The following is a 57,671-nucleotide window of genomic DNA, read 5'->3' on the forward strand; positions in this document are numbered from 1 at the left end:
GCCCGCTTGCGCCGAAGGTAGTGCCAGGGTAACTTGGTGTGAGACTAGGAAGATGCACCTTCTATATAAAAAGCCAGGTCAATGATCTGGCTTTTTTTTTGCCTTTTTTTAAGATTAAATTTCATACGACATTACTGATCCTTGCTAAAAGGATTAATCATTTCTTTATATTCTGTATGAGTTATAGGATAGAAGTAATTTTTTCGAATACTTCTTCTACACTTATTAAGTTCATCATATCATCTTCTTTTACTCGAAAACGCCATGGAACTTCATTTGGAGACTTATGGAAGTACTTCTCTAGAGCTCTAGGATAAGCATTAACACAATTATCTATCTGTCCGAATGGTCCAGTGTACTCTGGAGGAACGGCCGTATAGAGACCTATTACTGGCCTACTTAGAGCTGCCGCCATATGGGCGGGACCTGAGTCCGGTGCGATAACTAGCTTTGATTTTAGAAATACATTCTTTAAACCATTTAAAGATGTTTTTCCGCAAAGATTAATTATGTTAGCTTTTGATTCTTTTTCAATGGAGTCACAAATATCCTTATCGCTTGGAATACCTGTCAGTACGACAGGAAGCTTTAATTTCTCTTCAATTTGATTTGTTAGCTCGATATAGCTTTTTGTTGGCCATGTTCTTTGTAGTGAAGATGCCTTCGGATGGATAACGATAAAGTTACTTGAAGGAAGTTGTGCAACCTCTTCTTTGGTATAAGGAAGGTTAAACTCAATTTCCTTTGAATCGATACCTAAGTAATCACTGAAACCAAGAAAAGCGTTAACAGAGTGTTCTTTTTTGAAAGGAATTGTTTCAGAGGTGAAGATCTTTTGGAGATCACGTCCTCTTTTTAAGTCAAAGCCAATCTTTCTTTTTGCTTTTATAAAAGGATAGATAAAGTTAATTCTTAAGTTTGCCTGTGTGCAAAGAAGTACATCAAAATTATAAGGAGCAAATACTCTTTTTAATTTGAAGTAATCCTTTAGCTTCTTTGGCTTATCTATTTTTATAAGCTCAATACCCTCAATACCTTCTATTAGAGGAGCAAAGGTATTGCTTGTAATATAATAGATCTTAGCATTTGGGTAAGCTTTACGAATGCGATTGAGCATTGGCAGAGTCCAAATAATGTCCCCAAGGGCCGAAGTTCGCATGATGGCAATTGAATTAATTTGATCAGATTTCATTTGGCTATTATAGTGATATTTTTTGAAAAAGAAAGGCCCACTTTTTAGTGGGCCTTAAAGTATTTAGCTAGTTTGAAAAATTAGAATTTTAGCTGAACACCAGCTGCTGCCATTGATGCATCATTTTGAGTTGCACCAGCATCAACTTCATATGTTAGGTAAGTAATATTGAAGTCAATATTCTTATTAAACATATATCTGTAGTGAGCTGCAATTTGAGTGTAGTCATTATTAAGATCTTTCTCGTCACGGTTTTGGTATGTCACTGTGAAAACATTTTTGTTTAGCATATAAGTGATACCAGCAAGGATACGATCGATTTCGTTATCAGCTGCAGTTGTATCATTATTTTCGATACTGTAACCAAGGTTGATTTTGAAGCTACCCATTCCAAGGTTTACACCTGCAAGAGTGTAGTTACTGTCTTCAGTTGCAGCACTTGCCCATTGGTCATAACCAGCGTAAAGGTCTAGATCAACCTTATCCATTTTTCTTTGGTATCTAACAAGACCTGAGTAGTGAGTGTCACCGTAGTTAGCTGTAGGGTCGTTGTCGTTACCATTTCCACGATCAGTTGAAAGAGCAATTGTAAGTCCACCCATGCTTGGTGTTTCATATGAGAACATATCTGTTCTTGCACGGTATCTGAAACCGAGTCCACCAGATGCAGCACCGTCAATTCTTGCACTTGTGTCAGAACCTGCCATTGAGGCTACAGTTGAGCTTAGTGGATCAGACTTAAGCATTACATAGTCAAGTGGAGTATATGTTTGACCCATTTTGAATGTACCAAATGATGTCTTTGCTCCAATTGCTGCTTGTCTCATTCTGATTCTGTAGTCATTACCAGCATTTCCTTTAGTTGAGTTAAGACCCATTTCTAGTACGTAAGTACCTTCAATTCCTTCAACTCCCCATTTTCCTTTTGCTCCAAGTCTAGACTCAGAAGAATCAACGTCAACAAAACCTGAAAAAGAAGTTCTGTTTGAGTTTTCGTTGTCAGTGTAAAGTGCAACTCTGTTTAATTTTCCATAAATTGTTGGCGCATCAATTGTTGCAGTCGCCGCGATTGTTGGAATTGCAACTAGAGAAGCTGCAACTGTCATTAGTTTTTTCATAATTCTCTCCATGAATAAATAATCTAATATAAATATTAAAACGATAGCTAATAAAAATGGCAAGTTAAATACCTGAAAAATATAATGATGATTTAATGAAGAGGTCATGGTATAAGGCAACATGAAGAAAAATTTAGAAAATATGGTTTTACTTGGTACAGCAACTAGGCCCCATGGAATTAAGGGAGCGTTTGTATTTAACCTTGAAAATAAGGTTAATAGCGTTCTTGGAAATGGCTCGACGTTTATGGCCATGCCTCTAAGTGGAAGTAAAATTAGTAAAGATGGTGAAGAAAAAGAAATTAAGACAATTTCTTTTGGTAATAAAGTCATCGCATACTTGAGTGGTGTTGATAATCGCAATATTACTGAAGAGATGCTTCCTTTTGAAATCTATGTTAGCCGCGATATTTTTCCAGACATTGAAGATGAAGACGAGTTCTACATGTCCGATATTGTGGGTTTAGATGTCTATGACCTAGAAAAGGAAGATATTGTGGGCAAGGTTGTGAAGTACTTTGATAATGGTGCCCATATTGTTCTTGTTACGAAAGTGAATGGAAAGCATGTGGATATCCCATTTGTTGATCATTTTGTTAAATTAGTTAATTTAGAAGAGAATCGTGTGGAGTGCTACATTCCACATCTAATGTAATGAAAAAAGTTTGGGTTTTAACATTATTTCCACAGTTCTTCGCCGCCTTCAAAGATAGTGGTGTAATTGGTAAGTTTCTGGGAAATGAAGTTGAGTTTAATACGCTTTATCTAGGTGACTTTTCACCAAAAAGTTTTAAAGGCGTTGATGGTGCTCCATATGGTGGAGGCCCAGGTATGGTGATTCGCGCTGATGTATTAGAGCGTGGAATTAATCATATTCTAGAGACTCAGTCCCTTGATAAGTCTCAGTTAGAGATTATTTATACTTCTCCTCGTGGGGATGTTTTTGATAATGAAGAAGCAAAAGAATTGGCCAAAGGCTTTCAACAGAATAATAAGCAATATGTTTTTATCTGTGGCCGCTATGAGGGGATTGATGAGCGCTTCATCTCTCAATATGTAACAAAAGTGATCTCGCTAGGGGACTATGTTCTATCTGGTGGAGAGTTGGCCGTTATGACTATCGTTGACGCCATGATGAGGTTCTTACCAAAAGCGCTTGGTAATGAAGATAGTGCGATTCTTGATTCTTTTGAGGATGGGCTTATTGAAGGACCGGTTTATACGAGACCGGCCGAGTTTAATGACGAAAGAGTCCCTGACGTTTTATTAGAGGGAAATCATAAGTTGATTGATGAGTTTAATCACAGTAAAAAGTTAGAATATACAAAGAAGTATAGGCCTGATTTATACAAGGCCTATATGAGAAATAAAGATTAAGGATATACTAAAGATGAAAGATAATATTTATCTGGGCCTAGTACACCACCCAATTAAAAATAAGAGAGATGATATTGTTACGACTTCTGTAACAAATCTTGATATTCACGATATTGCTAGAAGCTGTCGTACATTTGGAATTAAGAATTACTTTATTGTGACGCCTCTTGAGGCCCAACATAAGTTAGTTAATCGAATCCTTGGTCACTGGGAAGAGGATGATGCTGGTGTTTATAATCCTGATCGTCAGGATGCACTCGCTATTGCACGTCTCGTAAATTCAGTAGAAGAAGGGATTAATAAAATCAAGGAGATAGAAGGCGTTGAGCCTTTAGTTTGTGTTACTGGAGCGAATTTTGATTCAAATAACGGTGTAGAAACTGACCTGATCAATAATGCGCGCCTTGACAAAAAGCCTATCTTCCTGTTATTTGGTACAGGATGGGGTCTTCACGCACAAGTACTCGAACGGGCACATTTCGCGCTTGAGCCAATTTTTGGTGGAAGTGCAGATGGATATAATCACTTGTCTGTTCGCTCGGCAGTTGCCATCTATTTAGATCGACTGAATAGTGCCTCTGAGACTTTGAAATAGAATTTGCTTAAGAACAACACTGTGTTGGTCCTCTGAGAAGTTCAAAACGTTATTGTAGGAGTTCGTAATGAATTTAGTAGACGTTGTAAATGAAAATTACAAGAACGCAAATGTAGAGTCTTTCCCAACTTTTAAAACTGGGGATACTGTTGCTGTTCACGCAAGAATCACTGAAGGTCAAAAATCTCGTATTCAGATTTTCCAAGGTGTAGTTATTGCAATGAAAGAAGAAGGTAAACTATCTGGTCACTTCAGAGTTAGAAAAGTTTCTTCTGGAATTGGTGTTGAAAGGGTATTCCCATTTCACTCACCAAACGTAGAAAAGATTGAGATCGTTCAAAGAGGTAAATCTAGAAGATCTAAGCTTTACTACCTTAGAGATCGTTCAGGTAAATCTGCACGTATCGCAATTGACTACGATAGAAAGTAATTTAAAAAACTATTTAAGTCATAAAGAGGCCCGCTTTATAGTGGGCCTTCTTTTTTAAGCTATGTTTGAAAATCAATTTATTACAGATCACGAATTTATCTTAGCAACTGATGAAGTTGGTAGAGGTCCTCTTGCTGGACCTGTTGTTACTTGTGCAATAAAAGTACAGGTCACAAAATTAGACACTCTAATTGAAGCTCTTAATTCATTAGGAGTAACAGACTCTAAGAAATTAACACTTAAGAAAATGGAAAGTATTCTTGATCAATTAGGTATTCAAAAATTTTTGAAAAATAATGAGCATGATCTATTTGAATACAGTGTTGAGAAAGTTACGCCCAAGAAAATTGATGAGCTTAATATTTTTCAGGCAAGCTTACTAGGGATGAAAAAAAGTTGTCACAATCTTCTTTGCGATTCAAAGTCTGTTGTTCTAGTAGATGGAAAGTTTCCATTCTCTTCTAAGAAAATTAAAGATATTCATCCAATCATTAAAGGTGACTCAAAGTCGTCACTTATAGGCCTGGCCTCAATCATTGCAAAAGTATGTCGTGATCATATTATGATTAAAGAAGCTAAGAAGTATCCTCATTACGGATTTGAAAAAAATGCTGGATATCCTACGGCCGTTCATCGCAATGCCATCGCAGAATATGGTATTACCCCGATTCATCGTAAATCATTTAAAGGGGTAAAAGAATTTGTCACACCAGAAAATTGCTAAGGGGATATCGCTCGAAATTGAGAAGTCTCGTATTGTACACCGCGAATCAGTTCCTCTTTTAATTTGTCCGACGATGTTGCGCCGTCTTGGGTGTGGCCAAGTCGATATTGCTGGAATCTACAAGTATAATGGAGAGTACTTAATTAGAGTTTTTGAAGTGAAATCCAGTGGCTTTATGTCCCATTCTCAGAAGCAAAGATTGTTAAATAGTGCTCACTTTATTTCTTCTTATTTTGAAATATCGTGCACAGTGTCGCTAGTTTGAACAACATTTACCTTGCATCGAACGAGGCCTTCTTTTACAATTTTCATATGGTTAAAAAATTATTCTTAATTACTCTTTTTATTTCAACAACTTTTACAAGCTTTCAAGCTAAAGCAGACATGGATCCTCGTGTGAAAATTGTCGCTTTAAATGCAGGATATGGAACTGTTGGTGGGGCACTACTTGGAACTGCCGCAATGGCATTCGGTTCTTCTGGTCGCTCTGTTGCCATTGGTGCATCTCTTGGACTTTATGCTGGTTTAATCTTTGGCGGCTATATTGTTGGAAGTCATGAGTATAGAAAGAATAATCGTATGCAACCAAGTCAGGAAAATTACTATTATCCTGATACAAACGATAGTCCTTATCAGGATTCGCGCTTTCAAGGCGGTGGGTACAATTATCAAGGATCAATTAATCAGGATGGCTTTTCTTTAGAAGGCCCGGCCGAAATTGGTTTTAAACAAGAACGCCCAGGCCAAGATTTTTATGTGAATCTTTTAAATTATCAGTTCTGAAAAGTACGTTTCTTCTGACCATAGAATTGTGAAAGTTCTGTATCGTCAGTTTCGAATTCGTTAATTAGGATTTCCATTGCATCAAAATTGTAGATCTTAAATACTTTTAAAAACTCTGGCGCAACATTAGAAAGTCTAACCTGATCACGTCTTTTGTTTAGGGCCTTAATTGTATCAACAAATACACCAATTCCAGACGAGCCTACAAAGTTAAGGGCCGTTAGGTCAAGAGTGATTAATGAAGTAGGGTGAGTGTTAGTGATTGACGCTAACTCCTGCTTAAGAGGGATGATATTTTCATAATCCATTCCACCTTCGATATGAACAGTGATATTTCCTGTTGAATCTGTACGTACTCTTGCTTGCATTGTCATTTAAACTCCTTCTTCTACAAAATAACAGCATCTGATATTTATTGTAACGCATGGCGCATTAAGATTTTAGATGGAAGTTATTTCTTATGTAAGTTATAAATAAAGGGAATCATTAAAAATTAGGATTAAGCTTGAAACTAACACTTGTAACAACACCAATAGGAAACCTTGGGGATATAACTGAGAATATGCGTCAGGCATTTTGTAGTTGTGATCTTGTTCTTGCTGAAGATACTCGTGTTTTTCGCTCTCTCTTATCAAAATTAGAAATTGAGCGTTCAGATTTGAAAGTTGTTTCATTCAACGATCACTCTCAAGATAGTCTTCCTTATTTTCTTGGGCTGATTAAGTCAGCACAAATGCCAATTCTTGTTTCAGATGCAGGTAGTCCGATCATCTCTGATCCGGGACATATTTTAGTAAAAGAGCTTATTAAAGAAGGTGGAGAAGTAACATCTGTTGCAGGGCCAAGTGCTGTTACTGTAGCTCTTGAGTTAAGTGGGATGGCGCCAAATCCATTTTGCTTTTATGGCTTCCTACCACGAAAGAAAGGTGAGATTTCATCAAAGTTTCAGCAAGCTTATCAAGCAAATGTAACGTCTCTCTTTTTTGAATCTCCTCATCGTGTTCATGGAACTCTCGAGCAATTATCGCAAGAATTTCCTGAAGCTCAGGTCAGTGTTTGTCGTGAACTAACAAAGAAGTTTGAAGAGTGTGTTCGTTTTTATGCTAAGGACTTTAAACAAGAGATGGTCAATGCAAAAGGAGAGTTTGTTCTTGTTATCTCATGGCCTAAGTTAGAAGGGGCCAATACTGCTTCAAATGAAGAGTTTGAGAAGTTGGCACAGAACTATCTTGGCAAGCAGACCCCAAAAAACCTTGCAAAATTACTGGCAAAAATTACTAATCGAAAGACGCAAGATATTTATCAAGAGCTTACTTCTAAATAATCCTTTTTTTCCAGTGTCTTATTACTAGTAAAAATTTCTAATCCAAGTTAAAATTAAATAAATTGGAGTTAGAATGATCGTTAAAGTCATTGGAGGCCACGGTGGGGTCTCTCCACAGTGTCGAGCAACATCGTACTTAGTGGATGATAAATTATTAATTGATGCAGGATCTGTTGCAACAGGTATAAGTGTAAAAGAACAAACAGAGATAGATAATATTCTTATTTCACATTCTCATCTTGATCATATTTCTGACTTGGCCTTTCTGGCCGATAATTGTTTTGGTTTAAAAGATAATCCTTTCTATATTTGGACTTCGAAAGAGGTACAATCAAATATTCAAAAGCATCTACTTAATGATGAGATTTGGCCGGACTTTACAAAACTTCCAACCGAAAGTGATCCTACTTTAAAGTTTTCAAATATTGAAAGTGGAGAAACAAAGAAGGTTGGAGAATATACTGTTCATGCAGTCAAAGTGAATCACTTTGCTGGCTCACTTGGTTTTATTATTGAAAAGGGTGACAGTGCCATTATCTTTACACAGGATACTGGCCCAACAGATGCGATTTGGGAAAAGGCCAAGACCATTAATAATATTAAAGCGATCTTCTCAGAAGTGAGCTTTCCTAATTCATACCATCAGCTAGCGACAGATAGTCGTCATCATACTGCTGAGACTATGGGCCTTGAAATCAAAAAGATGCCTAAGGATATTCCTATTTACTTAGGGCACCTAAAGCCAAATTACTTAGATCAGCTAACGAAAGAAATTGATGCTATTAATGGAGATGGACGAATTAATATTCTGGCCTCGGAAAATAAGGCCTATAAGTTTTAAGAGATTTTTATAGTCAAAAATTTCTTTTCGTGAGATATCTCTTGCCGTGAAAAATACAGATACTTCCAATTGTCAAAAACTAGAAGGCGCGTTTTTAGCACGTCTAACACAACTATGTGGTAAGGAGAGTTTTAGACCAAAGCTTGATCACATTAGAGACTTTCTTATTCATGATAGACGTGTCATTGAGTCGCGATCTAAGGTTATTATAGTTGGTGGGACAAATGGAAAGGGTGAGACTTGCCATGGCTTAAGCCACCTTTATCAAAGAGCAGGTTATACGAGCTGTTTGTGGACTTCTCCTCATGTTCTTTCAATCACTGAACGATTTAAATTAAATGAAAGTAATATTTCAATAGAAGATTTAACTGAATTACTTAATGAGCACGAAGAAGTTATTAGAGATCTTAAACTCTCTTTTTACGAGGCCTTATTTGTTCTCTTTATAAAATTTGCTCTTAAGCATAAAACTGATTTTGTCATTCTCGAAGTTGGCCTCGGTGGCCGCTTTGATGCAACAAATATTTTTACAAGGCCCATTGCTGCGATAACTTCTATCGGCCTAGACCATACGGAGATCTTAGGTAGTACTTTAAAAGAAATTTTATTTGAGAAATATGGTATTACACGCATGGGTGGAAAGTTGTTTGAAAATGTAGAGCAAACTTTCCTAAAAGATATTCTATCTCAATGGTGTGGACGTGATGATATTACTTTAACTTCTGTCACACAAAATAAGGACTTACCTTATTTTGAGAAGAATAGACAAATGGCCATAGCTCTTTATCAGGAGTCGACAGGGCAAAAGCTTGATGAAGAAATTACCTCTACTATTCAATGGCCACTTACTCCTGGTCGCTGGGATCGTATGAGTGTTGATGGCAGAGACTTTGTTTTTGTTGGAGCTCATAATCAACTAGGACATAAAGAGTTATTAAAAAGTATTTCAGATTGCCAAGGACAAGAGACATATGATGTTCTCATGAGTTTTTCTTCAGGAAGAGAAGCTCAGATAAAATCAACTTTGAAGCTATACGAAACTTATCCTTGTGTTATTAAGTCCGTTAATATTTTGAGCTATGAGCACGAAAGGGCCCTTAGTAAAGAAACACTTCAACAAAACTTAAAGACAGGCACAAAAGTGTATGAATTGCACAATTTTCTCGATACAATATTAAGTACTAATGAGGAAATTGACGCAAAAAAACAATCAAATATCGAATCACTTAGATCTGGTTCCAACAAAATACTTGTTGTGGGCTCTTATTACTTTATCGCTTGTATGCAAAAGTATCTTCGTTCTAAGTATTCAAACTAATACCTATGCAGACACTCCAAAGGTTTTGGCCTTTGGTGAAAATGATGAAGTCCAAATTCTTTCAGATAAAGCTTATCGTAAAAGTAGTGATAACTCATATGAGGCACATGGTAATGTTATTATCAAACTTGGAAATGATACGATCTACGGTGAAAAGGCGAGTATCTCTCTAGCGACAAAAATCGGAAAGATCTGGGGGAATGTTCGTTATGCCGGCCCTAAGTTCAATCTCTATGGAACACAAATTTCATACTCTCTACAAAAGGCAGAGTTCTCTGTTAAAAATGCCAAACTAGTTGATGAAAACTTTGTTTTAAGAGGTAAGGAAATTGTTCGCCATGATAGTGGTGTTTTTAAGGCCATTGAAGCTGAGTTTACAACTTGTAAGGACTGTCCTGAGTCATGGAGTATTCAAGGTCAAGAAGTAACAGTTGTCCCGGATGACTATATTAGCCTGAAGCATGCTTTTGTAAAAATTAATGGTGTAATCATTGTTTATATTCCATATGTTTCTCTACCAATCAGAAAGGTCAGAGAGTCAGGACTTTTATTTCCAACGATCGGCCTTGACTTTGATGAAGGCTTTTATTTCAAGCAACCAATCTTTTGGGCCATCAATGATAATAGTGATGCTACTTTTTCTCCTACTGTCTTTGGAAAACGTGGAAATGGATTAGCTGTTGAGTATCGAAATACTCTTGGAAAATATTCTAATATTGAGTTTGATGGAAAAACTGTAAATGATAAAATATGGCAACCTGGAAAGCTAGACCTTGAGCCTAGTGGAGAGGATGAGATCAGAGGCGCTTATAAGCTTAATTACTTCTACCATCCAAATAATAAGTTATCTTTCTGGGCCAACTCAACATACCTAACAGATCTTGATATTCAAAGTGACTATGAAGAGTATTTTGAAAAAAATATTTATATGGGAAGTGAGAAGGGTTCACGTCTTTCTACTGACTATATGGGTGATTCTGTTATTGCAAACTTATACTCAAGCTTTATGAGCAATAGTATCTTTAGTGATCCTGAAGGCTTTGATACTGATTATGTTCAAAATACTGCAAGGCTTGGTGTTGGTCATAGGCCATTTAATATCTTCAATTCGAAAGGCATTCTTTCTAAAATTAACTTTTATCAAAATTTGAAGTTTGACTATTTCAAACAAGATGTTGTGAATGAAAACTTATATTATAGAAATATTCAGCGCTTTGATTATAATCCATCTTTAGAGTTTGTCCTTAGGCCTATCTCACACATTAATATAAAAATGGAATCAGGCCTTGATGCTCAATACTATGTTCTGCCAACTGAAAATACTGAAAAACAGAATGGATACAAATACGGAAATTACGTTAATACATCAATGTGGGTGGATATTGAGAAAGTTTATGGCCGAGCTTATATCCAAGAAGAGATTGTTAAACCAGTTCTTATTGAAGATACAGAGAGAAACTTAATCGCTAAAATCCCTCGCTCAGAAAGTGAAGAGTTAGATGTTAGAAAATTATATCGTTCTTCTTATAAGCATAGTCTTAAGTTTGGCCTTAATCACTTTTATTATAATGCTCAAAAGTATCGTGGTAATGAAAAGCTAGGTGACCAATTCGCTCTACTTGAGGATAATGGACGTTTTGATGAAAGGGATATTATTAGAGGTCGAAATAATACACTTCAAGATGTATCAACACGTACTGACTTACCAGAGTCTAATACGATTGAATTAGTATTTAATAATAATATATTGAAAAAAACACCTAAGCCTAATTATCAGATGTTTAAGAATTTCAATTATCAACTTGATAATTATGAATATTCAAAAATTGCATACTTTAATATTTCACAAGGTTTAATCCTTGAAGATAATGATGATTCTACGACAGATACAAGTGAGCGATTAACAAGACTTGCAATCTTAAGTGGACTAAACCTTAATAACTTTTCATTAAATCTTTCTGAGTATTACTTCCACACGGAGAGTAAGCATATCACTTCATTAAGTATGAGACACGATCTAAGAAGATTTCAGTATGAACTAGGGTTTAATTACGACTCATTCTCTGAAGATCGTCGCTACTTCACGATTGATGTGGACTTTGAATTGAATGATATCTTTTCATTTAGAACAGGTTACTATTACGACTTTGAACTTGAAAGAGTTTATGAGTCCTACCTTGGTACTCGATATAATCCTTTAAATAATTGTTGGGTATTTGATATTGAGTATAGGCAAAAAGATGAGTTTGTTAATAATAAGCTAAATCTCGATCAGTCGATTTCGTTAAAAATTCTTATTAACTATAATGCTAAGAATTTTGACTCTGTCTTTGGGGTAACTCTGTGAAGCTAGTCTTTATCGACTTTGAAGATAGTTTTACAAATAATATACTCTCTTACTTTAATGATTTTGACTTTGATATCGAAGTTATTAATTTTCGTAAGCTTTCGCTTTCAAACATCACTCATTCTCTAAAAAATAATCTAGTTGTTCTTGGCCCAGGCCCTGGCCACCCTGATGAGTATTTAAAACTGTTTAGTGATGCTGAGATTGATTTTAAAGCTGAGCTTGAAAAAGCAAGACGTCTTGTCGGCATATGCCTTGGGCATCAAATAATTCTTCATTTGTTTGATGAGTTAAAAGTTGTAAGAAGTTCTAAACCGATGCATGGACAAGCTGTCGAGATGGAGTTAGGAGAGAACTCAATTTTATTTGATTGCTTTAGTGAAGTTGATAGGGAAGTTCTCATGAGGGCCAAGCTTCAGCGATACAACTCTTTAACATTGCAGATTAGTAGTGGAGAGTATGAGTCTGGTAAATGGGAAAGTGAAACGCAGCTGGTTTTTGATAAAAATCATGAATTATTAATGGCATATAGGCCTAATCATTTTCTAACAATGCAGTTTCATCCAGAATCTGTAGGGACTTCATGCAATAATATCCTCTTTCAAGCAATGAATAAGTTTTTCATGTAGAATTATTAAGATGAGATTTGTACTTGAAGGTATATACGACAAAAGAGGATTTAAATTTGCCAATGAAATGGCAAAGGGAGCCTATGGTTTTGACTTTAGGCCAAGAAGTTTTAACTTCATCCAAGGTTATGTCGTTGAAGAGCTTTTAAGAGAGTCTCTACTTAAGCTTGAAGATATTGTTGAGCTTCATTTTGAAAACGATTCTCCAATCGTTATAGATTCAGTGATTGAACAAGTCTCAAAAATACATCCTAATATTAGAGTAAACTATGGCCAAAGTGGACTGCACACTAAGGAAGAATTAGAGAGGGCAGGTAGGCCATTTTCTATTATTTTTGATATTACAGATTCCCAAGTTTATGAAAAGATTCAATCTCACTTATGCCAAAGTGTTGTTTTCTCATATGAAGATATTCATCGTATGTCAGATCAGGGCCAGCTTAATGCCTTTATCGTGAATTTCTATACAAAAGTGATGGCCACTAAGAATGAGAAGTTTGAGTTAGGTGTTAAGTTAAATTGGAACTCAAATCTTTCAATTGGAATTATTGAGCAACTTGATCCTGACTATCTTAAGTATGAGATCTCGTCACAAGTTGAACGATGTTACCGTAATATCGATGTCCCTAAGCTATCAGAATACTTTGGTGCTACGATAAAGGCCCTTGCTATTTAATAGCTTTTGATGAATAAATAATCTATGAATATTTTACTCTCAAACGATGATGGATACTCTGCTGAAGGAATTCAGTGTCTTTACGAAAGCCTAAAAGATATTGCCAATGTTGCTATTGTTGCTCCAGATAAAGAGCGCTCAGCGACTTCTCAGGCCCTTACACTTCACGATCCAATTAGAGTCGAAAAAATAAATGACTATACATTTAGTTGTAATGGTTACCCTGCAGATAGCGTTTTAATTGGAATTAATTCTGTTTTAGATTTTAGGCCAGACCTTGTTATTTCAGGAATTAACCATGGTGCTAACCTAGGACAAGATATCTATTATTCTGGAACTGTTGGTGCTGCAAGGCAGGCCGTATTTCAAGGAATTAGGGCCATTGCTGTTTCAACAGTAATGAGATCAAGTGATGAGGTTAGACACTTTCAAACGGCCGCTGAGATCGTTAGAAACCTAGTAAAAGATAAGTCCGATACTCTTTTAGAGATGCCAGAGTGCTCGCTGTTAAATATTAATGTACCAAATGTGTCGGCCAATGAGGTCGGTGAAATCGTTTGGACAACTCCTCAAATGAGAAGATACAGTGAGGAAGTGTATGAAAGGGTAGATCAAATGGGGCGCCAGTATTTTTGGATTGGTGGATCGCCTTTAGAGATTGATCCTGACACGACTTCAGATCACCACGCCATCATGAACGGAAATATTTCGTTTTCTTTCCTAAACCTTTTGAATTTTTCGTCCGATGTATTCCATGAATGGGCGGCAAAAATTTCCAAATAACTTTAATTAGTTGATTGAATTTGTCCTCATTTGCGATTTAAACGAATGAGGACAAATGAAGAAGTCATTGCTATTTCTTGCGACATTACTGACGATACTTAGTTGTACGACCCTTAAAAATGGCCGCTATATTAAGCTAACGGATAATTATAATGCTGAGAAACTGGCAGATATTTTTAATATTCCACAATGGCAAATTGAAGAGTTCAATAAGGGTGCCGCATTTAAGAAGGGTGATACAATCTTTCTACCGTATAAGAATGGAATTCTTTATAATCGAGTTGAAGGTAGAACAATCTCTTCAATAAATTATCAAAAACTTCGCAAGAGCTCTCGTTTTCTTTGGCCGGTACCTTCATCTAATCGTGTCACATCTGGCTATGGACATCGCTGGGGAAGACCTCATGAGGGCATTGATATTGCCGCCCGCAAGGGAACCTATATTGTTTCAGCAGATGCAGGTGTTGTTGTCTTCAGTGGACGAAAGTCTGGTTACGGGAATATTACTGTTGTTTCACATGTTGGTGGTTTTTTTACGATCTATGCCCATAACCATAAAAATTACACAAGAAAAGGTCAAAAAGTTGCTCGTGGCCAGGTGATTGCAGCAGTAGGTAATACTGGGAAATCAACAGGTGACCACTTACATTTCGAAATTAGACACGACTCTAAGGCCTTTGACCCATTAGAGTTTTTTCACAAGCACTAGATCTAATAACTTAAAGTACATAAGTGCTGTGTTAACTGCATCTTCGAGTGCTGTATGGGCAACATCTCCCATATTTAAAAATTTCATAAGCTTAGAACCCGATTCGCATTCAGCAGGAATTAATTCCATATCAATTAGGCCGTAAGCAATACATGAGAGATCGAGTTGACGGTGTTCGAAGTATTTTCTCATAAAATCCCAACCAAGATCTCGAGTCATGAATGGAAGGTCTATTGCACTCATGGACTTACCAAATAATGTAATTTTCTTATTTCCAAAGTACTCTTTAACTTCTTCAGACTCAAAGTAGTTAATAAGTTCTTGTTTGAAGCTTTCAAGGGAAAGGCCTTCTGCATGAGCTTTTTCGATCAATTCTTTATTGTGATCAATGACCCATTGATTTAAGTTAGGCTTGAGCTCTTCAAAGCTAGGGCACTTTATATAGAAGTGTTTTTTGAGTTCTTTATTTATTGTTTTTGTTTTTGCACAAAAGGGAACCATTGCAAACTCGATGATTAAGTCTTTTTCTTCTAATCCAGTTGCTTCAATATCAAATGATAAATAACGCATAGTTTTTCCCTTTTTAAAGTTTATAAATATGAAATAGTAATAATTGAATTATACTTTTGAATGATATCTTTGACTAGTAGGCCACAAGCTAATAAGTCATCATTAATAATACAAAGCCTACAGATTTCCTCTCCGTCACAACTTGAGGCCACCGGTATTTCTTTGCTTCTTAAGAACTCAAGAATTGTTAAGTTCATGTCAGTTTCATCAACTGATAATGTCCAAGACTTTTGTGAGGCCTTACCGATTAGTGTTACTTGCACGTAAGTTGACCATTTCTAGGATCTTTGTAAGTACTTAATCCATTATTAAGCTCAAGTATCGTAAGGTTTCCAAGTGCTGGTGTATAGTATTGAGCAGTGCCTTGCTCATTTTGTGTCACTCCATAGATTTCCGAGATTGTTCTTTTAGGATTTTGAAGGACAAGTGACCTTTTTGTATTCATATAGTCTTGAGCATTTGCAACCTGTGGGAAGTTATTAATAAGCTCAGTTAAGACTTGAGCATTATAAGTAATACCATTCATTAAAAGAAGGTACCTTCTTCCTTGGTAGTACTCACTGATACATAGGGCAGTGTAATTATCATTTTCAAAATTAGATAAAAGAACATCACCAATCGAACTACCAATTTCAGGAAGGGAGCTTGTCACACCAATAACGTAGTTATTCTTATCTTTGTAATGAGAGAATGTATTATAGTATGACTTCTTAGGTCTTTTTAGAATCGCCATTTTTGAGTCGTGTAATTTAGAGTCAAATGAGCAGCTATAATTTCCTCTTCTAAAGAGATAATTGGAATTGTAACTACTGATACTATTATGATCTTTTGCATACTTTGTTAATTTGTTAAGTCTTTTTAAGTAGCTAAGTCTTGCAAATAGCTCGTTTTCTCGAACTCCTTGGGCCCCGCGAAAATATAATCTCTTAAGGTCTTTGTTTTTGAAAAGTTCTGCCTGATTATCCTTAATATATTGCTCTAGTGATTTTGAGGCATAGACATATTCACTCAAGTTTCTCTCAATTAGTCCAAGTCTTGATCTAATCGATAATGGTTTTTTATAAAACTTGGCCATTTGAGAAACAGCATTCATGAAGGCAAAGTCATTTTGCTTCTGTGGAATGCTATTGATAAAAAACTCTTTTCCTGCAACTTTTGCAATGAGTAGGGTATGAGAGTTTAATGTCGTCGCATGTGGTGCGAAGTAAAGTTGCGATAGAGTAAAGTTTAATATTTGATTACGATAACTAGAGTTACTAGATTTTGAACTAATGAGCTTGGTTACTTCTTGTTCATTTTTTTCATTATCTAATAGAATATTATTTTTCTTTTCAACAATTGGGCAAGTGTGGTTGATACTTTGTGAAGTATTCAGTTTCTTTTCAACTTCAGAGCAACTAGCAAGTGCAGTCATTGCTAGTAGTAGCAATATCAAATTTTTAAATTTATTCATTTTAAGCTTTGTAATTATCATCTTTATGAAACTCTTCATTCTCTTCGTAATAAATTTCAAGTTCTGAATCATTACTTCCAATATTATTTGAATTAAATGAATCATTAAGCTCTTGTATTACTTTCGTTACAGCTTTTTGTTTTCCAAGGATCTCGACAATGATCCAAAGACCTTTCTCATTAACTGCTGTGTGGGTGATATTATACGCCATTTCTTTTGAGTTTAAGAATTGAGTTACCTGATCAAATGCTTTTTCTTGATATGGTGTCGTTCTGGCCGGTGGAGAAGGAATAAAATACGTAAAAGTTTGTTTGTTATTTGGCGCTTTATTCCTGTTGAAAATACTCATCTATTCCCCGTAAGTTTTTGTGATTACGTTTAATTATAAACGTCCTTATTGTTAAATGGAAATGTTTACCCATTTATTTTTTTTCTGCTTTTTTCATTATTGTGCGTTATAATTTAATTGATCGACAGGATGTCGTAGCAAGAGATAGGCATGAAGCCGAAAAAATGGAGGGCCAGTTGCAGGGCCCTCTTTTTTTTATTCAAAAATCTCGTTATCAAAATTCTTATTCAAATCTTTAATCGTCATTCCATCTGCTAAATTTAAAACTTTAAACTTTCCGTTTTCAACTTTAAAACTTCCGCATTCAGTTACAACATAATCAACAACACTTTTTCCCGTAAGGGGTAGGCTACACTGTGGTAAAAGTTTTGGTTCACCAGTTTTGCTGAAGTGTCTCATCATAACAATGATATTCTTTGCACCGTTAACTAGATCCATGGCACCACCCATACCTGTTATTTTCTTGCCAGGGATCTTCCAATTGGCAAGAGAGCCTTGTGTATCAACTTCCATTCCCCCAAGGACACAGAAGTCGATATGGCCTCCTCTGATCATTCCAAAGCTCATGGAGCTATCAAAGAAGCTGGCACCTTTTTCAACTGTAATAGTTTCCTTACCTGCATTAATTAATGTTGCCGATACTTCTGATTCTGTTGGATTATCTCCAACCCCAAGAACGCCATTTTCACTATGAATGATATAGCTATGATTCTTTGGAAGTTGTGATGGAATTATTGTCGGTAGACCAATTCCTAAGTTTATTGTTGAATTCTCTTTGAAGAGAGTCGTTACTTCTTTTGCCATTTGTTCTTTTGTCCACATGATTAAGACTCCCTCGTTTTTAAGAACTCAATAGCATTCTCATAATTAGTACCTTGATAAACACGTTGAACAAAGACTCCTGGAATATGGACGTCTTCTGGCCTTATATCACCGAGTTCGACGATCTCTTCAACTTCGACAATTGTTGTCTTTGCGGCCATCGCCATAAGAGGAGAGAAGTTACGTGCAGTTTCTTTAAACCAAAGATTTCCATATGGATCAGCTTTTTGTGCCTTGATAATTGCAAAGTCTGCATGAAGTGCTTCTTCTAGGATACAAGGGCGATCAAACTCTTTTACTTCTTTTCCTTCTGCAACTTCGGTTCCATAACCTGTCGGTGTGTAGAAAGCACGAATTCCCATTCCTGCAGCTCTAATTCTTTCACTCAGAGTTCCTTGTGGTACTAGCTCAATTTCAATCTCGTTAGCAAACATGGCCGCCTCAAGATCGGGATTACCTCCCACATAAGAACAGAATCCTTTTGAAATCATTTTCTTTTTTAAAAGTTTTACAAGCCCTCGACCAGAGTTCCCAATATTATTTGAGATGACCTTTAAGTCATTTAGGTCCATCTGAGCTAATTGGTTAATTGAATTTTCTGGTATTCCACAAAGGCCAAAGCCTCCGCTCATGATTGTTGAGCCGCTTGCTACATCCTTAAGGGCCTCTTGGGCACTTGGAAATATCTTACTGTACATGTGAGTCCTCGATTATTTTTAATAATTTGTTTAAACATTTTTCTAACTCAAGAGGAGAGTAGTTTAAGTATGGACAAAGAATAAGGGATCGCTTCGTCATATTAATAAAGATGCCATTATCCATTAGCTTATTCCATAATTGGTTACTTTCAATAATATTATCATCAAGGTCGATGGCCATAAGAAGGCCAATATGCCTGACTCCAGAGAACGACTTTGAATTATCTATCTTCTGTTTAAATGTATTTAATAACTGAAAGTTCTCTTCCCTTATTTTAATAAATTTTTCATCTTCAATTAAAGTTAGAACTTCATCAAGTATACGTAGTCCAATTGGATGGCCCGCATTTGTTAGTCCACAACTTAGTGTGTTTTCATCAAAGAATGATGCATTGTCCTCACTGACAAAGACTGCTCCAAATGGAAAAAATCCACCTGAGATATTCTTTGCAAGTGTAATAAAGTCAGGCCTTAGATTTTTAAAGTTTTGGAAGCCAAAGTTAGTCATTGTACGTCCAAAACCACAGACAACTTCGTCTAGGATTAGTTTTATCCCTGTTTCCTGACAAAGCTTGGAAAGTTCATCATAATAACTTTGCGGTGGGATAAAAACACCGTTTCCACCTGTTATAACTTCAAGGCAGATTGCTGCAATATTAGCGCTTCCAATTTCCTTTATTACTTCTCTTGTTTCATTTAAGTCCGGGTCATTAAAGAAATTAGGAATGAATGCATGAAAGTTTGAAGGAATACCGGCACCATCGCGGCGCCAATCACCTGTAAGAGCTAAGGCCCCTAGAGTTGCACCATGGTATGATGTTTCACATGAGAGAATGAATTGTCTCCCTGTAATTTGTCTTGCCATTTTTATGGCATTCTCATTTGATTCTGCTCCCGAAGTTGTATAAAAAATTCGCCCGTCAATTCCAATAGAATTTAGAAGTTTTTGAGATACTGAGCTTTTTAAACTGTATTGGCACTTAGGGATGGCCATTGGCATCGCTTGGATTTGATCGATCATAGCACTTTCTATTTGCTTATTTCGAGTACCAAATGATTGGTGGTAACTACCAGAGGAAAGGTCATAAATCTTCTTTCCTTCAGTCGTGAGGTAGCCCCATTCAAAAGTTTTGTGGATGTCGATTTTCTTGGCCTGATTTTGTTTTGTCCATGTGTGAAAAAAAGGTAGGTGGGCCATAAACTCTCACTTTAAAATCTAATTTTTCATAAAATTAGGGGTAGATGAATTTCTACATATTCAAAATTTTTGTCATATTTTTTGCAGCCTCTCCATGCCTTAAATACTTGAGTCTGATAATTAAATAATGCCCCTCCGCATGTCTGAGATGGATCCTTTGCTCCTTCTGGTGCAAAGTGAGAACAAATTGATAGGGGATGGCCGTCGTGGGACATTAGTAGCTTCATAACTGAAGCTTCATCACTTATCTCATTCTTGTATTTACTAACCAGATCAAACCTTGCATGAGTGGTTTTACTAATATTATTTTGGTCTTCGACTGTTTTTACCTTTTCACCAAGACAATGGTTTGTATGAAAGATTAAACCTTTTGGATTAGAATTTAATATTTCTTTTTGGCCTGGAGTAATTTCATAATTATAGGCAGACTTACCATCACTAATTAAATAATTATGTCCTGAAGTGATAGGTGCTTCCATAAGAAGTTTACCAATTTCTTCTAATTTGCTCTGTTGGGCCACTTTTCTAATAAGTGCAGGCCAGATGATTCCATTTACACCATCAACGACATTAATATTATTAACGCCAATGAATTGTCCGTGATTATTTACTGCCATTAACCCTAGGCATCCACAAACAGTATAAATTAGCTGACGTGTGCCTTTGTTCTCATCAACGATATCAATAAGCATGAGATAGTTTTTCGCACTTTGATGCATATCCCATGTCTGAGCAGCAATACTATTTGTCTCATCAATATAAGAGACTGATGTACAACCCTCATCTTGATTCTCATAATCTAACTGAATGTCTCTAAAGTCTGTATAATTATTGAGAATGATAATATCTCTAACTGATGTTTCACTCCCTTTAGCTATACCTTCGATTTCTTGTGCGAGGGCCGCATCAAACTTCATTGTTTCTTCAAATTGAATTTGTGCAAACTCATCGAGCTTATCTTTTAAGTGAGGAGATCTTTTTAATAAAAGGTTTGTGCGAATTTCGACTAATTCTTTAATTGCCTCTTTAAAAGTTTCACCATGCTTCAGCCCATTTTCATATGGGCCACTAGCATCGTACTTAAATATTGGTAGATTTAAATCTGTCATTAACATGTAAAATACCACTTCTTACTTGTTTGGTTACCAAAAATATTTGGCGCTTTTAAAGCGAAACTGTAAGAAGAGTCATTGATAATTTTAAACTCTTTGCTTGTCTGTGCCGGTGACTTTAGGTAGGCCACTGCTTGAGAAAGAGCGTAAGCATCACCATCCCATGTTGAGATCATCATCAATGGCCTTGATTCATAGACTTCTTCTTGAAGCATACAGATACCAATCTGTCCCGCAATATGGATATAGCTAGCATCAGGAATAATTCCATGTTCTTTTGAAAACAGCTTCTTTTTACTGTGGAAGTATACACTTTCATTAAAGACAACTTTAGTTCCATTGTCGTGTGCAATTTTTATAACTTCCTTAAGTTCGTCGTGAGAGAAATTAACGAGAAGATCACCAATGAACACCGCTAAGTACTCTTTTGAGGAAAGTTTTTCTTTTAGTTGTCCAAGAGTATCAACCTTTGAATTTGGGTAGAAGTCTAAGACACCAGAAAGAGTAGCTGACATAAAGCTTTGCTTACCAAAGTAGTCATGATTAAAAGAGATTACCTTTGTTCTTTGTTTTTGATTCTTAATTAAGATTGATTTGAAGATTTTTTCAACGCATTCACTATGTCCACTTGCTGTAAAGAAGTGCTGTAACTCTTTTGGCACAACTCCTTTAAATTCTTTTAGATTTGCCATAAAGCTTTCATCAATAAAGTTTGATAGACATACCTTGTTTACAAGTGTTGGCATGCTCTCGAAAGAGGCCGTATTTAAAATAGGAGAAGTTGAATATTTCAAATCTTCATTTTTCCATTTTAGATTTTGACGGTAAATGATGACGTCACGATGTTCTTCATCATCAAGATAATTTTCTTTAAGTCTCATCTCAATAATTGCACCAAGAGAGCAGTTAATAGCAAGCATTGCTCCTGCATGGATGTCACGATTTCTTCCGTAGATATAGTCATTCCCATACGCACTTGCTAGGAGAGTAAGTGCATACTTTAAGTATTTCCCCATCCCTTGAGATTGCTCCATATTTACGATTGTCGTATCTAACATGTAGAGAGTATTTGAGTTGTCAAAATACTTAACAAGGCGAAGTCCACTTTCGTGAGGGAAGTGCGATATTTTACCTGCAAAAGAGATTCCTACTAATTGCTTTGTTTCACTTAATAGAGCAATTGCAATTGAGTCCTTACAGTGAGCGATCTTTTTAAACTTTTCAATGCTTGTTTGTCTCGTCGGTTCGTAAGTATGACGTTGAATTTCTTCGATTTTATGTTTGTAATAATCGAAGTTTTCACCGTCAATTTTAATGAGTTCTAAATTGAATTCTTTACTAAAGAACTCTTGAGCGAAGTTAAATGCATCTTTGTCTTGTACGTCTCCTTTGAAGGCTTCAACAAGTTTACTATGCCAAAGGTATTCATTTGGAGAATTAACTTTTGTTTTAGGGGTATACTTAAGATCAGTTGATTCACCTTTATAGACTCGATTAGCAATTTCATTGATTGCATCAAAAAGATAGTCAATATCTTCATTTGTCCAGGCAGTGTTAAGTCTGAAACGTAACGTATTATCTCCCGCCTGATAATAGAGTAGACCCAGATCAAAGCGGTTTGAAATAAACGGAGCAATGTCTTTTGAGTCTGATAAGTCAAAAGCAAAGGCCACTCCAAAACATCTAGGAGAAGAAAGTTGATCCCACTTGCTTACAAGTTCTGAGAGCTTCTTTCTAGTGTACTCTTCAATTGTTGCGATTTTATAACGTAATTGATCAATAGCAATCGCTTGATAGTAACCTCTGATAACTGAGGATGTTTGAAATTCATTATTTTCCCAACATGGAGCTTCTGTCAGAACAATTCCACTTTGGGCCTTCTTAGCACAAGTAATATATTCTGGATTTATCTGGTTCCCTTGTGAATCTTTTAGGTCAAATGTTCTGTGCCAAAAGAAATCACGCCCAAGGCCAAAGCCTGTTTGAACTTCGTCATAGATAACTGACACTTTGTATGATTTCACAAGTAAGTTAAGCGCCACGTGAAAGCGATTTGTTGAATAGCGATCACCACCTTCACATTGCATTGGCTCTACTAGAATTGCAAAGTGTGTATTTTCTTTAAGAACTTCATGTAGCTGTCTTAAAGATGCAATTTCTGATCTCAATAGTTCATCCGCATTTTTTTCAAAATCAGCAAGCTTTGCTTCAAAGTTTTGTGCAAAAGGATTTTCCCATAGTTTTGTCCATTCTGAATCGATTTCAATCAAGAATTGATCACTTTTGGTTTCTGGGTATTTTATAAATGTTGTTTCGTGTCCTTCAATTTGATACGGCTCACGCTTACTTGGGTTCCAAGTTGAAAAAAGAGTTGAAAGAAAGCGTCCGTGGAAGCTACCTTCAAATGCAATGATTTGGTTTGCAGCTGTGTGGGCCCTCTTTTTATAGGCCATAATCAGGGCAACTTCATTTGCTTCTGCTCCTGAGTTAACAAAGACAGGTGTTAGCCTATTATTTGACGCCTTTTCTCTAAGGAGTTCTTTAAATGAGTCTGCAATTTCAATAAATGTTGAATCAAGATAATTACCGGTCCACGCACTTTCATGCATCGTCGTGCCAAAGAGTGCCGTCGCATTGAATCCAAGTCCTAGTGTTGCAATTTGTGAGGCAGCATCCAAAAGGAACTCGGGAGAGTTCTCGTCGCTTGTCTCCATCGCAAGGTATGGACCTTGAGAGAATTTGTGATGTGGAATATATTCTTTCTTCTCAGCTGAAGTAAAGTTATCCTTATACATTGTCGCAAGTTTCTCTTTTGCATGTTCGTGGCTATTTTTTGTGATTAAGTTGATTTCCATATCTGTAACCCTTGAATGTTTTTAATTATCTAACTTCTTTAAGTATCTTCTCTTTTAAAAAATCGCTAAATTTTAGTCCAGTGTTTTCTAGCATCTTCGGAAACATCGAAATACTAGTCATACCTGGGAATGTGTTGATTTCATTTAAATAGATATTGCCTTCACTTAAGAAGAAATCGATACGTGAAAGATGTCTTAGTTTGAGACACTTGAATGCAGTCTTTGCAATGATTTGCATTTGAGAGACTTGCTCATTTGTTAAGTTCGGCGCTTCAACAAATGTCTTGGCCTTTGATTGTTCGCTATATTTTTGATCGTAGTCATAGAACTCGTCACCTGCATTGACGATCTCTCCTGGCCTAGAAGCATGGAGGTTTCCATCTTGCTCGAATACGGCAATCTCTAACTCACGTCCTTTAAGTGTCCTTTCAATAAGTATGTCGTCACTATATTCTAAGGCCTTATTGATAGCATCAGTTAAGTCCTCTCTATTTGTAACGTGATAACAACCAACTGAAGAACCTTGACTTGCGGCCTTTATAAAAACGTCGTTATTTGATTTTTCGAAAAAGTCCACAACTTCACTTCGATCATAAGGTAGCTCTTTATGAATTGACATCCACTGCGTGTTTGGAATTCCTAAATGATCAAACCATAGCTTGGTTGTTACTTTGTTAAAGCAAATACTGCTCCCTTCATGACGAGGTCCAAAGTAGGGAAGTTTATGCATTTCTAAAAAGCATTGTATCTCTCCCGTTTCTCCAGGAGGGCCATGAATTACAGGAATGACATAATTGATATATGGCCTTTCGGTTGCTGTTTCTAAGATTTGTCCGTTTAGGCTTACTTTGTGACCGTTTAGAGTGAGGTCACCTGACTTTGTCATTTCAACGACAATAGGATTGAGTTCTTGGATGAGGGCCACTTGCTCTTTTACGAAAGCGGCCGAGCGAAGAGAAACCTCATGCTCAGTAGAGCCACCACCACATATGATTAAGATATTTTTCCTTTCCATGGAAACCTTCTTTTAAAAGTGAATATAAAAAACCCTAAAGCTTATGCTTTAGGGTATTTTAAACTATCTAGTGCTGCTAGTTTCTCAAGCATTTCTGCATTCGTCCAATTGAACGAACCTTTCGAACCATGCTTACGAACAGCTACTGCATTGTTTTCAATTTCGCGGTCACCGATAACGAACATGAATGGAATTTTAGACTTTTGAATTTGGCGTGTCTTATATCCCATTGTTTCATTACGATCATCGACTTTTACACGGTAACCTTGTGCAAATAACTGATCTTTAATCTTGTGGGCCGCTTCACCATGAGCATCATTATTAACTGGAACAATAACGATTTGTTCTGGAGCTAGCCAGAATGGGAAAACACCTGCAACGTGCTCAGTATAAACACCAAAGAATCGCTCTAGTGATCCTAGTAGGGCACGGTGTACAACAACTGGTCTTTCTTCTCCACCATCCGCTGTTGTAAACTTAAGATCAAAACGATCTGGTAGTTGGAAGTCTAGTTGAATTGTTCCTAGCTGCCACTTACGTCCAATAGCATCTGCAACTTCGATATCAATTTTTGGCCCATAGAATGCACCGTCACCTTCTTTTATTACATAGTCGTGACCTGAAGCCTTTAGTGCTTCTTCAAGTGCGTTTTCTGCAATATCCCAAGTCTTATCGTCACCAGCTTTCTTTTCCGGGCGAGTTGATAGATTAACTGTAATATTATCAAATCCAAATAGCTCGTAAGCAGTGAAGATCATCTTCATTGTTCTTTGAATTTCTTCTTGAACTTGATCAAGCGCTAAGAAGATATGGGCATCATCTTGGCAGAATGAGCGGACACGAGTTAGACCCGCAAGGGCCCCGGCCTTTTCATTTCTATGAAGACGTCCAAAATCTGCATAACGAAGAGGAAGATCACGGTAACTATACTTATAGTGCTTGAACATAAGCATGTGACATGGGCAGTTCATTGGCTTTACTGCATATTCACGATCATCAATCTTTGAAAAGAACATATCGTCTTTATAGTGCTCGTAGTGACCAGATGTGTGCCAAAGAGAGCTATCTAAGATCTGTGGAGTGATTACTTCGTCGTATTCGTAGATACGGTATAGTCTTCTAATATAGTTAACAAGTTCGTTAATAACGATTGTTCCTTTAGGCATAAAGAAAGGTGCACCAGGAGCAACAGGTTCAAAGTGGAATAGCTCCAGCTCTTTACCTAGCTTTCTGTGGTCACGCTTTTTTGCTTCTTCAAGCATCATCAGGTGTTGTTTAAGAAGTTTCTTATCTTGGAATGAAGCCGCGTAAATTCTTTGCATTACTTCACGCTTCTCATCTCCACGCCAGTAAGCGCCGGCGATGCTTAGTAATTTAAACCCTTGTGGAAGGTCATTTGTATTCTCAACGTGTGGCCCACGACAAAGGTCGATAAACTCACCTTGAGAGTAGCAGCTAACTTCTTCATCTTCAGGAATCGCTTCAATAAGCTCTACCTTAAGTTCCTGACCTTGTGACTTGAAGAATTCAACTGCTTCAGGTCTTGTCATAACTTTTCTTTCAATAGGTAGCTTTTCTTTGATGATTGTTTTCATCATGTCTTCTATTTTTGGAAGATCTTCCTCGCCCAGGGTTCGATCCATCAGAATATCGTAGTAGAAGCCATTCTCAATAACCGGTCCAACGCCAAATTGAACGTTCTCATTCGGGTAAAGTCTTGAAATTGCTTGCGCCATTAAGTGGGCGCTCGAGTGTCTGATTGTGTCTAAATCGTACTTGGGCATGTAATCTCCATAAAATTTTGGAATAAATCCTACTTTAAAGGCCCATAATATCAAATGATTAAAGGGTTCATCAATATTTTGAATGTAATTATTTTAGTTATTGTAAAGAGTTTTGACGGGCAGCGTGATGACATGTTATGAACATGTTGTGGTAAGATTCCACAAAATTCTCACAGCGGAATAGGAAATAGGGAGTTGATATGCAGATTGTCGGGGGACAAGAATCTGGAAATAAAGTAAATGACGGCTTTAAGACTGAAGTTTTAGGCTTTCTTGGTCATGGTGAAGGGCTTATTCCTTCGCAAGATATTTTGACTAAGTTAGAAGTTGGTAAGGCATATTATCAACTAGGGAAGCTTCATTATGATAAGGCCGATCTTAATAAGGCCGAAGTAAATTTCTTAAAGGCCATCGACTGTGCTGAGTGTCCTCAGGATAATTATCGCGTTTTAAAAATTCTAAGTTTTCTTATTAGGATTGCAGCTGAGAAGTTAGAAGATGAAAAAGCTGCTAAGTATGTAAATCAAAGTGAGAATATCATTAATGATCTACAGATGAACTTAGGAAGTCTTTCAGCTGAATACTTCTATTACGCTGGTTTAATTAAATCATATAGAAATGACTTTGCAGGTGCATTTAGCGACTTAGAGCTTTCTTATAATAAGTCCAAAGAAGAAAACGATCCAGATCTTCACTCGAAGTGTTTATTGGCCCTTGCTAATAACGCTTATAATAGAGGAGAGTTTGATCTATCTCTTGATTATATGGCCCAACTAGATAACTTATTAAAAATCATTAATAAGGAATATCTTGGTGGATCAATGCATATGACTTACGGAAAAATCCTGATTGCTAAGGGTGACGTCGAGGCTTCATTAAAGCACTTTAATCTTGCAAATATCACTCTTCAGAATAAGAAGTGTTGGAACCTTTATGGTTATATCCTTTTAGGGATTGGACAAGTTGAAAAGGTTAAAGGTGATTATGATAGAGCGACGCTTTATTACAACCTTGCAAAGCAAGCTGTTGATTCAACAACTTTTAAGCGTCTAACTAATGTACTTGATGCTGAAATTCATGAAGTAAATGATTCTAGTGTTGATATCTATCTTGATCGTAATAATAGAAAAGTAAAAGAGAAGAATATTGGTGTGATTGACTTTAAACACCGCTTTGTTCTTCTTGAGATCCTTTTCTTGCTTGCTAAAAATCGTGGTTCATTTTACGACAAAGAAGATTTAGCACGTGAGATTTGGAAAGATGAATACAATCCTCTTATTCACGATAAGCTTATCTACACGTCCATCTCTCGTCTAAGAAAGCTTATTGAGCCTAAGGATAATAGTAATACGAAAAGAAAGTACATTATTCGTGGAAAAGACGGATATACTTTCAATCCTGATGTTAAGATTCGTTATCAAATGGAAACAAAGCTTACAGCTGGTAAAGCTGTTGCAAACGTTGACATTAGTTCTCCAGTTTAATTAGCATTATACTTAATGCGATTTATTCTTATTTCAATATTTATGATGAATATATGGGCCCTTAAAGATAGGGCCCTTTTCTCTGTTAATGGGCAGATTTATTTTGGCCATAATATCAATGAACTTTTAAAAGCATATCATCAGAGTCTTTGTTTAATAGGCAAGGATAATTATATCCAAAGGCTGTCTGGATTGAGTTCAAGGCTTGAACAAGTAGAGATCGGGCCACGCAATCTAGTTGCTAGTGAAAAAGACTTGGTTTTAAGAGCATTGGTTTTATCAAAGTCACTAAACCTTGAAAACGAGTACATGGATAATCCTAAGCTTGGAAAATGTAAGGTTTCAAAAGATCTAGTTGGTAAAATCTATGAAATCTATAACACCAATAAAGAGCTTAAGAAGAGGTATGATAGCTTTGTGGAATCTAATAAGTTAGATGCATCTTCTTCACAACTTACTGAATACAAAGATTTTGTTTTTAAGAATATTAATTCGAGACTATTTCTGTAACCATGGGTGATTTTAAGCAAAGTCTACTTTCTCATATTAAAGGGCCGAAGCTCGAGGAACTGGCGAAGTTTGAGTCAAGTTTCTTTAATTGGCCTTGGACAAAAGAAAGTTGGTTGGGCCTGGCTTCAAGTGGACGAGAGATCTCATGCATTTGGGCCGAAGAAGGTGAGATTCAAGGAATTTGTGTTTTTGAAGTCAACGCTCCGGATTTTTGCCATTTATATAAAATAATTGTTCATCCAGACTTCAGAAGACGTTCTATAGCTAAGAAGCTATTTGAAGACATGCTGAGTCATTGTCAGAGGACTTTTGATGGCCAAACATTTCAAGTTTACCTTGAGGTGGAAGCTTCAAACGAAGGTGCTATCAGGTTTTATGAAACTTTGGGTCTTGAGAAAATTCATTTAAAGAAGAATTTCTATGCAGATGGAAGTAGTGCTGTTATAATGCAGAAAGTCGTAAATTGAAGTTGTTTTCATAAGTTATCAATGACAAACCTTGACAAGATTTCAAAATCTTTGATAATTAATAAGTACTTAGAAATTAGAAAAGTTTTTTCAATTTTTGAGTAAATAACGATTAGTTAAATATTTAACAAGATATAATCGGGTAGACTTTTGGGGCTACCCTTTTTTTTTATTTTTATAGGCTTTTTTGTAAAAGCATATGGGATGCGTTTAATGGATTTAGATATCTCTTATTCAGGTATGGAACAAAAGTTTTATGAACTTACTCAAGAAGTAGTAAGTGGAGAAGGATATCTTCTATACGATATGGAATATATCAAAGGCTCTAAAACTTTACGTGTCTATATAATGAATAAAGAAACTAAGACGGCCGTTATCGAGGATTGTGTAAATGTTGACCGCGCTTTTAGTGAGCCAATGGAAGCACTTGAATGGATTCCTGATGACATTGTTTTAGAAGTATCTTCTCCAGGGATGTTTAGAAAAATAAAAACGAGAGAGCATCTAGAATTAAGCATCGGTGAGCGTATTTTAGTTCAACTGAATAAGAAATTTGGTGAACTTTTTCCAGGTGAAAAGTTTGATAAGAAGACAGCTAGTGCCAAAAAGATTATTTGTGTTCTGAATAGCTTTGGCGATGACTTCATCGATGTGACTCTCGATAGTGATTTTGATTTAAAATTAAACTTAAATGATATTAATAAGATCGCACTTGAACCAGAAGTGTAATTGTTTGAGGTGAAAAATGAGTTTCTCAGAATTAAGTAAGATTATTGATGTTTTAGGAAAAGACCGTGGGATCGATAAGTCAATTATCGTAAACGCTATTGAACAAGCTTTCTTAGTAACAGCAAGAAAGAAGTTTGGTATCCAGGGTGAGTACGAAACTCGTTATAATGAAGATGATGACGATGTCGAGATCTTCCAATATAAGAACGTTGTTGATGAAGTAAGAGATTCAATTATCGAAATCAATCTAGGTGATGCTAGAGAACTTGATGAAGATGTTGAAATTGGTGATCAATTAGGTATTAAAATTGAAAACCCTAACTTTACTCGTGTTGACGTACAAACTGCTCGTCAGATTATCATGCAAAAAGTACGTGATGCTGAAAGAGAAATCCTATTCTCTGAGTTTAAGCACAGACAAGGTGACCTTGTAACAGGTATTGTAAGAAGATATGAGCGTGGAAATGTTATCGTTGACCTTGGAAAGGCAGATGCTGTTCTTTCAAGAAGAGAGCTGATTCCTGGTGAGCAATTCAATCCAGGTGATAGAGTTCAGGCATTCTTAACAGAAGTAGTAATGACTAACCGTGGGCCAGAAATTAGACTATCAAGAACTTCTCCTATGTTCCTTGTGAAGCTATTTGAAATTGAAGTACCTGAAATTCAAGACGGTACTATTGAAATCAAGTCTGCTGCTAGAGAGCCAGGTCAAAGAGCTAAAATTGCTGTTCAATCAGTAGATAAAGATATCGATCCTGTAGGTGCTTGTGTTGGTATGAAAGGATCACGTGTTCAAAATATTGTAAATGAACTTCAAGGTGAAAAAATTGATATCGTAAGATGGAATGATGATTTAGCAACATTTGCAGTTGCAGCTCTTGCACCATCTGAAATTGAAAATATCTCGATCGATCACGATTCAAAATCAATGGACGTAATCGTAGAAGAAGATCAGTTATCACTTGCTATTGGACGTCGTGGACAAAACGTACGTTTGGCAGCAATGCTATCTGGTTATAATATTAACATCATCTCGAAGTCTAAACTTCAAGAGAAAGTTAATAAAGCAGTTGAAAACCTACTTCAAATCCCATCTGTTACAGATGCAATGGCACAAGTTCTTGTTCAAAATAGCATCATGGCAATTGGTGACTTCATGGCAACTCCTGCTGAAGAAATTGCTTCAATGGCCGGTATTGATGCTGCTGCAGCTCAAACTGCAATTGATGAAGCAGCAAAGCTAGTTGAAGAAGGAACAATTGAACTTCAACCTGAAGGTGAAGAAGAATTAGTATCTGCTTCTGCTGTTCCTAAGTACCTAGGTATTATTAATAAAGAAGGTGCTGATCAGGACGAAGAAGGTGTTGATAAATTTAATGAAGCAGAAAGAAGATTAAGAGAAGAATTAGCTGCATTTAAAATTAAGTAATTTTAAAATAGAAAAGTGTAGTCATACTACGGAGAAAAAATGCCTAAGAAAATATTTGAATTGGCCAATGAACTCGGAAAGAAGCCATTAGACCTCGTAGAAGAGCTGAAGTCTCACGGATTCTCAGTAAGAAACCACATGTCTGTACTATCTGATGAAGATATTACTAAGTGGCAAGAACTTGCTGGATCAAGTGCTGAAGGTGCTTCTGCTGAGAAGGCAACTAAGAAGAAGACGGTCAAAAAGAAAGCTGCGAAAAAGGCGACAGTTAGAAAGAAGTCTGCAGCAAAAGCTGACGATGAGAGCGAGGAAGATAAGCCTGCTAAGAAAACGGTTACTCGTAAAAAGAAAACTGTTGTACGTCGTAAAGCTTCATCAAAATCTTCGGAGGCTACTTCTGATGATGAAAACACTGAAGCTGTAATCGAATCTTCTGAAGCTGTTGAAGTAAAAACTGAAGAGTCTGTAAGCACTCCTGTGATGGAAGAGGCGGAGACTGCTGAAGCAAAAGAAGAAACGACTGAAGTTGAAGCTAAGGAAGTAAAAGAAGAAACTGCTCCTGAAGCTAAGACTGAAGAAGCTCCTAAGGAAAAAGAAGAAAAGAAAGAGTCGACGACTTTAGATGGTAAGCCATTTGGTCTTAGAATTGTTTCTGCTCCGACTAAGGAAGATAAAGAGAAGGCCGCTGCTCGCAAAGCGAAGAAAGCTGCTGGAAAAGATGAGAAGGCCGAAGATGATATTAACTCTAAAGCTGGCCCTGTTGGAACTGACGAAGATCGTACAGCGAAGAAGGATAAGAATCGTCTAAGTGGTCTTGCTTCTATGCTAAGTGCTAAGAAAACAGTTAATCGTTCACAAGCCTTAAATGAAGAACGTGCAACGACTGAGCTTAAATCATACTCTTCTCTACAGGGAACTGGTCGCCCAATGTATACTCAAGTTAAGAGAAAGCGTCAGTATTCAGGTCCTTCGAAATCAACAGAGATTACAGAAGTAAAAGAAGCAAAAAGAGTTGTTAAGTTACACGGTGGTGCTTACGCTGAGCAATTAGCTAAGAAACTTTCTGTGAAGCTTAAAGACATGATCGATAAGTGTCTTGATCTAAATCTACTTGTTAGAAATGGTGACTATATTGGCCTTAAACTAGCTAGTCAGATTGCTGCCCTTTACGATTATAGAGTAGAAGATCAGTCATTTGATGAGGATGCAGCACTTGGGAAGGAAGAGCTTTCTGAAGAGCAAATTAATAAGCTTCCTCTACGTGCACCTGTAATTACAATCATGGGACACGTTGATCACGGTAAGACAACTTTACTTGATTATATTAGAAATGAATCGATTGCTGCTGGCGAAGCTGGTGGGATCACTCAGCACATTGGAGCTTACTCGGTAGATGTTAAAGACTCTAAGCTGACTTTCCTAGATACTCCAGGTCACGCGGCCTTTGGTGCTATGAGACAGCGTGGTGCTGATATTACAGATATCGTAATTCTTATTGTTGCAGCAGATGATGGTGTAATGCCTCAAACTGTTGAATCAATTAAGTATATTCAATCTGCAGGTAAGCCATTAATTGTAGCGGTTAACAAAATGGACCGTGAAGGTGCTAACCCAGATCGTATTAAACAAGCTCTAACTGAGTTTAGCATCACTCCTGAAGAATGGGGTGGGGAAACTCAATTCTGTCACATTTCAGCTCTTAAGGGAGACGGTGTTGACGAGCTTCTAGAAGCAATTGCTCTACAAGCTGAAATTATGGAGCTTAGAGCAGAGCCGAAAGGTCCTGCTGAAGGTGTTGTTATTGAATCAAGAGTTGAGCATGGACGTGGTCCAGTTGCAACTGTTCTTGTTCAAACTGGAACACTTAAGAAAGGTGACTCTATCGTTGTAGGTGAAACTTACGGACGTGCAAGAAGCCTAACTGATCACAAAGGTAAGCAACATTCGAAAGTTGGTCCTTCAATGCCAGTTCAGATTATTGGTCTAGGTGAAGCTCCTTCTCCTGGTGATGCTCTTAACGTTGTTAAGAACGAAAGAGAAGCTAAGAAAATTGCTCAAAACCGTATTGATGAAAGAATTAGAATCGAAACAGCTGCACAAACTCAAGGGCCAAAAGTTTCTCTTGAAGACTTCTTTGCTACAGCTGCTACTGAAGAAGGTCAAAAGAAAGATCTTAACCTTATCATTCGTTCAGATGTACAAGGTTCTTTTGAAGCAATTAAATCTGCTATTGAAACAATCTCAAATCCAGAAGTTGAGGTAAAAGTTATCCGTGGTGGTGTAGGTCAAATTAGTGACTCAGACATTGAACTTGCGAATACTTCAGGTGCCTTTGTTCTTGGATTTAATATGAGACCATCTACATCTGCTCGTAAGTTATCTGAGCAGTATGGAATTGATGTAAAGACTTACTCAATTATCTATGAACTAATCAATGATGTGAAACTTGCAGTTGAAGGTCTTCTTGATCCTGAGTTTACTGAAGAGTATATCGGGCGCGCAGAAGTACGTGATACATTCTCTGTTCCTAAAGTTGGAACAATTGCAGGTTCTATTGTTGTTGATGGATCTATTCAAGTTGGTTGTAACGTACGTCTTCTTAGAGAAGGTAAGATCATGTTTGATGGTAAGATGTCTTCTCTTAAGAGATTTAAAGACGACGTTAAAGAAGTTAAAAATGGTTACGAATGTGGTGTTGGCCTAGAGAACTACAACGATGTTAAAGTTGGCGACCTATTCGAAGCATATAAACTGAAAGAAAAGAAACGTAAGCTTGAGGATGTTTTAACAGCAGACTCACCAATTCTTTAATTCGGTTGGAGATGTCATGAGTGGCAATAAGAAAAAGCTTCAGTATGAAGAACAAATTAAAAACGAAGTAAACCAATTGCTTCGTCGTGGATTAGACAATTCAGCGTTTACTTTTTGTTCGATTACAAAAGTTGAAATAAGCCCAGACTTTTCTACGGCAAAGTTATTTTGGGATACATTTGATCCGTCCAAAAGAGGTGATATTGCTAAGGCAATGGACGCTTCTTTAGGTAAGATCAGAAGTCACCTTGCTAAGACTTTACAAGTAAGGCATACGCCTTCTTTAACTGCAGAATATGATTCTCAGTTTGAAGATGAGCAGGAAATTGAAAAACTTCTGCAATCTGAAAAAGATAAAGGAAAGTCTTTCTAATGGCTTCAAGAAATAAGAAATTTAAAGGCCCAATCTTTGGGCCTTTCTTTTTTAAAGTTGATAAACCAAAAGGGATGACATCATTTGATGTAATTAGACGCTTTAAAAGAAACCTTCCAAAAAATATTGGAAAGATCGGGCACTTCGGAACTCTTGATCCATTTGCAACAGGTCTTTTAGTTATTGGTATTGGGCCTGCGACAAGACTCAACCAATACACTCAAATTGATTCTAAAGAATATATCGCTACAGGAATCCTTGGTATTAATTCTCCAACTGGGGACTTTGATACGCAAGAAGGAACGTTAGAAGAATTAGACTTCTCTGAAGTAAGCTTTGATGAAGTAAATAAAGAACTTCAATCATTTGTCGGTTCATATATGCAAAGCCCTCCGGCCTTCTCTGCAACTAAGCATGAAGGTAAGGCATTACATGAGTGGGCCCGTGAAGGTGTCTTCATTGAAAAGCCACCGGTAGAAAGAAGAATTCATGAAGTTGAGTTACTAGAAGTTCAAGGGCGTAAAGTTACTTTCCGAGTTTGTGTTTCTTCTGGAACTTATATACGTGTTCTTTTTGATGATCTTGCTAAGAAGCTTGGAACAAGAGGAGCATTAGAAGATTTACGTCGAACGAATTCAGCAGGGATTGACCTCAGTAACAGTATTGACCTCTGCGTTTTTGACGATGATAACTTCGACGCTAATGAGTTTTTATTGAATTATACAAATCCTATTACTGAGCTAATTGGGTTTGAAAAATTAGAACTAGACGAGGCCACAGCGCTTCGATTTATAAATGGCCAAACATTAAAAATGGAAGTGGCCGATGGTCACTATTGGATAAGATCGCAAAATCAAACACTTGGACTTGCTGCTGCCAGTAGTGGACTTGTTAAAAGCTGTGTGGGATTTAGTCCTGCCGCGTTAGATAAAATCGATTTAACTATGTGTAATTCCTTAGACGAATAATTTTAATTCGTGCTATACTCTAGGAAATTACAAGTGAAATTTAAGGAGATAAAGTGAATACTACTTTAATTGCATTAGCTATTGCATTATTAGTTGTAACAGGGATGGTTGTCCAACTAGGTGTTTTAAGCCTTCTTTCAGGTTCATTCTTCTTCCTATTTGGGAAGTCGAAGTTTGAAGTTCTAAAATCTTCAGACGATGAAAGTTTTGCTTTTGGTTACCGTTGGAATAATTCGAGAGAGCCTGCAAAATTCAATCATGTTATTGTTAGGCTATTCAACCCATTTGGTAAGAAAACACAAGTTACTGTTTCAAGTGACTTTGCTGTTCAAGATTCAGACTTTGGTATCGAAGTTAAGATGGGTCCTGCTTTTAAAGAAATTCTAGAGCTTGAGAATCTTGATTCTTCAACTGTAGAAATTGAACTTAAGTCAAAAGATGGCCTTACACAATCTCGCACAATGAAGGGACGCAAGTTTATTGAAGCTTTCCGTGGTGCTGAGAATACTGTTGAAACATTCAATGAGAAATATGGTTATGTAAAACCAAAAATGTTTTACCACCAAACAACTCGTTCATTTATTGCAGACTCAATTCCTCAAGGAGATATTCCTGTAGGTCTTAGAATTTCTGCTAACCCACAATTTGCTGGTGAATTCGCTGGTGCTGCTGGTGCAGGAGCTCCTGCTCAAGAGAACTTCGCAGTTTCTAAGGTGTGGATTGAAGAAGGTTGTATTGTTTGTAACGCTTGTGAAGGTATCTACCCAGAGGTTTTCGAAGTTACAGATACTAACTGTGTAATCCGTCCAGATGCACCTCTTGATAACGGACTTCTTATTCTTGAAGCTGCTGAAGCTTGTCCAACTGAAGTTATCAAATTCGATAAAGCATAATTCAAACTTACATTTTGTTTTATATAAGGCCCTCGAAAGAGGGCCTTTTTGTTTCTATTTCTCTGGTATAATCACCTTATGGAAATAGATAAATATTCAACTCTTTTGTCTCCAGTTGATAATGAGCATTTTAAACGCCGTTTTTTCTTAACTGAAGAATCAATTAATGAATCTCTTATAACCAATATCTTCTTTGTTCCGAGGGCCGGTGACAAGTGGCTATACCTTGTTAAAGACAGTGGTAAGCTCGATTATCCTGGAGGAGAATTAAAAGAGGGAGAGAGCGTTATTTTTGGTTTAGAGCGAATGTTAGGTCTTGAACTCGGCATTAGTATGAAAAGTATTAATAAGCTTGGGCATTGGATCTTAGAAGATAAGTACGAGACGCCTTTACGAGAACATTTTCCACATCCTGCCTCAGCTGCCGTCATTTTCACTGGGGATGTTAATTTCGTTAACTCTAACACTTTGAGAACTGCTACTATTGAAGAGGTTTGTCGAATTTTAAAGTCAGAAGGCCGCCACTTACAAGCAGATATTTACTTAGCGTGTGCTGAGCTTCTAAAGATGAAGGAGATACATGAATAAAATTACTCTTAGATATTTAACTCATGAGGATAAGGATGAATTCTTTGCTGCTTTTGACGAGCATTGGGAAAACAATTTTGACTTTGTCCATTACTGGGAAACTCTAGCTAATGGAGAGTTTGAAAAATATGTTTCGATAGCTCCGGAGTTTGCAAAGGGGACTCATATTCCAAAAGAGCATGTGCCGGCGGCCTTACTCTTCGCCTTTAATGATGAGGGTAAAATTGTAGGTCGTACTTCAATTCGCTTTGAATTAAATGATCATCTTTTAAAGGTTGGTGGCCATATTGGTTACGGAGTATGCCCTAGTTTCCGCCGTAAAGGTTATGCGACTCAAATCCTTGCTGAGTCCTTAAACTACGTTAGGGACAATATTAAGGGCCTTAAAAAGGTTCTTGTAACTTGTGATGAGGGGAATATTGGATCTGAGAAGACAATTCGTAAAAATGGTGGCCAGCTTGAGAATATTATTGAAGTTGATGATGTGAAGAAGATGAGGTTTTGGATCGAGTTGTAGTGAGTTTTGCGAAGTTGGTTACCCGAAGGCTCCCATTATGTTCAGGAAGAACTGTATGCCTGCGAGAGGCAGGAGCCGAAGCAGGCCGTGGTCGCCTCTGGGTTGTTCGGCGTTATTTCCATCGTGGTTTCAAATTATAACAATCTTTAATTCAATGAGTAGTAGTGAGATTTGTGAAGTTGGTTACCCGAAGGCTCCCATCGTGGTCGCCTCTGGGTTGTTCGGCATCATTTTGCCATCGTGGCAAATGACGCCTCCAAAAAAAGAAACCCGCCTGGACAGGGCGGGTTTCAAATTTAAGAACAATTTATCGGTAGATGGTTTGGATTATTTTCCTTCCATCGGGTTAATCATTCTGAAGTATAGTCCAAGAAGTTTTACGTTTCTTTTCATATCTCCATAGAAGCTATCAACGTCTTTAGTAACTTTCATTTTCGTCATAGCTTCACCAACAAGCTGATCCATTTGTTGAATCTGTGCGAAGCTGTTTTCTTGGATATCTCTTAAGAAAACATCTCCTAGCTTGATTTGTTCGTTATTATTAAGACCTTGGATGACCTTAGTAATAACTGGTGCGAATAACTCAACTTGACCTTGCTCATTAACTGAAGGCATTGAGAAGTTATTCAGAAGGTTAGTGATCTTATTATCTAAGTATCTATCCTTATTTCCAGTCTTCGCCATTTGAATCATATCAACTGTTGAACAGTACTGCTCTGAAAGGCGACATGCTTCTGCTTCAAAAGCGATTGGTACGATGGCCTGACTTAGTACTTGATTGATATAGTCTAGTGTTACACCTTCAAGACCAATGTCATTCATCATCGCTGTAAATTGTGCTGATACAAAGTATGAACCAGCTTGTTTAACAAGTGCTCTTTGAGCAAGGAACCCAGCAATCATCTCTTTTTGATCTTGTGAAGCAAGAAGAGCATTGATTTGAGCGAAGTATTTCTGCATCTCAGATTTAATTGCTGCTGCATCTCCAAGAGCTGCTGCCATTTCAAGCTCTGTCTTTTGAGCTTTCATTGTATCTTCAGTTGCATCTTGTGCCGCTGGAGTTTGTGCAAGTTGAAGTCCTTCAATTTGCGCCTTTTCCCATTCACCAAAGAATGTTGACCAACGCTCATCGTGAGAAATTAACTGCATCATACTTGCTTTTTGGATTACATTACCAGCTACATATGAATCTTGTGCGTAAGGTACATATGCTTTTCTGATATCTGTTTTCTCAGCTACATAATCCTCAGGGATTTGGTAAGTTTGCCCTTCGTGCTCAAAAGTTTCAGTAAGTAGATCTCTTTGAGAGATGTGGTTTACCCAAAATGCACGTGCAGGGTTAGCTGTTTGTTCAAATGTATCAATATTACCGTAAACTAGACCACCAATCGCAGCATAGTTTGTTTCAACTTCACCAACTTCAACACTGAAAGCTCCGTTAGTTAGTGGGATATTACGTCCTGTTGCTGGGTCATATACTAGTGGAGTAACTTGACCAGAAAGAACTTCTCCAATTGTTGATTGTACAATTGAATCTTTAATATCAATTCCAAATAGATACTGCTCTAGTAACTGGTATGGAATTCTTAGAGAGTTTGAACGGTACTTGTATGAGTATGACTCAGACTCTGTAAGCGCTACAAGAGCTGCTGCTTTGTCATATTCAATACCACGGTTCTTCGCTCTATATGAATCACTATCAAGTGAGATTGCTTCGTTCCACTTTGTTTCTACAACCATTGGCTTTTGAGTCGCTACTTGTAGAACTGTTCCATCTTCAGCTGTAACTTCAGTCTGTGTTGGTACAAGTGTTGACACAAATCTCTTATTTCTTTGTGCTTCAGTATCAAGTCCAGCACCTGGAGTGATATCTGGAGTCGCCACTACTGACTGTAGGAAGAATAGTGACTTGATTACACCATTTACTAGGTCATTAGTTGTAGCATCATGAGTTGCTTGATCTGCTTGAGAGTACAACTCAGGAGTGTAAATTAGGTGATAGAATACTTCTTCGTTCATCATTCTTAGCTTATAGAATTTATCCATTAGCCAACTAAATGCTGCTCCACCGTAGAATTCCTTACGCTTACCTGGGAAGTAGATATATTCGTACATCTGACGGTAGTCTGAAATTTGGTAGTCTACGATTTCTTCAAAAGATGAACCAAAGTCGTGTCTGTTACACTGAGGAGAGTTTCCTGCGTCCTCATCTGAACAGAATCTGATTCTCTTAAGGCCTGCTTCTGCCATAAGTCTATGCTTAGAGATATTTGCAGGGTTACCATTTTCACCAACAAGTGCATCAACTACATCTTGAATTCTTACTAGGTGGTAGTATAGACCTGGTTCAAATTCAGATTCAACAGAAGATACCTTAACGTCAACACCATTGATCTCAATCGATTTCTTTCTTGAGTTAGTGTATCCTTCAAGCTCAACCATTCCTGTATAAGCTGCACGTAGTGCGTATACATCGTATGGAGCTAGGCCATCGTAAGTTGCGTGGTCATCAATTGTATAGTCCATAACTGAAGATGAAGTTCTCTTCGTTTCTTTTTCACCAGCAAATAGCCAGTTCTTCTTATCAAATGAACCAACGAAGTTGTGACGTAGGCCAAGGTTGTGTCCAATTTCGTGAGCAAGAGTAGGCATCCAAATATCAATTAGGATATCATTCTTACCTTCATCTGTTTCTGCCATTTTTAGAACATCATAGTTCTTAGCAAGGTTGCTTAGAGCAAACTCAGCTGTTTCATGGTTACAGATTGGGTTCTTCTTACCATTTCTATCGTACTCCATAGCATGCTTGATCTTCGCTTGAAGAGTCTCTAGTGAGTTCTCTCCGTGGATTGCAGCCTGTAGTGCAACATCATCTTTATTAGCAATTGCTTGCCAAGCAGCACTTACTGCTTTTGCTTGCTTATTGTTAGCACTTGAGAAGTTAAGTAGAACTTCTTCTTTATCAATTGAGCTAGCTCTAAAGTCATTCTTCATTAGACGGTGAGCATCTTTGATTTTCCCCATCTGTGAAGCGATATTTGGACGCTTAATTGTCTTAAGTAGGTTGCTCTTTAAGTTAGTGTGAGCAACACCGTGACGGTGAGATTTCATCTCAGCTTTCTTCGTGCTTTGAGTTACTGTTTCACCTTCGATTTCAACTTCTACTTCACCTGAGTCTGCAACTTGAGTATCTTGACCAGCTGCTTGAGTCTTTGCCTTGTGCTCAGCTAAAGCATCTTCGATTGCTTTCTTGTTAAGCTCATCTGCAAGGTTTTGAAGCTCTTTAGTAGGAGTAATATTCTTAATAAAATTCTTTTCAGAAATTGCCTTGTCAACCATCCAATCGATTGATGACTTCATGTTACCACCGTATAGGTAAACAGAAGCAGATTCAACAACACCATTTCTTGGGTTAAATGATGGACCACCAAGACCAATAATTGAACTTGAAGTCGCTTTTTCTACCCAGTAGATGTGGTTACGTTGTAGGTCACCTAAGTGAGTTTTTTCCACAACTTCAATATCTACTGTCTGTGCTACACCATCTAGGTTGTAAGTAAGGTTAAGATTCTTCGTTCCTGCTGGAATAGAGTCATCTTTTTCAATCTTAAGAGTGATAACATCACCACGTCCTTCGTATTGAGTTCCTTTGAATGCGCGCTTGAAACCTAGGTTGATATCATCAACAACTTTTTGAGAAGAAACGATGATTTTATTTCTTAGGTCAAGTTCTGTCTTAGTAAGCTTTCTAACAATGTTTCCAGCTTTATCATATTTATTCGATGGAATTCCTGTCAGTACGTACTCGATATTCTTACCATTTCTGATATCAAATACCATCGGTAGGCCAACTGTTGTATCGAAGTTACGAGTCTGCTCAGAGTGTCCCTTTGGAACTAGCTTAGAACCAGTGAATAGTCCAAAGTTAAACTTCTTTTGAACTTCGTAAGTAAGGTTTTGCTCTGGCTCTTCATATTCGTGGTTGTACTTCATGAAAGTCGTTCTTTCTGTGAACGTCATTGTTTCATTCTGTGGTCCCCAGTAATCTCCACCAAAGTCTGAACAGTTAAATAGGTTACCTTTCTTATAAGTTGATTGAGTTGAAAAGTTTAAGTAGTCATCCTTTCCATCAACAACTTGTACAATATTATTAGTTTCAGTTAGACCGTGGGCCTTTCCACCACCACAAACACTCATTAGGTATGGATCAAGTGAAGTAAGAACATCACCAATTAGATCATTACCTAGGTTTACAACTGCAAATGCTCTTTCGTCATTGTGGCTTGCTGGAACGTAAACGATTCCACCTTTGTCATTCTTACTTTCACGGAAATATTCCGCTTCGAAAGATAGTAATGGCTCAGTATCGTTTTTAGATGAACCAGTTCTTTGAAGAAGCGGTCTTGATCTCTTTACATGTACACGATCTGATTCGAAGTGAAACTTAACAATCTCAACATGGAAGCTTGCTTTAGAACCTGCAAAGCTATAGTTGAAAATATTTGGAGAGTCTTCTAAAACTCTTCTAAAAGTAAATTCTTGGTTCTTAAATTTTTCAAGTTTTAGCCAAGCAGTTGATAGTTCACTTCTGATCTCTGCTGGGTAGATCTCTTCTGGTTTAGAGTCTTTTTCTAGTTGAATAAATTTTGCATCTTCAGAGTTTGTGCTCGTTGAAATGATTGTTTCAGCTAGAATTTCTTCTTTGTCATCAAGGTTATACTTGAATTTAACGTACTTAATTTTTTCAGAAATTTCTGAACGTAGAAAACAGTTCTCAAGAGCGATTTTTGCTCTCTTTGCTGTATCAGCATCACATCTTGAAAATAGTAGGTTGAATCTTTCTGCACGAACTAGTTGTTCTTCATTATCAGTAAGCTCTTCTTTCTTAATAACACGAGCAAAATATGCTGTATTATCATTGTCATCTAAAATAATCTTAATAAGATCTTTGTTTTCAAAAACGTGGCCATCATGCTTTGAAGTAGTGAAGGCATTGTCATTATTAAAAATACGTTCTTCAAGTTGACCAACTGTGAATAGGTTACTTTCAACTTTGTCACGACGATAGATTGTCGCGATCTCTTTCTGGTTCATCCCGAAGACACCAGTGTATGTTCTGTTTTCGATTAGGTAGTCAACTTTGTAGTGAGTTGATTCAGAACGATCTTTTTCAACATATCTGATTCGTCTTGTCTTCTCATCAAGATCGTTTTTAACATTTTCTCTTTGGAAGAAGTCAACACCGTATTGAAATAATGGAATACGATCAAGCTTTGAAGCTTTGACAGGAAGAATATCGCGGATAATCTTATTCGACTGGCTTAGTGCTTTAATACTCGAGTTTACAGGAGCAATATAAGCTACTAGGAAGTTTGTTGTAAGATCAAATGTAATCTCGAACTGTTGTCCTGCTTGTTCAGCTGGAATAAGAAGGTCTTTTACAAGTACATTGTAAGTCTTATCGTTAGAGCTAACAATATTAATAGAGTAGAGAGTCTTTGCTTCACTACCAACACTTGTATCGATAAGATCTGTCGAAATATCATTTATCGAAAGTTCTTCTTGAGTCGCTACTGCTTTTGATTCAATAACTAACTTTGCTGAAGTAACAGAGTTCTTTGTTCGGTAAGTTTCTTGGGCAAAATCAGGCTCTTTGTCAGGAAGAGTTTTTGCACAACTTGAAAGAATAGCTGCCAATGCGAAAGCATGTGTAAGGCCTCTAAGCATTCCAAATTTGTTTTCATTTTTGATTTTCATTTTCTCATCTACCTTTGTTCTTTTTGTCATTTGTTCTTCTTTCTCTTTGTCTTCGTTATGTGTGTTCTAAATTTTTATTGTTAGTGATGCATAAACTGATGAATCTCTTTCATCAAATAGGTCGATCTCAACCTTTTTTCCATCTGGTGATAGGGGAGTTCCTCCAAACTCATGTCCTATTTCTAGGTTGTACTTAGGGCCAAAGCTGTAACCAACAGCTTGTGAGAACGAATAAGCATCTTTTGTGTTATTCTGATATGTCCAACCCTTCATATATGTTCCTCCAAGTGATAGGTATAGCTGATCCGACATGCTGTATGTCAGATATGCAACTGAAGAAAGACTATATGAAGTATTTGAGCTTCCAGTCATTGATGTTTCATACTCATGGAAGTTCTTGGATGCACCAAGAATAACTAATGCAGATAGGTCCTTAATCCCAATAACACTATCGGCTATTGATAGGCCTTCACTTAAGCTAATTCCTGCTTGAAGGTTAGAATATTTTCTCGATACCTTACTTGTTGGTAGTTTTATTGATGCTGTACCAAAAGAAACAACCCCATCAAATGGCTGAGAAGCCTTTCTAGTAAAGGATACAGACGTATCACTGATTCTACTTTTTCGCTCATCAACAAAGTCTTTTGATATTGTTGTTTTAGCTGCGAAGCTACCTTTATCTGTAATAATATTGAAACGAAATGAGTTATACATTCCACTATAATGGTCTGCTTCAGAAGTCTTTAATAAGTCTCTTGAAACTGTCGTATCGATTCTAGCTGACCAATTTCTAGTCGCACCCGGTGCTTTTTTGACACCTTGGATATTACTAGTGCTACTTTGGGCAACAACAGATGTTGTTGTAAGTGCTAGTAAAATTAATGAGATACACTTAAATGGTGTCACTCTGTCTCCTTTTTTCGTTCCTGAAAATGATATTCGTTCAATACTTGATGCAAATAGTATGCCATTTGTTCAGTTTCGGACGAGTTCGCATTTGAAGTAAATATATAACAATAGGAGGTGTAAGACGCCGACTTTGGAAAATCTACAGGGTTGTTTAGGGAGTTGACGAAATTATGGAGAATATAAAGGGAGGCCGTGGGACGGCCTCCGATTACACCTAGGCCCAAAAAGAGAGAGGGATTATGAGGGATATTGGGGCCTAAATGATATTTATACCAAATTTTAAACATGGGCGCCGCAATGCAGCACTCTCATTTTGAATATGCCTTATTAACGGATTGGACGCTAGCTAAGATAAGTTAATTTTGTTTAAGAAGAGTAAATTAACTTTTAGAGGAATCGTTTCAAAATTCCAGACGTGATCATTTCTTTGAAGCCGACTTCATTTTCTTGCCAAACTTTTTCGACAGTAATCCCTGTGTCGACAGTTGGACATTCAAAAGTGAGCACTGGCGCACCAAGATCGACACTTCCATATGTTCCAAGTGAGCCTGGAGTTGGGTAGCCGATATCATCTGCAATAGGATACTTATTGTGCTTGGCCAAAAGCTCTGCCACATCCTTACAGTCACCATTGTAATTCACAATAGGCTTCCATGAGTGGATCGATAAAATAAAGGCCGGTGGATACTCTTTAAAGAGTTTATCTAAATATTGGTTTTCAGGTTCACTTAAAGGTGCTGTTCCCGGGTTGTACTTGGCCTCTTCAAATTCACCCTCCCAACTCTGAGTAGGAAGGTTACGATTTAAGTCAACACCATTGGCATTAATACGTGTGCCAGCATGAACCCCGTCCTTATTAACAATTGGAATGATAACTAAAGGTAGATCAGTCTCTACTTCATTTTTGAGCCACGAAAAGATTTCTTTTAGGCAGTGAACTCCCTCGATTTCATCTCCGTGAACTCCTGCCATGAGGTAGATATAGCGAGATGATTCAACTTTATTTTTAAAAGCTTCGATTTCAAGATTGTTAACTGTTTTACCTGACTCTAATTTTATAAATTCCATAAAGAAATTGTGGTGGAAGTTTCCTTTTTTGTAAATGAAGATTTATACTTATGACTTTAAAAAGGAATCCTTAAGTAATGAAAAAGAAAAGCATACTAAAAACTTTAGAATATTTAGAAAGCGTTCTCGATACGCAAGACGATCATGATGCAATTGCACAACTTCGAGAAAGTGTTGAGCTTCTTGAAGATGTCGACAATGGTGTTGCAAGTGGTAATGGTCATTTTAGTATCCCGATGGAAGCAATGGGTGCATACACCGTTTATAGCGATGGCGGTTGTCGTGGAAACCCTGGGCCTGGTGCATGGGGTGCAATGGGACAAAACCCAGAGGGTGTGGTCTTCTTTGAGAGCTCTGGCTTTGAGTTTCAAACCACTAATAACCGTATGGAGCTTACTGGAGCAATTGAATCACTGAAATCATTAGAAAATGAATTAGAGGAGATGGGCCTTGATAATAGTCATGCGGCCTTTCTTTATAGTGACTCTAAGTATGTTGTTGACGGTATCACAAAGTGGGTTCCAGGGTGGAAGTCACGTGGCTGGAAAAAAGCCGACAAGAAAACTCCAGAAAATATTGAGTTATGGCAGAGCTTTGATGAAGTCGCAGGAAGATTTTCAAACCTACAGTTTCGTTGGGTAAAGGGACACAGTGGCCACCCGCAAAATGAGCATTGCGATATGTTGGCCAACAAGGCAATGGACGAAAATATTTAAGGCTTGAAAAGCGGACTAAAGCACTTTAATCTATTAAGATAAATATTAATTAGTAACTAGACTTCAATAAATTTAGACAAAGGATGTTAAATGAAGAAACTACTAGCAACAGTGGCAATTGCGCCATTACTATTTGTTTCATGTGGTAAGAAAGCTGAAGTAAAGCCAGAGACTGAAAATGATAAGATCTTTTATTCAGTTGGGCATGTTTACGGAAAGAGATTTAAAGATTTTAAACTTACTGAAAGAGAAATGAATAACCTTGTTCAAGGTGTTCGTGATGGTATGACTAAGGATGCAACTGATATTGATACAAGACAATTTGCATTCAAATTTAGAGATATCGTAAATCAGAGAATGAGTGAAGTATCTAAGACTGAAAAAGATGCTGGTGCAAAATTTCTTGCTGAATTCGTAGCGAAAGAAGGAGCTAAGAAGACTGAATCTGGTCTAGCTTATAAAATCATTGAAGCTGGTTCTGCAAAGAAGCCTGTTGCAACAGATACTGTAAAAGTTCACTACAAAGGTACTCTAAGAGATGGTACTGAATTTGACTCATCTTACAAGAGAAATAAGCCAATCGAATTCCCACTTAACAGAGTTATCAAAGGTTGGACTGAAGGGATGCAACTTATTGGTGAAGGTGGAAAGATTAAGTTAGTAATTCCATCTGAGCTTGCTTATGGTGACCAAGGTGCTCCTCCATCAATTCCAGGTGGTGCAACACTTACTTTTGAAGTTGAACTAATCGAAGTTCTTCCAGCTGCAAAGAAATAATTCCTAAACGAATTTATCAAATAATTGATAGGCCTTCTTAAGATTACTTAATGAAGGCCTATTTTTTTATCACATCAAGTGACATTCAATTTTCAGTATGTTTTCCTTTTACTATTGTTTCTAATTAGGGAGGAAAGATGAAAGTAATTCTAATGATTGCCTTATTGTTACAACCTGTTTCTGAAGCTTCTTTCTTTAAGCATAAAAGAGAGAAAGAATCGTTCTTTGCCTATATCATTAGGATTTTGATTAAGCCTTCAATCCCTCACGATGGTGAAGGTGATACTTAGAAAGCGTAACCAACAGATAGCCCAAACATTGTTTGATCTGTAGATTGCTGAAAGCCATCTGCAAATTCTTCATCTGCTTGGATAGCATCAAAATTTGCTTTAAAAATAAGTGACTGGGAAGTTGAAACTTTGTACTCAAGTCCTAAACTCACGGATGGAAGAAGCATTGCACTTCCAACTCTTACAGTGTCTTGGATACTTGTTTCAGAACGCCCAAAACCAACTCCAAGTGAAACAAAGTAGCTGAAACGATAGCTCCAGTTATTATCGAATGATATTTTTAGCGCCGCTGTTCCCATCATTCTCTTCGTTTCTTGTTCAACGTTTGGGTTGAGGAGAGTGAGTAGGTCAAGGTCGTAGCGAAAGCCAACAATTGTTTGGAATGTCTGGTTTATAGGGATGGCATAATTGAATTGGAATGTATCCCCAGTTCTTGTGCCATCATTATTTGTACTAGAGCTTGTTGATTCACTTAGGCCCTGATTCTTCCCATAGAAGAATTCAAATCGATTATCATAGCGCTGAAATTGTTTTTCTCTAAGAGACATCTCTTCTTCAGCAAGCATCTTTCTATAATTTTCATCTCCAAGTATCTTTGGGATCTCTAACCAAACTCTTTCAGGAGAATAGTTAACTGTGACAATTTGTCCTTTCTCAAACGGGACTCTGATATTATTGTCTGTTACAATCCACTGTGAGTATTCTTTCGTTATAGAGATGGCACGAGCAGTAAAAGAGATTTCTTTCGAAGAGAATAGGGATACTTGGCCTTTAACGATATTATCTGCTCTTCCTTTACGAATAACAAAAGACATTCCGTCATTGGCAATATTTTGAATGACAATCAAGTTTGTATTGAGGTCGTATTTTTCAGCAAGGGCGTGATTGGCCAATGTTAGAAATGTCATAGTGACTAGTAGAGTTTGCAAAAATCTTTGAAAGCTATTCATACAAGTATTTTATAACCAATGACAAGTTAAAGAAATCATTGGCAAATACTCCTTATTTGCTCTTGTTAACCAAGTGCTTTGGTATAGTAATATTAATAGTTTAACTTTATTTATTAATCTCCGATATGAAATTAGGGATTTATGGATATGAAACTTAATAATACTTTTTACATTCTCTTAGTTGTACTTTTTATTGCGTGTAAACCTGTTAGCAATACAGGCCGTGATAATACTAACTCATCGGATACATCTGATCTTACGAAAAGACATCAGATTACACTTATTGAAGTTTCTTCAAATCAGCTAATTCTCAATGGAACAAATCTTTCAACGATTAGTGCGGTTAAAACAAAGAATGGCCCACAGGTTATCAACTTAAATATTTTATCAAAGTCTTCAAATATGGTGAGGTTAGGGGTTCCTAACGGTTTAAAAATTGTTGGTGGCTTTATCTATGATCTAATTGTAACAGATGCCTTTGGACAAACTGTAACTTCTGTTAGCTTTGATGTTCAAAATAGTTCGATTTCTACAAGTAAAATTCAAGACGGTGCAATCACAAACTCTAAGTTAAGCTCTCTTGGTGCTTCAAGCGCTGGCCAAGTTTTACAGTATAATGGTGCTTCATGGGTTGCGGTTGATTATCTAGGTGGTTCTAATTATTTAGGGCGTCTCATTCTTGATACAGGTGGGGGAGTCACTGCTCCTTCTGTTGCTGGAGTTAATAATGGTGACTTCTATGTTGTTAACGATGCCGCACCTGTTGCTGGTGATTTAAATGGTGATGGTAATGTCGAAACCTTTACAGCAGGTGATATTATTCGTTTTAATGAATCAACAAATAAATGGGATCTACAACTAAGTAATGGTAGTTATGCAGGTCCATGGGATATTAATGGCTCACATATCAGACGCACAGGTTCTGGTGGAAAAGTTACAATCTCAGATGACCCATATGAAGGGCCATCAAAGTTAACAGTAAGTGGAAATATTGCAGGTCCTACAACTGCAGAGGAAAGTATTCTTCTTCATGTTGGAGGTAACGTTAGTTCCGGACTTGGTTCAAGTTGGGCAAGAGCTCTCTCTTTTGGATTACGACAAGAACATAACGCTACGATGGGTGTTTACGGTAATAACACAAATGTTGGTGGAATGAACTTCTTCTTTATCGATGTTGATGGAGATGGAGATAGCTTAGCATCAAACTTCTGGAACTCTGCAGAGTTCTTCATCGATTCAGCAGGACGTACATCTATTGGTGGTGTTCCTGATCCTCTCTACCTTTTCTACGTTTACGGAAACTCTGGTATCAACGGTAATTTAAATGTTTCTTCAACGATAACTGCGGCCAACTTTGTTGGAGATGGCTCAGGGATAACAAATATTAATGCTGTTAACATGACAAATAGTGGAACAACGACAATTACAGCTGGTAGCTCTGGCCCAGGTGATATCGCTTTCCAATCAGAGTCTTCTGACTTTGCTCTTTACGATGCAAATGGAAATTTATCTTTTGGACACACATCAAATCTAGGAACATTTAATGCTTCTGCACAAATTGATGTACGTAGTGATTCTGGAGATGCGAGTGGACAGTTTTATTCTTATGGTGGCAATCAGTCATCAATCAATCTTGCAAGCTCTCAAGGACTAATAACTGCGCCGTCAATGACGACAGCAAGTGATGTTCTTGGCCTATTAAACTTTGGTGGAGACACGGGAAGTGGAATTGTAAATACGGCAAGTATTCGTTCAACTGCGACTGAAAACTTTAGTACAACAAATCTTGGTACTGAGTTAAATTTTTATACGACAGCAAATACAACAAATACTCAACAAGAGAATATGAGGCTTACTCATAATGGAAGACTACTTGTTGGAAGTACTGTTGTTTCTGATACTTCTGGTTATCAAATGGTTGTTGGTGGTAGTACTCAATTGGCCGGTAACCTAAATGTTACTGGGATTTCACAACTTAGTAATACAATTGTTTCAGGGACACTTTCACACTCTGGAAACCTTTCAACGACAAATCTAACGGCAAGTGGAACCATTCAAGGAAATGGGATTACTTCGACAGGTGGACTTACAAATACTGGCGCATTTAATACAACAGGTGCGGCCGTAGTTAATGGGACTCTTCAGGTAACAGGTAATGCAACTTTTGATAGTGACATTACTGTAACTGGTGACGTTGATTTTGGTAATATCTCTGTTAACACTATTGCTGGGGATGCAACCACAAGTTCTGCATTTTTTGGCCAGGTAACTTCTGCACAGAAAATTATTTCACAGGGTGGAATTGATAATGTCGTGTTTAAAGGTGGTACGTTAAATAATTTTGAAGTTTTAGTTGATAATGGCTCAGGTATTAAGCTTGGAAACTTAAATACGGCAGGAGCTGTAGGCTCAAATTTACCTGTGACAATTTCTACTGCAAACACTGATCGTATGACTGTTACGGCCGCTGGACGTGTTGGGGTAGGAACGACAACACCTTCGGAACAATTTCATGTGGTAGGGAATCTAAGAGTTCAAGGCTCGACAGATTGTACACTTGGAGCTGGGGCCGGAGCAACAAATTGTACTTCAGATAAGAGACTCAAAGATAATGTGACGGAGATTGATCATGCCCTTGATAAGATCAAGGCCCTTAAAGGTGTTGAATTTGATTGGAATGATAAATCACTCTCTCCTGGAATGCACTCAATAGGTGTCATCGCTCAAGATGTTCAGGCGCAATTTCCAACGGCCGTAATTGAAAATGCAGATGGTTGGCTATCTGTTGATTATGCTGTTCTTGTTTCGCCACTTATTGAAGCGGTTAAAGAGCTAGATGAGAATATGGCCATGTATAAGGTTATGAGTGAAGGTGTTGAGGCCCAAGTTTCAACAAATACTCGTGAGATTGCTTCTTTGAAAGAAGAGAATAATAAGCTTAAAGAAGAGAATGAAGAAATGAGAGAAGCACTTTGCTCACTTAATCAAAACTTTAAGTTCTGTCAGTAGGTGATCGCGCTTGTCAGTTATTTTAGGCGCTTTGTCTACTTGTTCCATTTCTAAGTATTCAATATCACATCATTCTAGAGGCAAGATTAGCTATCTTCTATAATATTGAAATAACGTAAGTGTTTATTTGTCTTTGTTTAAAGTTAAGAAATATTTTGGCGATAAGTTATTGGGATACTTGGGAAAGATAATGAATCGTATACTTTTAATTTCAATATTTTTAAGTGCTTTCATCGGCTGTACACCGCAGATGAATTCTTTAAAACAGGCAAGCTGTGATGATGGGCACTACTTTGATGAAATCACAAGAAGTTGTATTCTTGATGTTTCTCCAAAGGCACCGGTTATTACAACAACTTCAGTTTCAATGATTGAAGATGCGGCCAAGACAAGTTTTCCAATTTCTTTCACAGATCAAAATGGGGGAATACCTACTTCATGTACTATTGTTAATAGCGCAACAGGTTTAAATCAAACCATAACAATTGGTTCAATGACATTTGAAAGAGTAAATACTTGGCAGAATGCAATGAATCACTCAGAGCTTTATCTTGAACTTGTTGATAACCCATCTGTTTCGGCCGGTTCTGAAGTCGTTTCAATTGCAACAAATACAATTACGGTTCAAATTGACGCTGGCTTTTCAACTTCGCTGCAAATTATTAATGCAATTAACTCAAGTGTAACAATTAATCCAATCATTGTTGCAACGATAACTGGTCCAAATACAACGGAGAGTCCAACTCCTGGAATTAAAATGTTAGGTGCAACTTGTGAGTGTATTAGTGGTACTTGTTCGATGAATATTGAGCCTTCTCGCCATACAAATGGATCTTCATATATTGACTTCTACATCAGTGATGATGATGGAGATAGTGCTGTTTCAAGATTATATGTCGATGTGACAAATGTTGATCAAGCACCAAGTGTTGCTGCAACAAGAAGTGCAACTGTTGCTGAAGATTCACTCATTACTTTTGAATTTGATAGTGAAGTTAATGAAATACCTGTCTCAGGTTACTTTGATTATGATGGTGACTTTGCAACTTATTGTATTGCAAGCTCGGTTCATGCAAGTGTACAAAACTCAAATATTTCATGTAATTGTTCACTCGGTAAGTGTACATTAGCGTTTACTACTAGTGCCGATTATTTCAATGCGGCCGCAGAAGATATGGTCGAGTACCAAATCTATGCAAATGGCCAGTATTCAAATACTGGAGTTGCTTCAGTTCGAATCACTGAAGTTGATGATGAGCCAGTTGCTGCAAATATTATTACAGTTACTGTTGATGAGGATAATACTGGAACTCCTGGTGCTCAAACGGCAGTCGGTCTCTATTTCCCAACTGCATCTGATGATTCTTACATGGGATTTCCAAGCTCTGATCTACGATATAAATTTAAAAATTTAACAAGTTACCCTGATATTCAAGGTTCTTGTACAGGAGCTCCAGGAGATACTTTCCATGCTAATAGTGTGGACGACGCTACTTTTTGTAATCTCTTCTTTGATGGAGATGCAAATGGTGTCTTTACTGTCGAGTATCAAATTTCGGATTCTCCATTACCTTTAACAAGTATGGCAGACTTCCATACAACAGGTTATATCAATGTTGTCATCAATGCTAAAAACGATCCACCGGTTGTGGCAGGAGGTCCTTTTACGCACACGATGAATGAGTCTTCAGATTGGAATAAAGTAAGTGAAACAATTTCTCTAGGAAGTGTTTCTGATGTCGATAATACAACATCAACTCTTACAGTTTACTTCATTGATGGAAGCGGAAATCGTATCAACACGATGGCAGGGCAAGGATCTCTTGCTGGTACTGAAGGAACAATTAAAGATTGTGCCATTTCTTCAGGTGGTGCTATCACATGTTTATATGAAACATTAAATGGTAATAGTGCTAACACAATGGGAACTCCTGATGACTTCCAATTTGTTGTTAGGGATTCAAGCAATGCAGAATCAGTTGTACAAAGTCTTGATGTTATTGTTCAAGAAACTTCTGATGCCCCTGTCATTTGTAATTATTCAGTTTATGATCGCCGCGCAGGACGTACTGAATGTGGTGTGAATAATTGTATTGGTCATGGAGCGCCTAGCTTCAATCCTACTTCTCACGTAAGTGATAATCCTGTTGTCTATTTCGATCGTACTAATGGACTATGCTATGAATCAGTTGATACTGATGACTGGGCCGTTGCCTCAAATAATGGTGTTCAGAATGCAAGCTTTATGAGTGATGTTATCGTAGGTGAAAAAGAAGATATCATTATTGATAATGTTATTATCAGTGAAGGTGGAAGCATTAATGAAGCTTCTCAAACGGTAACGATTGAAAATGTTGTTTCAACTAATAATGTTCTTATTCAGCCAATGAATATTCAATTCTTAAAAGATACTGACCTTGATGGTGAATATAGTGAAGCAGGGGATCTTGCTGCTATAAATGGGGCCATGGCCAGCGGAGTAATCGATAATGGAATTTCAATCAATGAAATTCTTAGAATCAAAATGATCCCAACGGCATCGCAATTTGGTGAAACGACAATTTCATTTGACCTTGTTGATAATGGTACTGGTGCACCAAGAACATCTGTTTCTTTCAAAGTTAGAGTTGAGCCTCAAACAGTTGCTCACCACGGTTGGGCCGATGTAAAAGCACTTGGTACAAAAGTTAACCACTTTGGTATTCGAGTGGAGTCTAGTTTTACTTGTTCTCACTCTCTTACAAAATGTGATGGTGGAAATGAGTGTTACGGAACAGTTTCACCAGCTACTAATAATATTGTACCGGATGCGCCTGGAGCAATTTATCGTACGGCATCTAATCAGTGTTATTACTCAACAGGGACAACTTCAAATGATTGGGTACTAATTAATAAATCTGTTGCTTGTAATATTTCAGAAGTTAATCGTGATTATACAACTAATGGACTTCTAGAAGATACAACGACAACTTGTGATGATCTTGGTAGTGCAAGTTGTATTGGTGATGTTACATATGACTCAGGTGATGCATCATCTGTTAGTGTTGTTTTCAACTCTCAAACTGAAACATTATTAGCAAGTGATAATGATGGAAAATTTCTATTTAATACAGGTTACCGTGCAACAACGGGTGAAGATTGTTTCTACTCAGATGGGACAAATTGGATTCCATATCATGGAACTTCAAGTGTGAATCTTGAATGGGAAAACTTCACTGTAGGTACATCTGGAGCAATTCAAGGTTATAATGTCTATCGTAAGAAGGCTGGGCCTCTTCATACTTTTAATTACAGTAACCCTTTAAACCGAAGCCTTATTACTTCATCAAATACATATGTTGATAATGGGGAGAACTCACGTTTAGCTCCTGTTCCAAATCACACTTATGTCTATGAAGTAAGACCTGTTCTAAGTTTTACGAATCAACTAGGTGATAATGAATCTTTAGAGATTACAACAAATAATAATGTAGCGAAGCTAACAGTCGTTGCCCCTCAAGAAAACTTTGCCTTTGTTCACCGCTGGATGGTTAACAAGAAGGCATGTGAGATGATGCATTCAGACTCTTTCATTGATAGCAATTATGTATGCGAGTACAAAGGCTTTGGTGATACTGCTTCTGCTCTTGGGACTATTGGCTCAATTTATGACTTTGGCAAAGACTTACTTGTTCCTCGTTTTGAAATGGGATGTCCATATTCTAAAACAAGTTGTGATACAACAGATGGACAATGTGTCGCTCAAAATCTAGGTGCTTATGATGGGCCAGATGGATCTGTTTTCTATGAGAGATCAACAGGTTCTTGTTATGTGAAAAATGGGGTATGGCAGAGTTTCTCTAATCAGACTCTTGATTCAGCAGTGGCATTTCAATCTTTCTTGCCACCGCTAACAAATATTACAAATGCTAATGCTGTAAATGCATGTACGACTCTTACAGGATCTCCGACTATTGTTGGATATGGAGCGGCGACATCTTATAAGCTTCCAACACGTGACGAGCAGATCGCTTATAGTGCTTGGGATGTAAGAGCAACTTCTGATGCAAATATCGAAGTTGTGGAAAGGGGACTAGCACTAAACTCTTCTAGTAAATGTAATGCATCAGGGGCAAGTGGCCTTGAGTCTTCGTACATGGATATCGATAATTTAAGTTCATCTGATATTCACACTATCCCTGGAACAAACTCTTCAGGTATTCGCTCACTTCATACAGGGTCTGTATTTACTCAGGACTGTACTTCGGCCTTTGGTGTACAAGATGCTGTCGGAAATGTTGCAGAGATTTCAGATACTGCATATGGCTTCAACGCTAATATCTACTCTTTTGCTTCAATCGTTTCGACTAAGGCCGATATTTATGGTGGAACAGGTGATTACCTAATGGATTCATTTATTGGGCCATGTAATGACTCGGATGGGGACAATGATTGTGATCTTGAGCTTGATAGCCACTTATTCGAAAATGTTTCAGATTATAGTGCAAGATACTTTAACTATGTTTTTGGTATTCCTATTTCTAATGCCGCTAAGGCCACTGAAGATGCCATGCCTGGAAGTGTCATTAATGATTATACTCTAAGAATTGGTTCAACTGCTGGAATCACGAACTCTCAACTTCATGATGATGAGATTTTTAGAATCTTTAACAACACTAATGGAGTTAACGGAAGTATGGTTAGTGGTGGTGATTATGCAAGTCTTTCTGGTGCAGGTGTCTACGCATTTGAATTTCTTCCTGATGCTGAGGCGAGTAGTAGAATTGGTCTGCGTTGTGTTATCGAACTTGACCCAAATCAGTATGACTAATTGGTGCCAACACTTAAAATTATGATATAATCTCTGAGTATCATGACAATGAATGATTCTTGGGAGAAGGTTATGTTCTTTGGTCGCAATCGTGCTGAAAAATCACAAGACTTAGGAAAAGGAAAAATCATTTCTTTTCTTAACCAAAAAGGTGGAGTTGGTAAAACAACGATGTGTTTTAATACGGCACATGCCTTGGCCCAGAAAGGACATAAGGTTCTTGTTATTGATATGGATCCTCAGGCCAATATGAGCTATCTCTTTGGCCACGAAGAAAGCCGCGATAGCATTAGTATTTTCAACCTGCTACTTAACTCTGTAAAAGAGCTTAAGCATATGCACACTTCAACTATTTTTGAAAAAGTCGTATTTAAAACAGATGTAGGTGTGGATCTTCTTCCATCTGCCCAAGAACTATCTGGATTTGAATTATGTGTGGCGGGAATAAGTTCTCCACGACAAATGATTTTAAAAAAATATGTTGAGCAAGCTGGAATTAGAAAACGCTACGACTATATTCTTATTGATTGCCCTCCAACACTTGGACTTCTCGTTGTTAATAGTATTTGTGTGAGTGATGGAGTCATTGTTCCTTTTAGGCCTGATGACTTTTCAATGAAGGGACTAGAGCATTTCTATGGAATGCTCTCTGATATTGAGGATATGGAAATTGTTAAGCTTCCTGAGATAATCACGCATATTCCAAATCTAATGGACACTAGACGTAAGCAAGAGGAAAGTGATCTTGACGAGATTAAGGAACTTATTCGAAAGGTAACTGGAGATGACCGCTTTATTGCTCCATTCTTTAATAAGGCCCAGATTGTGAAATCTCAGGCCGCTAAAAAGTCAATCTATGCCTATAATTCCAAGGAATATCGCCCGCTACATGAACAATTTAATAAAATCGCAAATTTAATTGATTCGTGGAATGATTCGACTTTATAACTATAATTAAGAGACAAAAAAGGAGCTTTCGTGGCCACAATTAAGAACCCATTATATGTTGTAACTAACGAAGGACGTGACGTGGAAGGTGTCGCTACTTATCTTGAATTATTGGTAAAGAAATTTGGTTTGCAACCATACCTTGATATTTTAGACTCAATGATTGCGATGCTAACGAATCAAGTTGGAAATTACGGATTTTTCATTGCCCTTCAAAACTTTATTGACCACATTGCCGCTCAAATAGAAAAAGTAGTGGAGTTTGCTTCACGCATTATCTAAAAAATGCTAGACTCCGATACATATTGACTTAAGGAGTTCATTTTGCAAATACAAGAAAGAGTTGACGCACTTATTTCAGAATTCAACGGCTTTGGCGATTGGGAAGATCGCTATATGCACATCATCTCTCGTGGAAAAGAGATGGAATCCCTACCTGAAGATTTACAAAAAGAAGAATATAAAGTGAAAGGATGCCAGTCCCAAGTATGGCTAATTCCAGAGCTTAAAGATGGCAAGGTTTACTTTCGTGCCGACAGTGATGCGGCCATCGTAAAGGGAATTGTTTCAATTCTTGTTGGTGTTTATTCGAATGCCACACCAGATGAAATTCTTGCAACGAAGCCTGATTTCTTAGATACAATTGGCCTTCGCCAACACTTATCAATGTCTCGTGCCAACGGACTTTCGAGCATGATTAAGCAAATCTCAATGTATGCTCTTGCATTTAAAACTAAAATTCAAATGGGATTATAAAAGGGACTATAGAGATGTATTTAAATAATATTCGACCAAGAAGAAATAGAAAGAATCATGCGATGAGATCTCTTATGCGTGAGACGACTCTGACTGTAGATGATCTAATTATGCCTCTGTTCGTTATCGACGGACAAAATCAAACAGTACCAGTGACATCTATGCCTGGGATTAATCGTTACTCTCGTGATCTTATCGTTAGGGAAGTAA

53 protein-coding genes (1 of these 53 running past the window's edge) are annotated in these 57,671 nt (G+C 37.3%); 35 read left to right on the forward strand and 18 right to left on the reverse strand.

Translation table 11 applies throughout. The features are described from left to right. Positions 1-181: 181 nt before the first annotated feature. Both ABMA72_RS00005 and ABMA72_RS00010 read right to left on the reverse strand, forming a co-directional pair. Positions 182-1,192, reverse strand: a complete 1,011-nt coding sequence (locus ABMA72_RS00005; protein ID WP_392860234.1) for a glycosyltransferase family 9 protein — start codon at positions 1,190-1,192, stop codon at positions 182-184. An 80-nt stretch (positions 1,193-1,272) separates the two neighbouring features. After that, positions 1,273-2,310 carry a porin gene (locus tag ABMA72_RS00010; protein ID WP_392860235.1) on the reverse strand — a complete coding sequence of 346 codons (1,038 nt, stop codon included), beginning with the start codon at positions 2,308-2,310 and terminating at the stop codon, positions 1,273-1,275. 121 nt (positions 2,311-2,431) lie between these two features. On the opposite strand from ABMA72_RS00010, the gene rimM reads away from it, so the two are divergent. The 7 genes from rimM (at position 2,432) to ABMA72_RS00045 (ending at position 6,219) form a co-directional block, all read left to right on the forward strand. After that, positions 2,432-2,965 carry a ribosome maturation factor RimM gene (gene rimM / locus ABMA72_RS00015; RefSeq protein ID WP_392860237.1) on the forward strand — a complete coding sequence of 178 codons (534 nt, stop codon included), beginning with the start codon at positions 2,432-2,434 and terminating at the stop codon, positions 2,963-2,965. Beyond that, positions 2,965-3,687, forward strand: a complete 723-nt coding sequence (trmD, locus tag ABMA72_RS00020) for a tRNA (guanosine(37)-N1)-methyltransferase TrmD (protein ID WP_392860239.1) — start codon at positions 2,965-2,967, stop codon at positions 3,685-3,687. Before rimM ends, trmD begins: the two co-directional genes overlap by 1 nt. A 13-nt stretch (positions 3,688-3,700) precedes the next feature. Beyond that, a complete protein-coding gene (locus ABMA72_RS00025; protein WP_392912032.1) occupies positions 3,701-4,282 on the forward strand; it encodes an RNA methyltransferase in 582 nt (193 codons plus the stop codon). Between the two features lie 67 nt (positions 4,283-4,349). Further along, on the forward strand, positions 4,350-4,712 hold the full coding sequence (gene rplS, locus ABMA72_RS00030) for a 50S ribosomal protein L19 (RefSeq protein ID WP_392860242.1): 363 nt from the start codon (positions 4,350-4,352) through the stop codon (positions 4,710-4,712). A 61-nt stretch (positions 4,713-4,773) separates the two neighbouring features. Continuing rightward, positions 4,774-5,436: a ribonuclease HII gene (locus tag ABMA72_RS00035; RefSeq protein ID WP_392860244.1), complete on the forward strand. Its 663-nt coding sequence runs from the start codon at positions 4,774-4,776 to the stop codon at positions 5,434-5,436. Continuing rightward, positions 5,414-5,701 (forward strand): hypothetical protein, encoded by a 288-nt coding sequence (locus ABMA72_RS00040; RefSeq protein ID WP_392860245.1) that lies wholly within the window; start codon positions 5,414-5,416, stop codon positions 5,699-5,701. The genes ABMA72_RS00035 and ABMA72_RS00040 overlap by 23 nt, the downstream gene beginning before the upstream one ends. Before the next feature lie 47 nt (positions 5,702-5,748). Then, positions 5,749-6,219 carry a hypothetical protein gene (locus ABMA72_RS00045; protein ID WP_392860247.1) on the forward strand — a complete coding sequence of 157 codons (471 nt, stop codon included), beginning with the start codon at positions 5,749-5,751 and terminating at the stop codon, positions 6,217-6,219. Here ABMA72_RS00045 and ABMA72_RS00050 read toward each other — a convergent pair. After that, positions 6,210-6,593 (reverse strand): STAS domain-containing protein, encoded by a 384-nt coding sequence (locus ABMA72_RS00050; RefSeq protein WP_392860249.1) that lies wholly within the window; start codon positions 6,591-6,593, stop codon positions 6,210-6,212. The genes ABMA72_RS00045 and ABMA72_RS00050 overlap by 10 nt on opposite strands. A 131-nt stretch (positions 6,594-6,724) precedes the next feature. Here ABMA72_RS00050 and rsmI point away from each other — a divergent pair, with 131 nt between their 5' ends. The 8 genes from rsmI (at position 6,725) to ABMA72_RS00090 (ending at position 14,846) form a co-directional block, all read left to right on the forward strand. After that, complete coding sequence (gene rsmI / locus ABMA72_RS00055; RefSeq protein ID WP_393055334.1) at positions 6,725-7,543, forward strand: 16S rRNA (cytidine(1402)-2'-O)-methyltransferase; 819 nt, start codon at positions 6,725-6,727, stop codon at positions 7,541-7,543. Between the two features lie 73 nt (positions 7,544-7,616). Further along, positions 7,617-8,384: an MBL fold metallo-hydrolase gene (locus ABMA72_RS00060; RefSeq protein WP_393055337.1), complete on the forward strand. Its 768-nt coding sequence runs from the start codon at positions 7,617-7,619 to the stop codon at positions 8,382-8,384. Positions 8,385-8,430: 46 nt separating this feature from the next. After that, positions 8,431-9,702: a hypothetical protein gene (locus ABMA72_RS00065; RefSeq protein ID WP_393055340.1), complete on the forward strand. Its 1,272-nt coding sequence runs from the start codon at positions 8,431-8,433 to the stop codon at positions 9,700-9,702. Beyond that, positions 9,638-12,049, forward strand: coding sequence for an LPS-assembly protein LptD (locus tag ABMA72_RS00070; RefSeq protein WP_392860256.1), 2,412 nt, complete (start codon positions 9,638-9,640; stop codon positions 12,047-12,049). Before ABMA72_RS00065 ends, ABMA72_RS00070 begins: the two co-directional genes overlap by 65 nt. Next, positions 12,046-12,678: an aminodeoxychorismate/anthranilate synthase component II gene (locus tag ABMA72_RS00075; protein ID WP_393055343.1), complete on the forward strand. Its 633-nt coding sequence runs from the start codon at positions 12,046-12,048 to the stop codon at positions 12,676-12,678. The genes ABMA72_RS00070 and ABMA72_RS00075 overlap by 4 nt, the downstream gene beginning before the upstream one ends. A 10-nt stretch (positions 12,679-12,688) precedes the next feature. Then, positions 12,689-13,354, forward strand: a complete 666-nt coding sequence (locus ABMA72_RS00080) for a hypothetical protein (RefSeq protein WP_393055346.1) — start codon at positions 12,689-12,691, stop codon at positions 13,352-13,354. A gap of 24 nt (positions 13,355-13,378) precedes the next feature. Then, the gene (gene surE, locus ABMA72_RS00085) at positions 13,379-14,137 is read left to right on the forward strand and encodes a 5'/3'-nucleotidase SurE (protein ID WP_392860260.1); all 759 of its coding nucleotides are present in this window, start codon (positions 13,379-13,381) and stop codon (positions 14,135-14,137) included. A gap of 55 nt (positions 14,138-14,192) precedes the next feature. Next, positions 14,193-14,846 (forward strand): M23 family metallopeptidase, encoded by a 654-nt coding sequence (locus ABMA72_RS00090; RefSeq protein ID WP_392860261.1) that lies wholly within the window; start codon positions 14,193-14,195, stop codon positions 14,844-14,846. Here ABMA72_RS00090 and ABMA72_RS00095 read toward each other — a convergent pair. The 11 genes from ABMA72_RS00095 to thrS form a co-directional block, all read right to left on the reverse strand. Beyond that, complete coding sequence (locus ABMA72_RS00095) at positions 14,823-15,416, reverse strand: exonuclease domain-containing protein (RefSeq protein WP_392860262.1); 594 nt, start codon at positions 15,414-15,416, stop codon at positions 14,823-14,825. The genes ABMA72_RS00090 and ABMA72_RS00095 overlap by 24 nt on opposite strands. Before the next feature lie 20 nt (positions 15,417-15,436). Further along, positions 15,437-15,679 carry a hypothetical protein gene (locus ABMA72_RS00100; protein WP_392860263.1) on the reverse strand — a complete coding sequence of 81 codons (243 nt, stop codon included), beginning with the start codon at positions 15,677-15,679 and terminating at the stop codon, positions 15,437-15,439. Continuing rightward, on the reverse strand, positions 15,670-16,869 hold the full coding sequence (locus ABMA72_RS00105) for a hypothetical protein (protein ID WP_392860265.1): 1,200 nt from the start codon (positions 16,867-16,869) through the stop codon (positions 15,670-15,672). Before ABMA72_RS00105 ends, ABMA72_RS00100 begins: the two co-directional genes overlap by 10 nt. Position 16,870: 1 nt before the next feature. After that, complete coding sequence (locus ABMA72_RS00110; RefSeq protein ID WP_392860267.1) at positions 16,871-17,218, reverse strand: hypothetical protein; 348 nt, start codon at positions 17,216-17,218, stop codon at positions 16,871-16,873. Positions 17,219-17,413: 195 nt separating this feature from the next. Further along, complete coding sequence (locus ABMA72_RS00115; protein ID WP_393055349.1) at positions 17,414-18,040, reverse strand: 3-oxoacid CoA-transferase subunit B; 627 nt, start codon at positions 18,038-18,040, stop codon at positions 17,414-17,416. A gap of 2 nt (positions 18,041-18,042) precedes the next feature. Continuing rightward, positions 18,043-18,738 carry a CoA transferase subunit A gene (locus tag ABMA72_RS00120; RefSeq protein WP_392860270.1) on the reverse strand — a complete coding sequence of 232 codons (696 nt, stop codon included), beginning with the start codon at positions 18,736-18,738 and terminating at the stop codon, positions 18,043-18,045. Next, positions 18,728-19,936, reverse strand: coding sequence for an aminotransferase class III-fold pyridoxal phosphate-dependent enzyme (locus ABMA72_RS00125; RefSeq protein ID WP_393055351.1), 1,209 nt, complete (start codon positions 19,934-19,936; stop codon positions 18,728-18,730). The genes ABMA72_RS00120 and ABMA72_RS00125 overlap by 11 nt, the downstream gene beginning before the upstream one ends. 26 nt (positions 19,937-19,962) lie before the next feature. Next, positions 19,963-21,045 (reverse strand): C45 family autoproteolytic acyltransferase/hydolase, encoded by a 1,083-nt coding sequence (locus ABMA72_RS00130; protein WP_392860273.1) that lies wholly within the window; start codon positions 21,043-21,045, stop codon positions 19,963-19,965. Next, positions 21,045-23,903, reverse strand: coding sequence for an aminotransferase class III-fold pyridoxal phosphate-dependent enzyme (locus ABMA72_RS00135; RefSeq protein ID WP_393055354.1), 2,859 nt, complete (start codon positions 23,901-23,903; stop codon positions 21,045-21,047). Before ABMA72_RS00135 ends, ABMA72_RS00130 begins: the two co-directional genes overlap by 1 nt. Positions 23,904-23,928: 25 nt before the next feature. Then, complete coding sequence (locus ABMA72_RS00140) at positions 23,929-24,918, reverse strand: D-alanine--D-alanine ligase (protein WP_393055357.1); 990 nt, start codon at positions 24,916-24,918, stop codon at positions 23,929-23,931. 41 nt (positions 24,919-24,959) lie between these two features. After that, the gene (gene thrS, locus ABMA72_RS00145; RefSeq protein WP_392860278.1) at positions 24,960-26,702 is read right to left on the reverse strand and encodes a threonine--tRNA ligase; all 1,743 of its coding nucleotides are present in this window, start codon (positions 26,700-26,702) and stop codon (positions 24,960-24,962) included. Between the two features lie 200 nt (positions 26,703-26,902). Between thrS and ABMA72_RS00150 the strand changes: the two genes are divergently transcribed. The 11 genes from ABMA72_RS00150 to ABMA72_RS00200 all read left to right on the forward strand — a co-directional run bounded on the left by ABMA72_RS00150 (position 26,903) and on the right by ABMA72_RS00200 (position 37,471). After that, complete coding sequence (locus ABMA72_RS00150; RefSeq protein WP_392860280.1) at positions 26,903-28,186, forward strand: winged helix-turn-helix domain-containing protein; 1,284 nt, start codon at positions 26,903-26,905, stop codon at positions 28,184-28,186. A 42-nt stretch (positions 28,187-28,228) separates the two neighbouring features. Continuing rightward, positions 28,229-28,696 (forward strand): hypothetical protein, encoded by a 468-nt coding sequence (locus ABMA72_RS00155; protein WP_392860282.1) that lies wholly within the window; start codon positions 28,229-28,231, stop codon positions 28,694-28,696. Positions 28,697-28,698: 2 nt separating this feature from the next. Beyond that, on the forward strand, positions 28,699-29,163 hold the full coding sequence (locus ABMA72_RS00160) for a GNAT family N-acetyltransferase (RefSeq protein WP_393055360.1): 465 nt from the start codon (positions 28,699-28,701) through the stop codon (positions 29,161-29,163). Between the two features lie 213 nt (positions 29,164-29,376). Then, positions 29,377-29,892: a ribosome maturation factor RimP gene (gene rimP / locus ABMA72_RS00165; protein WP_392860286.1), complete on the forward strand. Its 516-nt coding sequence runs from the start codon at positions 29,377-29,379 to the stop codon at positions 29,890-29,892. 16 nt (positions 29,893-29,908) lie between these two features. Then, positions 29,909-31,321, forward strand: coding sequence for a transcription termination factor NusA (gene nusA, locus ABMA72_RS00170; RefSeq protein WP_392860288.1), 1,413 nt, complete (start codon positions 29,909-29,911; stop codon positions 31,319-31,321). Positions 31,322-31,360: 39 nt separating this feature from the next. Beyond that, positions 31,361-34,132 (forward strand): translation initiation factor IF-2, encoded by a 2,772-nt coding sequence (gene infB, locus ABMA72_RS00175; RefSeq protein ID WP_392860290.1) that lies wholly within the window; start codon positions 31,361-31,363, stop codon positions 34,130-34,132. A gap of 16 nt (positions 34,133-34,148) precedes the next feature. Then, positions 34,149-34,505, forward strand: a complete 357-nt coding sequence (gene rbfA / locus ABMA72_RS00180) for a 30S ribosome-binding factor RbfA (protein WP_392860292.1) — start codon at positions 34,149-34,151, stop codon at positions 34,503-34,505. After that, entirely contained in the window at positions 34,505-35,473 is a 969-nt protein-coding gene (truB, locus tag ABMA72_RS00185) for a tRNA pseudouridine(55) synthase TruB (protein ID WP_392860294.1), read from the forward strand. The genes rbfA and truB overlap by 1 nt, the downstream gene beginning before the upstream one ends. Positions 35,474-35,526: 53 nt before the next feature. Then, positions 35,527-36,366, forward strand: coding sequence for a ferredoxin (locus tag ABMA72_RS00190; protein WP_392860295.1), 840 nt, complete (start codon positions 35,527-35,529; stop codon positions 36,364-36,366). A gap of 78 nt (positions 36,367-36,444) precedes the next feature. Continuing rightward, positions 36,445-36,954, forward strand: a complete 510-nt coding sequence (locus ABMA72_RS00195) for a hypothetical protein (protein WP_392860297.1) — start codon at positions 36,445-36,447, stop codon at positions 36,952-36,954. Further along, on the forward strand, positions 36,947-37,471 hold the full coding sequence (locus ABMA72_RS00200; protein ID WP_392860299.1) for a GNAT family N-acetyltransferase: 525 nt from the start codon (positions 36,947-36,949) through the stop codon (positions 37,469-37,471). Before ABMA72_RS00195 ends, ABMA72_RS00200 begins: the two co-directional genes overlap by 8 nt. A gap of 327 nt (positions 37,472-37,798) precedes the next feature. Here the strand turns inward: ABMA72_RS00200 and ABMA72_RS00205 are convergent, their stop codons facing one another. The 3 genes from ABMA72_RS00205 to ABMA72_RS00215 form a co-directional block, all read right to left on the reverse strand. After that, positions 37,799-43,258 carry a zinc-dependent metalloprotease gene (locus tag ABMA72_RS00205; RefSeq protein ID WP_393055364.1) on the reverse strand — a complete coding sequence of 1,820 codons (5,460 nt, stop codon included), beginning with the start codon at positions 43,256-43,258 and terminating at the stop codon, positions 37,799-37,801. 36 nt (positions 43,259-43,294) lie between these two features. Then, positions 43,295-44,134, reverse strand: a complete 840-nt coding sequence (locus tag ABMA72_RS00210) for a hypothetical protein (protein WP_392860301.1) — start codon at positions 44,132-44,134, stop codon at positions 43,295-43,297. Between the two features lie 390 nt (positions 44,135-44,524). Next, positions 44,525-45,205, reverse strand: a complete 681-nt coding sequence (locus tag ABMA72_RS00215; protein ID WP_393055367.1) for a M14 family murein peptide amidase A — start codon at positions 45,203-45,205, stop codon at positions 44,525-44,527. Positions 45,206-45,450: 245 nt separating this feature from the next. Here ABMA72_RS00215 and ABMA72_RS00220 point away from each other — a divergent pair, with 245 nt between their 5' ends. The 3 genes from ABMA72_RS00220 (at position 45,451) to ABMA72_RS00230 (ending at position 46,988) form a co-directional block, all read left to right on the forward strand. Then, positions 45,451-45,921 carry a ribonuclease H gene (locus ABMA72_RS00220; RefSeq protein WP_392861016.1) on the forward strand — a complete coding sequence of 157 codons (471 nt, stop codon included), beginning with the start codon at positions 45,451-45,453 and terminating at the stop codon, positions 45,919-45,921. Positions 45,922-46,011: 90 nt separating this feature from the next. Continuing rightward, the gene (locus ABMA72_RS00225; protein ID WP_392860303.1) at positions 46,012-46,698 is read left to right on the forward strand and encodes an FKBP-type peptidyl-prolyl cis-trans isomerase; all 687 of its coding nucleotides are present in this window, start codon (positions 46,012-46,014) and stop codon (positions 46,696-46,698) included. A 137-nt stretch (positions 46,699-46,835) separates the two neighbouring features. Then, positions 46,836-46,988, forward strand: a complete 153-nt coding sequence (locus ABMA72_RS00230; RefSeq protein ID WP_393055370.1) for a hypothetical protein — start codon at positions 46,836-46,838, stop codon at positions 46,986-46,988. On the opposite strand, the gene ABMA72_RS00235 is transcribed toward ABMA72_RS00230, so the two are convergent. Then, a complete protein-coding gene (locus ABMA72_RS00235) occupies positions 46,985-47,896 on the reverse strand; it encodes a hypothetical protein (protein WP_392860305.1) in 912 nt (303 codons plus the stop codon). The two genes, ABMA72_RS00230 and ABMA72_RS00235, sit on opposite strands and share 4 nt — an antisense overlap. Before the next feature lie 189 nt (positions 47,897-48,085). On the opposite strand from ABMA72_RS00235, the gene ABMA72_RS00240 reads away from it, so the two are divergent. The 6 genes from ABMA72_RS00240 to hemB form a co-directional block, all read left to right on the forward strand. After that, a complete protein-coding gene (locus ABMA72_RS00240) occupies positions 48,086-50,947 on the forward strand; it encodes a tail fiber domain-containing protein (protein ID WP_393055373.1) in 2,862 nt (953 codons plus the stop codon). A 190-nt stretch (positions 50,948-51,137) separates the two neighbouring features. Beyond that, the gene (locus tag ABMA72_RS00245; RefSeq protein ID WP_393055376.1) at positions 51,138-55,757 is read left to right on the forward strand and encodes a hypothetical protein; all 4,620 of its coding nucleotides are present in this window, start codon (positions 51,138-51,140) and stop codon (positions 55,755-55,757) included. 42 nt (positions 55,758-55,799) lie between these two features. Then, entirely contained in the window at positions 55,800-56,705 is a 906-nt protein-coding gene (locus ABMA72_RS00250; protein ID WP_393055379.1) for a ParA family protein, read from the forward strand. Between the two features lie 30 nt (positions 56,706-56,735). Next, positions 56,736-56,987, forward strand: a complete 252-nt coding sequence (locus ABMA72_RS00255; RefSeq protein WP_392860310.1) for a hypothetical protein — start codon at positions 56,736-56,738, stop codon at positions 56,985-56,987. 42 nt (positions 56,988-57,029) lie between these two features. After that, the gene (locus ABMA72_RS00260; protein WP_393055382.1) at positions 57,030-57,461 is read left to right on the forward strand and encodes a SufE family protein; all 432 of its coding nucleotides are present in this window, start codon (positions 57,030-57,032) and stop codon (positions 57,459-57,461) included. Positions 57,462-57,475: 14 nt separating this feature from the next. Further along, a protein-coding gene (gene hemB / locus ABMA72_RS00265) for a porphobilinogen synthase (RefSeq protein WP_392860313.1) crosses the window boundary here: on the forward strand, positions 57,476-57,671 show its start. Its footprint extends 794 nt past the window's final position; 196 of the gene's 990 nt are visible here — the first part of the coding sequence; the start codon lies at positions 57,476-57,478; its stop codon lies off the right edge, out of view.

Source organism: Halobacteriovorax sp. CON-3 (assembly GCF_043196995.1).
Classification (GTDB): Bacteria; Bdellovibrionota; Bacteriovoracia; order Bacteriovoracales; family Bacteriovoracaceae; genus Halobacteriovorax_A.

Bases quoted from the DNA above. Each gene is read 5' to 3' on its own strand.
- ABMA72_RS00095 (WP_392860262.1), bottom strand. From the start codon at position 15,416: ATGCGTTATTTATCATTTGATATTGAAGCAACTGGATTAGAAGAAAAA.
- ABMA72_RS00220 (WP_392861016.1), top strand. From the start codon at position 45,451: ATGGGTGCATACACCGTTTATAGCGATGGCGGTTGTCGTGGAAACCCT.
- ABMA72_RS00010 (WP_392860235.1), bottom strand. From the start codon at position 2,310: ATGAAAAAACTAATGACAGTTGCAGCTTCTCTAGTTGCAATTCCAACA.
- ABMA72_RS00090 (WP_392860261.1), top strand. From the start codon at position 14,193: ATGAAGAAGTCATTGCTATTTCTTGCGACATTACTGACGATACTTAGT.
- ABMA72_RS00005 (WP_392860234.1), bottom strand. From the start codon at position 1,192: ATGAAATCTGATCAAATTAATTCAATTGCCATCATGCGAACTTCGGCC.
- ABMA72_RS00195 (WP_392860297.1), top strand. From the start codon at position 36,445: ATGGAAATAGATAAATATTCAACTCTTTTGTCTCCAGTTGATAATGAG.
- thrS (WP_392860278.1), bottom strand. From the start codon at position 26,702: ATGCCCAAGTACGATTTAGACACAATCAGACACTCGAGCGCCCACTTA.
- truB (WP_392860294.1), top strand. From the start codon at position 34,505: ATGGCTTCAAGAAATAAGAAATTTAAAGGCCCAATCTTTGGGCCTTTC.
- ABMA72_RS00050 (WP_392860249.1), bottom strand. From the start codon at position 6,593: ATGACAATGCAAGCAAGAGTACGTACAGATTCAACAGGAAATATCACT.
- ABMA72_RS00135 (WP_393055354.1), bottom strand. From the start codon at position 23,903: ATGGAAATCAACTTAATCACAAAAAATAGCCACGAACATGCAAAAGAG.
- trmD (WP_392860239.1), top strand. From the start codon at position 2,965: ATGAAAAAAGTTTGGGTTTTAACATTATTTCCACAGTTCTTCGCCGCC.
- ABMA72_RS00245 (WP_393055376.1), top strand. From the start codon at position 51,138: ATGAATCGTATACTTTTAATTTCAATATTTTTAAGTGCTTTCATCGGC.
- ABMA72_RS00235 (WP_392860305.1), bottom strand. From the start codon at position 47,896: ATGACATTTCTAACATTGGCCAATCACGCCCTTGCTGAAAAATACGAC.
- ABMA72_RS00230 (WP_393055370.1), top strand. From the start codon at position 46,836: ATGAAAGTAATTCTAATGATTGCCTTATTGTTACAACCTGTTTCTGAA.
- ABMA72_RS00080 (WP_393055346.1), top strand. From the start codon at position 12,689: ATGAGATTTGTACTTGAAGGTATATACGACAAAAGAGGATTTAAATTT.
- ABMA72_RS00205 (WP_393055364.1), bottom strand. From the start codon at position 43,258: ATGACAAAAAGAACAAAGGTAGATGAGAAAATGAAAATCAAAAATGAA.
- ABMA72_RS00025 (WP_392912032.1), top strand. From the start codon at position 3,701: ATGAAAGATAATATTTATCTGGGCCTAGTACACCACCCAATTAAAAAT.
- ABMA72_RS00215 (WP_393055367.1), bottom strand. From the start codon at position 45,205: ATGGAATTTATAAAATTAGAGTCAGGTAAAACAGTTAACAATCTTGAA.
- ABMA72_RS00115 (WP_393055349.1), bottom strand. From the start codon at position 18,040: ATGTGGACAAAAGAACAAATGGCAAAAGAAGTAACGACTCTCTTCAAA.
- ABMA72_RS00225 (WP_392860303.1), top strand. From the start codon at position 46,012: ATGAAGAAACTACTAGCAACAGTGGCAATTGCGCCATTACTATTTGTT.
- ABMA72_RS00160 (WP_393055360.1), top strand. From the start codon at position 28,699: ATGGGTGATTTTAAGCAAAGTCTACTTTCTCATATTAAAGGGCCGAAG.
- nusA (WP_392860288.1), top strand. From the start codon at position 29,909: ATGAGTTTCTCAGAATTAAGTAAGATTATTGATGTTTTAGGAAAAGAC.
- ABMA72_RS00045 (WP_392860247.1), top strand. From the start codon at position 5,749: ATGGTTAAAAAATTATTCTTAATTACTCTTTTTATTTCAACAACTTTT.
- ABMA72_RS00110 (WP_392860267.1), bottom strand. From the start codon at position 17,218: ATGAGTATTTTCAACAGGAATAAAGCGCCAAATAACAAACAAACTTTT.
- infB (WP_392860290.1), top strand. From the start codon at position 31,361: ATGCCTAAGAAAATATTTGAATTGGCCAATGAACTCGGAAAGAAGCCA.
- ABMA72_RS00250 (WP_393055379.1), top strand. From the start codon at position 55,800: ATGACAATGAATGATTCTTGGGAGAAGGTTATGTTCTTTGGTCGCAAT.
- ABMA72_RS00155 (WP_392860282.1), top strand. From the start codon at position 28,229: ATGATGAATATATGGGCCCTTAAAGATAGGGCCCTTTTCTCTGTTAAT.
- ABMA72_RS00150 (WP_392860280.1), top strand. From the start codon at position 26,903: ATGCAGATTGTCGGGGGACAAGAATCTGGAAATAAAGTAAATGACGGC.
- ABMA72_RS00120 (WP_392860270.1), bottom strand. From the start codon at position 18,738: ATGTACAGTAAGATATTTCCAAGTGCCCAAGAGGCCCTTAAGGATGTA.
- ABMA72_RS00130 (WP_392860273.1), bottom strand. From the start codon at position 21,045: ATGACAGATTTAAATCTACCAATATTTAAGTACGATGCTAGTGGCCCA.
- ABMA72_RS00125 (WP_393055351.1), bottom strand. From the start codon at position 19,936: ATGGCCCACCTACCTTTTTTTCACACATGGACAAAACAAAATCAGGCC.
- rimM (WP_392860237.1), top strand. From the start codon at position 2,432: ATGAAGAAAAATTTAGAAAATATGGTTTTACTTGGTACAGCAACTAGG.
- rbfA (WP_392860292.1), top strand. From the start codon at position 34,149: ATGAGTGGCAATAAGAAAAAGCTTCAGTATGAAGAACAAATTAAAAAC.
- ABMA72_RS00060 (WP_393055337.1), top strand. From the start codon at position 7,617: ATGATCGTTAAAGTCATTGGAGGCCACGGTGGGGTCTCTCCACAGTGT.
- ABMA72_RS00240 (WP_393055373.1), top strand. From the start codon at position 48,086: ATGAAACTTAATAATACTTTTTACATTCTCTTAGTTGTACTTTTTATT.
- ABMA72_RS00200 (WP_392860299.1), top strand. From the start codon at position 36,947: ATGAATAAAATTACTCTTAGATATTTAACTCATGAGGATAAGGATGAA.
- ABMA72_RS00105 (WP_392860265.1), bottom strand. From the start codon at position 16,869: ATGAATAAATTTAAAAATTTGATATTGCTACTACTAGCAATGACTGCA.
- ABMA72_RS00140 (WP_393055357.1), bottom strand. From the start codon at position 24,918: ATGGAAAGGAAAAATATCTTAATCATATGTGGTGGTGGCTCTACTGAG.
- rimP (WP_392860286.1), top strand. From the start codon at position 29,377: ATGGATTTAGATATCTCTTATTCAGGTATGGAACAAAAGTTTTATGAA.
- rplS (WP_392860242.1), top strand. From the start codon at position 4,350: ATGAATTTAGTAGACGTTGTAAATGAAAATTACAAGAACGCAAATGTA.
- ABMA72_RS00035 (WP_392860244.1), top strand. From the start codon at position 4,774: ATGTTTGAAAATCAATTTATTACAGATCACGAATTTATCTTAGCAACT.
- surE (WP_392860260.1), top strand. From the start codon at position 13,379: ATGAATATTTTACTCTCAAACGATGATGGATACTCTGCTGAAGGAATT.